Origin of the sequence: Cohnella massiliensis (genome assembly GCF_900169535.1) — a bacterium.
Classification (GTDB): Bacteria; Bacillota; Bacilli; order Paenibacillales; family Paenibacillaceae; genus Cohnella; species Cohnella algarum.
The window spans coordinates 737,248-794,918 of sequence record NZ_LT821259.1 but is presented as its reverse complement, the minus strand read 5'-3'; the positions used below and the strand labels follow the sequence as shown (position 1 = coordinate 794,918).

Annotated in this window: 52 protein-coding genes and 2 pseudogenes (1 of these 54 running past the window's edge); 16 read left to right on the top strand and 38 right to left on the bottom strand. The window is 57.0% G+C overall.

The genetic code is table 11. The features are described from left to right. On the bottom strand, nucleotides 1-853 hold the 5' portion of the coding sequence (locus tag B7E11_RS17435) for a GerMN domain-containing protein (protein WP_080836897.1). Its footprint begins 380 nt before the window's first position; only the first 853 of its 1,233 coding nucleotides appear in the window; the start codon lies at nucleotides 851-853; its stop codon lies beyond the left edge, outside the window. A gap of 136 nt (nucleotides 854-989) precedes the next feature. Here B7E11_RS17435 and B7E11_RS17430 point away from each other — a divergent pair, with 136 nt between their 5' ends. Beyond that, nucleotides 990-1,532, top strand: a complete 543-nt coding sequence (locus B7E11_RS17430; RefSeq protein ID WP_080836896.1) for a phosphatidylglycerophosphatase A family protein — start codon at nucleotides 990-992, stop codon at nucleotides 1,530-1,532. A 960-nt stretch (nucleotides 1,533-2,492) separates the two neighbouring features. Here the strand turns inward: B7E11_RS17430 and B7E11_RS17425 are convergent. Beyond that, nucleotides 2,493-3,569: an MBL fold metallo-hydrolase gene (locus tag B7E11_RS17425; RefSeq protein ID WP_240353434.1), complete on the bottom strand. Its 1,077-nt coding sequence runs from the start codon at nucleotides 3,567-3,569 to the stop codon at nucleotides 2,493-2,495. Between the two features lie 257 nt (nucleotides 3,570-3,826). Here B7E11_RS17425 and B7E11_RS17420 point away from each other — a divergent pair, with 257 nt between their 5' ends. The 7 genes from B7E11_RS17420 (at nucleotide 3,827) to B7E11_RS17390 (ending at nucleotide 11,943) form a co-directional block, all read left to right on the top strand. Beyond that, nucleotides 3,827-5,194, top strand: coding sequence for a YheC/YheD family endospore coat-associated protein (locus B7E11_RS17420; RefSeq protein ID WP_080836893.1), 1,368 nt, complete (start codon nucleotides 3,827-3,829; stop codon nucleotides 5,192-5,194). Further along, nucleotides 5,169-6,350, top strand: coding sequence for a YheC/YheD family endospore coat-associated protein (locus tag B7E11_RS17415; RefSeq protein WP_080836892.1), 1,182 nt, complete (start codon nucleotides 5,169-5,171; stop codon nucleotides 6,348-6,350). Before B7E11_RS17420 ends, B7E11_RS17415 begins: the two co-directional genes overlap by 26 nt. Next, nucleotides 6,331-7,710: a YheC/YheD family endospore coat-associated protein gene (locus tag B7E11_RS17410; protein WP_080836890.1), complete on the top strand. Its 1,380-nt coding sequence runs from the start codon at nucleotides 6,331-6,333 to the stop codon at nucleotides 7,708-7,710. The genes B7E11_RS17415 and B7E11_RS17410 overlap by 20 nt, the downstream gene beginning before the upstream one ends. Next, nucleotides 7,707-8,882 (top strand): YheC/YheD family endospore coat-associated protein, encoded by a 1,176-nt coding sequence (locus B7E11_RS17405; protein WP_139787235.1) that lies wholly within the window; start codon nucleotides 7,707-7,709, stop codon nucleotides 8,880-8,882. Before B7E11_RS17410 ends, B7E11_RS17405 begins: the two co-directional genes overlap by 4 nt. Nucleotides 8,883-8,922: 40 nt before the next feature. Beyond that, nucleotides 8,923-10,194, top strand: a complete 1,272-nt coding sequence (locus B7E11_RS17400) for a YheC/YheD family endospore coat-associated protein (protein ID WP_139787234.1) — start codon at nucleotides 8,923-8,925, stop codon at nucleotides 10,192-10,194. A gap of 247 nt (nucleotides 10,195-10,441) precedes the next feature. Then, nucleotides 10,442-10,870, top strand: coding sequence for a hypothetical protein (locus B7E11_RS17395; RefSeq protein WP_080836888.1), 429 nt, complete (start codon nucleotides 10,442-10,444; stop codon nucleotides 10,868-10,870). After that, nucleotides 10,867-11,943 carry a phosphodiester glycosidase family protein gene (locus B7E11_RS17390; RefSeq protein ID WP_080836887.1) on the top strand — a complete coding sequence of 359 codons (1,077 nt, stop codon included), beginning with the start codon at nucleotides 10,867-10,869 and terminating at the stop codon, nucleotides 11,941-11,943. Before B7E11_RS17395 ends, B7E11_RS17390 begins: the two co-directional genes overlap by 4 nt. Nucleotides 11,944-11,968: 25 nt before the next feature. Here the strand turns inward: B7E11_RS17390 and B7E11_RS17385 are convergent, their stop codons facing one another. The 23 genes and pseudogenes from B7E11_RS17385 to moaA all read right to left on the bottom strand — a co-directional run bounded on the left by B7E11_RS17385 (nucleotide 11,969) and on the right by moaA (nucleotide 35,700). Then, on the bottom strand, nucleotides 11,969-12,220 hold the full coding sequence (locus B7E11_RS17385) for a hypothetical protein (protein ID WP_176220799.1): 252 nt from the start codon (nucleotides 12,218-12,220) through the stop codon (nucleotides 11,969-11,971). Nucleotides 12,221-12,408: 188 nt separating this feature from the next. Next, nucleotides 12,409-13,186, bottom strand: a pseudogene (locus tag B7E11_RS17380) (UbiA family prenyltransferase). Further along, nucleotides 13,125-13,343 (bottom strand): hypothetical protein, encoded by a 219-nt coding sequence (locus B7E11_RS29635; RefSeq protein WP_176220745.1) that lies wholly within the window; start codon nucleotides 13,341-13,343, stop codon nucleotides 13,125-13,127. The pseudogene B7E11_RS17380 and the gene B7E11_RS29635 overlap by 62 nt, the downstream one beginning before the upstream one ends. A 95-nt stretch (nucleotides 13,344-13,438) precedes the next feature. Further along, nucleotides 13,439-14,635, bottom strand: a complete 1,197-nt coding sequence (locus tag B7E11_RS17375; RefSeq protein ID WP_080836885.1) for an MFS transporter — start codon at nucleotides 14,633-14,635, stop codon at nucleotides 13,439-13,441. A 3-nt stretch (nucleotides 14,636-14,638) separates the two neighbouring features. Next, on the bottom strand, nucleotides 14,639-16,723 hold the full coding sequence (locus B7E11_RS17370; protein WP_080836884.1) for a glucosidase family protein: 2,085 nt from the start codon (nucleotides 16,721-16,723) through the stop codon (nucleotides 14,639-14,641). Between the two features lie 36 nt (nucleotides 16,724-16,759). Continuing rightward, nucleotides 16,760-17,590: a carbohydrate ABC transporter permease gene (locus B7E11_RS17365; protein WP_080836882.1), complete on the bottom strand. Its 831-nt coding sequence runs from the start codon at nucleotides 17,588-17,590 to the stop codon at nucleotides 16,760-16,762. 6 nt (nucleotides 17,591-17,596) lie between these two features. Further along, the gene (locus B7E11_RS17360) at nucleotides 17,597-18,529 is read right to left on the bottom strand and encodes a carbohydrate ABC transporter permease (protein WP_080836881.1); all 933 of its coding nucleotides are present in this window, start codon (nucleotides 18,527-18,529) and stop codon (nucleotides 17,597-17,599) included. A gap of 140 nt (nucleotides 18,530-18,669) precedes the next feature. Further along, complete coding sequence (locus B7E11_RS17355; RefSeq protein WP_176220798.1) at nucleotides 18,670-19,980, bottom strand: ABC transporter substrate-binding protein; 1,311 nt, start codon at nucleotides 19,978-19,980, stop codon at nucleotides 18,670-18,672. After that, on the bottom strand, nucleotides 19,977-20,999 hold the full coding sequence (locus B7E11_RS17350) for an ROK family protein (protein WP_080836878.1): 1,023 nt from the start codon (nucleotides 20,997-20,999) through the stop codon (nucleotides 19,977-19,979). Before B7E11_RS17350 ends, B7E11_RS17355 begins: the two co-directional genes overlap by 4 nt. Before the next feature lie 14 nt (nucleotides 21,000-21,013). After that, nucleotides 21,014-22,192, bottom strand: coding sequence for an ROK family transcriptional regulator (locus tag B7E11_RS17345; RefSeq protein ID WP_080836876.1), 1,179 nt, complete (start codon nucleotides 22,190-22,192; stop codon nucleotides 21,014-21,016). A gap of 333 nt (nucleotides 22,193-22,525) precedes the next feature. Next, nucleotides 22,526-23,944 (bottom strand): group II intron reverse transcriptase/maturase, encoded by a 1,419-nt coding sequence (gene ltrA / locus B7E11_RS17340; protein WP_080836874.1) that lies wholly within the window; start codon nucleotides 23,942-23,944, stop codon nucleotides 22,526-22,528. A gap of 795 nt (nucleotides 23,945-24,739) precedes the next feature. Beyond that, nucleotides 24,740-25,255: pseudogene (locus tag B7E11_RS17325) on the bottom strand (IS91 family transposase); the annotation flags it as partial. A gap of 107 nt (nucleotides 25,256-25,362) precedes the next feature. Continuing rightward, nucleotides 25,363-26,298: a heme o synthase gene (gene cyoE / locus B7E11_RS17320; protein ID WP_080836873.1), complete on the bottom strand. Its 936-nt coding sequence runs from the start codon at nucleotides 26,296-26,298 to the stop codon at nucleotides 25,363-25,365. Between the two features lie 210 nt (nucleotides 26,299-26,508). Beyond that, nucleotides 26,509-27,087, bottom strand: a complete 579-nt coding sequence (gene thpR / locus B7E11_RS17315; protein WP_176220797.1) for an RNA 2',3'-cyclic phosphodiesterase — start codon at nucleotides 27,085-27,087, stop codon at nucleotides 26,509-26,511. Nucleotides 27,088-27,242: 155 nt separating this feature from the next. Continuing rightward, nucleotides 27,243-27,605: a hypothetical protein gene (locus B7E11_RS17310; RefSeq protein WP_080836870.1), complete on the bottom strand. Its 363-nt coding sequence runs from the start codon at nucleotides 27,603-27,605 to the stop codon at nucleotides 27,243-27,245. 353 nt (nucleotides 27,606-27,958) lie between these two features. Further along, nucleotides 27,959-28,528 (bottom strand): manganese catalase family protein, encoded by a 570-nt coding sequence (locus B7E11_RS17305; RefSeq protein ID WP_080836868.1) that lies wholly within the window; start codon nucleotides 28,526-28,528, stop codon nucleotides 27,959-27,961. A gap of 12 nt (nucleotides 28,529-28,540) precedes the next feature. After that, nucleotides 28,541-28,828, bottom strand: a complete 288-nt coding sequence (locus tag B7E11_RS17300) for a spore coat protein CotJB (protein ID WP_080836867.1) — start codon at nucleotides 28,826-28,828, stop codon at nucleotides 28,541-28,543. A gap of 17 nt (nucleotides 28,829-28,845) precedes the next feature. Continuing rightward, complete coding sequence (locus B7E11_RS17295) at nucleotides 28,846-29,064, bottom strand: spore coat associated protein CotJA (protein WP_245809754.1); 219 nt, start codon at nucleotides 29,062-29,064, stop codon at nucleotides 28,846-28,848. Between the two features lie 145 nt (nucleotides 29,065-29,209). Further along, nucleotides 29,210-30,592, bottom strand: coding sequence for a hemolysin family protein (locus B7E11_RS17290; RefSeq protein WP_080836864.1), 1,383 nt, complete (start codon nucleotides 30,590-30,592; stop codon nucleotides 29,210-29,212). 38 nt (nucleotides 30,593-30,630) lie between these two features. Then, complete coding sequence (yfkAB, locus tag B7E11_RS17285; protein WP_080836863.1) at nucleotides 30,631-31,785, bottom strand: radical SAM/CxCxxxxC motif protein YfkAB; 1,155 nt, start codon at nucleotides 31,783-31,785, stop codon at nucleotides 30,631-30,633. A 124-nt stretch (nucleotides 31,786-31,909) separates the two neighbouring features. Next, nucleotides 31,910-33,013 (bottom strand): HD-GYP domain-containing protein, encoded by a 1,104-nt coding sequence (locus tag B7E11_RS17280; RefSeq protein ID WP_080836861.1) that lies wholly within the window; start codon nucleotides 33,011-33,013, stop codon nucleotides 31,910-31,912. 214 nt (nucleotides 33,014-33,227) lie between these two features. Then, nucleotides 33,228-34,709 carry a bifunctional metallophosphatase/5'-nucleotidase gene (locus B7E11_RS17275; RefSeq protein ID WP_245809753.1) on the bottom strand — a complete coding sequence of 494 codons (1,482 nt, stop codon included), beginning with the start codon at nucleotides 34,707-34,709 and terminating at the stop codon, nucleotides 33,228-33,230. Further along, nucleotides 34,699-35,700 (bottom strand): GTP 3',8-cyclase MoaA, encoded by a 1,002-nt coding sequence (moaA, locus tag B7E11_RS17270; RefSeq protein WP_080836860.1) that lies wholly within the window; start codon nucleotides 35,698-35,700, stop codon nucleotides 34,699-34,701. The genes B7E11_RS17275 and moaA overlap by 11 nt, the downstream gene beginning before the upstream one ends. A gap of 126 nt (nucleotides 35,701-35,826) precedes the next feature. On the opposite strand from moaA, the gene B7E11_RS17265 reads away from it, so the two are divergent. The 3 genes from B7E11_RS17265 to B7E11_RS17255 all read left to right on the top strand — a co-directional run bounded on the left by B7E11_RS17265 (nucleotide 35,827) and on the right by B7E11_RS17255 (nucleotide 38,169). After that, on the top strand, nucleotides 35,827-36,600 hold the full coding sequence (locus tag B7E11_RS17265; protein ID WP_080836858.1) for a molybdenum cofactor biosynthesis protein: 774 nt from the start codon (nucleotides 35,827-35,829) through the stop codon (nucleotides 36,598-36,600). A 301-nt stretch (nucleotides 36,601-36,901) separates the two neighbouring features. Then, a complete protein-coding gene (locus B7E11_RS17260; protein ID WP_080836856.1) occupies nucleotides 36,902-37,213 on the top strand; it encodes a hypothetical protein in 312 nt (103 codons plus the stop codon). Between the two features lie 104 nt (nucleotides 37,214-37,317). After that, nucleotides 37,318-38,169, top strand: a complete 852-nt coding sequence (locus tag B7E11_RS17255) for an ATP-dependent DNA ligase (RefSeq protein WP_080836855.1) — start codon at nucleotides 37,318-37,320, stop codon at nucleotides 38,167-38,169. 101 nt (nucleotides 38,170-38,270) lie between these two features. On the opposite strand, the gene sufB is transcribed toward B7E11_RS17255, so the two are convergent. The 8 genes from sufB to B7E11_RS17215 form a co-directional block, all read right to left on the bottom strand. Further along, the gene (gene sufB, locus B7E11_RS17250) at nucleotides 38,271-39,668 is read right to left on the bottom strand and encodes a Fe-S cluster assembly protein SufB (RefSeq protein ID WP_080836853.1); all 1,398 of its coding nucleotides are present in this window, start codon (nucleotides 39,666-39,668) and stop codon (nucleotides 38,271-38,273) included. Nucleotides 39,669-39,715: 47 nt separating this feature from the next. Beyond that, a complete protein-coding gene (sufU, locus tag B7E11_RS17245) occupies nucleotides 39,716-40,162 on the bottom strand; it encodes a Fe-S cluster assembly sulfur transfer protein SufU (protein WP_080836852.1) in 447 nt (148 codons plus the stop codon). Next, complete coding sequence (locus tag B7E11_RS17240) at nucleotides 40,152-41,375, bottom strand: cysteine desulfurase (protein ID WP_080836850.1); 1,224 nt, start codon at nucleotides 41,373-41,375, stop codon at nucleotides 40,152-40,154. Before B7E11_RS17240 ends, sufU begins: the two co-directional genes overlap by 11 nt. Continuing rightward, nucleotides 41,376-42,680 (bottom strand): Fe-S cluster assembly protein SufD, encoded by a 1,305-nt coding sequence (sufD, locus tag B7E11_RS17235; RefSeq protein ID WP_080836848.1) that lies wholly within the window; start codon nucleotides 42,678-42,680, stop codon nucleotides 41,376-41,378. A gap of 23 nt (nucleotides 42,681-42,703) precedes the next feature. Further along, nucleotides 42,704-43,483, bottom strand: coding sequence for a Fe-S cluster assembly ATPase SufC (gene sufC, locus B7E11_RS17230; protein WP_080836847.1), 780 nt, complete (start codon nucleotides 43,481-43,483; stop codon nucleotides 42,704-42,706). A gap of 211 nt (nucleotides 43,484-43,694) precedes the next feature. After that, nucleotides 43,695-44,264, bottom strand: a complete 570-nt coding sequence (locus B7E11_RS17225) for a DUF1802 family protein (protein WP_080836846.1) — start codon at nucleotides 44,262-44,264, stop codon at nucleotides 43,695-43,697. Between the two features lie 89 nt (nucleotides 44,265-44,353). After that, nucleotides 44,354-45,730, bottom strand: coding sequence for a DUF4179 domain-containing protein (locus B7E11_RS17220; RefSeq protein WP_080836844.1), 1,377 nt, complete (start codon nucleotides 45,728-45,730; stop codon nucleotides 44,354-44,356). Nucleotides 45,731-45,749: 19 nt separating this feature from the next. Next, on the bottom strand, nucleotides 45,750-46,316 hold the full coding sequence (locus tag B7E11_RS17215) for a sigma-70 family RNA polymerase sigma factor (protein ID WP_080836843.1): 567 nt from the start codon (nucleotides 46,314-46,316) through the stop codon (nucleotides 45,750-45,752). A gap of 241 nt (nucleotides 46,317-46,557) precedes the next feature. Here B7E11_RS17215 and mtnK point away from each other — a divergent pair, with 241 nt between their 5' ends. Together mtnK and mtnA are read left to right on the top strand one after the other, a co-directional pair. After that, complete coding sequence (gene mtnK, locus B7E11_RS17210; protein ID WP_080836841.1) at nucleotides 46,558-47,766, top strand: S-methyl-5-thioribose kinase; 1,209 nt, start codon at nucleotides 46,558-46,560, stop codon at nucleotides 47,764-47,766. 111 nt (nucleotides 47,767-47,877) lie between these two features. Further along, the gene (gene mtnA / locus B7E11_RS17205; protein ID WP_080836840.1) at nucleotides 47,878-48,951 is read left to right on the top strand and encodes an S-methyl-5-thioribose-1-phosphate isomerase; all 1,074 of its coding nucleotides are present in this window, start codon (nucleotides 47,878-47,880) and stop codon (nucleotides 48,949-48,951) included. Between the two features lie 113 nt (nucleotides 48,952-49,064). On the opposite strand, the gene B7E11_RS17200 is transcribed toward mtnA, so the two are convergent. Next, the gene (locus B7E11_RS17200) at nucleotides 49,065-49,394 is read right to left on the bottom strand and encodes a YunC family protein (protein WP_080836839.1); all 330 of its coding nucleotides are present in this window, start codon (nucleotides 49,392-49,394) and stop codon (nucleotides 49,065-49,067) included. Between the two features lie 196 nt (nucleotides 49,395-49,590). Between B7E11_RS17200 and B7E11_RS17195 the strand changes: the two genes are divergently transcribed. Beyond that, on the top strand, nucleotides 49,591-50,076 hold the full coding sequence (locus tag B7E11_RS17195) for a hypothetical protein (protein ID WP_080836838.1): 486 nt from the start codon (nucleotides 49,591-49,593) through the stop codon (nucleotides 50,074-50,076). A gap of 63 nt (nucleotides 50,077-50,139) precedes the next feature. On the opposite strand, the gene B7E11_RS17190 is transcribed toward B7E11_RS17195, so the two are convergent. From B7E11_RS17190 to B7E11_RS17180, 3 genes are all read right to left on the bottom strand, one after another. Then, the gene (locus B7E11_RS17190; protein WP_080836836.1) at nucleotides 50,140-51,843 is read right to left on the bottom strand and encodes a sensor domain-containing protein; all 1,704 of its coding nucleotides are present in this window, start codon (nucleotides 51,841-51,843) and stop codon (nucleotides 50,140-50,142) included. 126 nt (nucleotides 51,844-51,969) lie between these two features. Then, a complete protein-coding gene (locus B7E11_RS17185) occupies nucleotides 51,970-52,341 on the bottom strand; it encodes a DUF423 domain-containing protein (RefSeq protein ID WP_080836834.1) in 372 nt (123 codons plus the stop codon). Between the two features lie 119 nt (nucleotides 52,342-52,460). Beyond that, nucleotides 52,461-53,252 (bottom strand): lipase family protein, encoded by a 792-nt coding sequence (locus tag B7E11_RS17180; RefSeq protein WP_080836832.1) that lies wholly within the window; start codon nucleotides 53,250-53,252, stop codon nucleotides 52,461-52,463. Between the two features lie 187 nt (nucleotides 53,253-53,439). Between B7E11_RS17180 and yhbH the strand changes: the two genes are divergently transcribed. Together yhbH and B7E11_RS17165 are read left to right on the top strand one after the other, a co-directional pair. Next, a complete protein-coding gene (gene yhbH, locus B7E11_RS17175) occupies nucleotides 53,440-54,585 on the top strand; it encodes a sporulation protein YhbH (RefSeq protein ID WP_080836830.1) in 1,146 nt (381 codons plus the stop codon). A 288-nt stretch (nucleotides 54,586-54,873) separates the two neighbouring features. Next, nucleotides 54,874-55,773, top strand: coding sequence for an AraC family transcriptional regulator (locus tag B7E11_RS17165; RefSeq protein ID WP_080836826.1), 900 nt, complete (start codon nucleotides 54,874-54,876; stop codon nucleotides 55,771-55,773). A gap of 134 nt (nucleotides 55,774-55,907) precedes the next feature. Here the strand turns inward: B7E11_RS17165 and B7E11_RS17160 are convergent, their stop codons facing one another. After that, entirely contained in the window at nucleotides 55,908-56,954 is a 1,047-nt protein-coding gene (locus B7E11_RS17160) for a glycoside hydrolase family 88/105 protein (protein ID WP_245809752.1), read from the bottom strand. Nucleotides 56,955-57,671 lie beyond the last annotated feature (717 nt).

Below are 57,671 nucleotides of genomic sequence, written 5' to 3'. Positions count from 1 at the left end.
CTTCCGATCGGGCGGAGAAGTAAAGCGTGACGGCCATCGATCGGCTGGCCTGAATGCCGGGAGTCCGCTCGAGATTGATCCCGTAGCTCCGGGTGAGGGTCTCGGCCAGCGGAAGGCCGGAAGCCGGAAGCTGGCGGAGCGGCTGACCGCCGCTTTCGATTTTGACCTGACGGATGCCGGGAATTTCCGTCATCGTCCAGACGATAGCTTCGACCGTTTTTCGCTCGCGGTCCGCGGCAAGCTTCGGAAACGGCTGGGCGAAATTCACGGTTGCGGTCCCCGTTTCTTCGTCGGTTTTAATGGATTCGAAAACCGTGCCCTCGGGCAAAATCGGGGCGAATCCTTGCGGCAGCTGCTCGGCTTGACCGGATTTTTCGACGAGCCAGGCGGCCGCTTTTTCTTCCTGGGAGCGCTTGTCCGCGCCGTTTTGCGGAAGGCTTAACGTCATCGGCGCCAAATAACCGTTGCGATCCATCAGATAGACGGTAAGCTCGTCCGCTTGTTGGCCGGCCGCTTCCGCCGCTGCGGGATGCGAGGTTCCGGACCCGGATGGCGCTCCGTTGCCGGAAGCCGCCTGCGCTCCGATTTGGGAATCGGCAGGCGTTTCCGTTTGCGCGCCGGGTTCCCCTTCCGGTTGGGCGACGGCAGGCGTTTCCGGCTCGCCCGTTCCCGTCGGGGCCTGCAGCCCGGCCTCTGCGGCCTGAATCATCTGCCGTTCCAGCTCTGCCGGCGGCGGGTCGATGGGGTTCGAGCTTTGCGAACCCAGATCGCCCAGTCCGCAGGCCGCGAGAGGAATCAGCACGGCTACGGCAAGCAGCTTGGCGTAACGGCTTCTTCGTTTTTTCCGTTTCATCCAAATTCCTCCTAGTCGGGGGATTCGTTAACACCCTTTTCCCCGTTTGTAGTACTATGTATACGAGCCCTGGGAATAAGATATGAAAGGTTTGTCCTGCCGCTTTGCGAAAACGGATCGAGAAGAGGTGCCATCAATGTCCGAATTGAACAACTACCGCCTGAACAGCAAAGAAGTGGCGCAAGCTACCGAGGAATGGTTGATCAAACGCGGTGTGAACAAGGGACAAATCGGCCAGCTGGTCATGCTCCTTCAAAAGGAATACTTCCCCGAATTGACGCTGGACGAATGCATAGCGAACGTGGAAGCGGTTCTGTCCAAACGCGAGGTGCAGAACGCGATTTTGACCGGCATTCAATTGGATATTCTGGCCGAGGAAGGAAAGCTCCTGCCGCCTTTGCAAAACATGATCTGGAACGACGAAGGCCTGTACGGGTGCGACGAAGTGCTCGCCCTCAGCATCGTCAACGTCTACGGGAGCATCGGCTTTACGAATTTCGGCTACGTGGATAAGCTCAAGCCGGGCATTTTGAAAAAGCTGAACGATCGCTCCGACAAGGAAATTCATACGTTTTTGGACGATATCGTAGGAGCGATCGCCGCCGCCGCTTCCAGCCGGATCGCGCACCGCAAGCAGGCGGAACGCGAAGCCGCCGCGGATTTCGGTTCGTCGGACTGAGTTTACGACAAGCAGGCATCGCGGATCCGCGGGGTCTGGCTCCGTCTGCGGCGCATAAAGCAAAAAGCCGTTTCCCGGCATCCGCCTGGGGGACGGTTTTTTTTGCGCGCTATTTCTTTCGCATGCGTGTCGGCGGCTCCGGAAGCTGACGACCGGGCGAACGACTTTTGTATAAACGATTGATAGGTTGAGATGGGTCAAAGCAACTCGTCCAAGTACGGTTGGATGCGTCCGGCGGGGCCAGATGAGTAACTACGACTCAACTGATTCGACGGTGGGCGCGCGGAGGGGCCAGATGAGTCGCTACGACTCAAATGATCCCACAGCGAGCGCGCGGAGGGGCCAAATGAGTCGTCACGACTCAAATGGTTCCACAGCGAGCGCGCGGAGGGGGCCAGATGAGTCCGCCACGACTCAAATGATCCCACAGTGGGCGTACGGAGAGGCCAAATGAGTCGCTACGACTCAACTGGTTCCACAGTAGGCGCCGCGGAGAGGCCAGATGAGTCGCTACGACTCAACTGGTTCCACAGTAGGCGCCGCGGAGAGGCCAGATGAGTCGCTACGACTCAGATGGTTCCACAGTAGGCGCCGCGGAGAGGCCAGATGAGTCGCTACGACTCAGATGGTTCCACAGTAGGCGCCGCGGAGAGGCCAGATGAGTCGCTACGACTCAGATGGTTCCACAGTAGGCGCCGCGGAGAGGCCAGATGAGTCGCTACGACTCAGATGGTTCCACAGTAGGCGCCGCGGAGAGGCCAGATGAGTCGCTACGACTCAGATGGTTCCACAGTGCGAGCGCGGAGGGGCCAAATGAGTCGCTACGACTCAACTGGTTCCGCAGCGGGCGCGCGGAGGGGGAGAAGGCATTGGCCGGCTCCCCTTCGTTCGAGACCATCGGCGCTCGAAGCAGCCGTAGACGGCCGCCGTCATGGGGGAGCCGCTGCCCCCGCCTTGGGTTCACGGACGGATCGCGAAGCGAACCGTTTGCCGGCCGTTCGCGCCCTCCGGCCCCTCGGCCGCCTGTCGGCAAAGCGCTCCCGCCCGCTCCAGCCGAACGAGATGGGCGATTGTTTCCGCGAGGCCGAAGCGCAAATTATGGGCGTTGCCGCGCAGCCGGGCGCCGAAGATCCGTTCGCATACTTCGAACGGGGTGAGCGGCCCGGCTTCGGCAATCAGCCCGCGCATCTCCAAAAGCCTCCGGTCGTGATGGCGCAGCGTGCTCTCGATCCGGCCGGCAAAATCGGAGAACGGATCCCGATGGCCCGGAAACGCCGTCGCGACGTCGTAGCCGCTCAACTTCCGCAAGCTGTCGTAAAACGATAGCAGCGGGTCGGGATCGCCTCCGGGAAGCCAGCCGATGTTCGGCGTGATGTCGGGCAGCACCTGGTCCCCGCACAGCATCCTGCGGCCGCGGGCGTCGTAAAAGGAAACGTGCCCGGGCCCATGCCCTTCCCCGCCGATCGCCAGCCATTCGGTTCCCGCCATCGCGACGGGAAGCCTCTCGCCGGGAACGATCTTCCGCACATCCGCCGGATGCGGTACCACCTGGCGCCGAACGCCGCCCAAATGCTCCCGCATGCCCGGCACAAGCTCGTCCGGCAGGCCGAACGCGAGGAACGCCTCCACCAGCTCGTCCGAGAACGTCTCGGACTTCCCCCACATTCGTTGCGCGGCCCGGAAAGCCGCCTCGGAAATATAAACGGGAGCCCCCGTCCGCTCCTGAAACCACCCGGCCAGCCCGTAATGGTCGGGATGGTGGTGGGTCAGGACGACGGCCGCAATATCGCCGAAGCCGATGCGAAGCTCCGGGAGCAGCCGCTCCCAGCATGCTTCCGCATCCGGCCAGCGCAAACCGGGATCGATCAGCGTCCAGCCTCCGTCCCCCGGAAGCAAATAGGCGTTCACCCATTTCAAGGAGAACGGCAGCGGGACTTTGACCCGAAGCCAGCCGCCGTCATATACAGTCGTCATATCCGCATTCATAACGTAGATCCGAGCATCCCTTCCGACGCAGCCGGACGACGACGCCGTCATTCGTCCGCATCCGCTTTTTTACCCGTTATTCGCACATGCTCATTCGCTCGCGACGGAGACTTCGGGCGCGCCCCGACCATCAAAAAAACGTTTAAAATCGTACAAACCCGCACGATAAGTATAGTCCTTTTCCGCCGATGTGGCCAATCACCGATAGATAGATGTCCTCATATGATGGAGTATTCTCGCGTGCCCCCGGGAAGGAAGCCTACGAGTCCTACGCCCAGACATTCGACACGGTGGAAGGAGAACCAAGTATGCCCACCCCGAAAATCGACGTTCAGGTCATCAGCTCCGGCATTTTGGCCGAAGACGTTTTGATGCTGGGGGAATCCGTGATGAAGCAAGCCAAAATCCCGGCCCAGCAGCAGCTTTCGCTACAGTTCGGCTCTTTCAGGCAGTCCGTATCCGTCGTGCCCGTACCGCGATATGACGGCTTGCGCATCAGTCATTCGCTCGCGCGGCGAATGGGGCTCCATTCCGGCACGCCCCTCCGGCTGCAATACCGCTCCGGCTCCCGCACGCTTGCGCTCGGTCCGCTGATCGGGGTTTTGGTCAGCAGAGATTATCCGCAGCAGCCCGACAAGCCGTTCGGAAGCATTACGATGTTCTGCCGGGAACTTGTCGACGCATGCCGGAATCAGGGCGCTTATGTGTATTTTTTCACCCCGTCGGCCATCGCTTCGGGCTCCGGCGGCGTGGAGGGCTGGATTTACAGCTCGGGCTGGCACCGGAGAACGCTCCCCGCTCCCGACGTCGTCAACAACCGGCTGACGACCCGAAAGCTGGAAAACCAGCCCGCCGTGCAGCGATTTTTGCAGGAAATCAAACAGCGGTACGGCGCGCAAGTGTTTAACGAGAAGTTTCTGGACAAATCCGAAGTGTTCGAAGCGTTGAAGAACGACGGCTCGCTCAGGCGCTATCTTCCCGAATCTTACGTGCTGCGCAATCTGGCGATGCTGAAAAGCATGGGCTCCCGTTACCCGGTCCTGTTTCTGAAGCCGGTAAGAGGAAGCCTGGGCAAAGGAATTATCCGGTTGTCGCGTTACGGAACGGAAGGATGGCAGGCATCGTTCACAATCGCCGGCGGGACGAAAAAAGCGACGTACCCGAGTATGGCCAAGTTTTTTTCGTCGATATCCGCCAAGTTGAAAACGAAGCGTTACTTGATCCAGCAAGGCCTTCAGTTGATCGAAAGCGGAGGCCGCCCGATCGATTTCCGGGCGTTGACGCAAAAAAACTCCAGCGGCAAATGGACGGTTACGTCGATCGTGGGCCGCATTGCGGGCAACCAGCATTACGTATCGAACCTGGCGCGCGGAGGCACGCTTGCCACCGTTCGGGACGCCGTCGCCAAATCCAATTTGCCCGCCGCATACAGAGCAGACGTATCCGCCAGACTGTCCCGGGCGGCGCTGGAAATCGCAAAGGGCATCGACGCTTACATCCCGGAGCACTTCGGGGAGCTGGGCATCGATCTCGCGCTCGACGCGGGGGGGCGAATCTGGCTGCTGGAAGTGAACTCGAAGCCGTCCAAAAACGATAACACACCATTAAACGAGGGGAAAATCCGCCCTTCGGTGCGGATGATGATTCAATATGCCCGTTTTGTGTCCGGATTTTGACAAAGTCTCTTGCGCCAGGGAAAAGATCGGGGAACTCGGCGTTCTCGTCTGCGAGCTGGACCGCCACCCGCCCTTCGCCGAAGCCGATTTCATCCGGAAGCTGGCTCGCGCGGCACCGCGTTACGGGCTGGACGTATACGCCTTTGCCCCCTGGACCTGGAATGCGAAACGGCAATCGATCCAGGCCTGGAAATGGAAGGTCCCCGAGGGCGGCTGGTACAGGGAAGAGCGCCGGGCGCCCTCGCTCGTGTACGACCGGTCGTGGCCGAGCGGGCCCGAGGAGCGCAGGCGGTTTCGCGACGGCATGAACCGGCTGCAGCATGCCGTTCCGCTGCGGCGGCTGAACGGACGTCTGCCCGGAAAAGTCGAAGTTTACGCCGCGCTGTCCCGGGTAGGCAAGCTTGCCGATTGTCTCCCGCCGACGGCTTTGTACGATGGCAAAAAAAAACTGGCGGATTGGCTCGATCGTTGCGGAGGGGCTGTTTTTCTCAAGCCTTCGAACGGTTCGCAAGGCCGCAGGGTCGCCGCGATCGTTCGTTCCGATCCTTATGACGGCACCGTGACGATCTGCGGACGCACCTCGGGCAACGTCCCGTTTCGGTTGGGCGGAATCGGCGAATCCGTCGCTTTGGAGCGCATTCACCGCTGGATCGGGGACCGGGCTTACATCGTTCAACCGTTCCTTTCGCTGACCGGAGCCGGCGGCGAACCGTTCGACGTGAGGCTTCTGGCGCAAAGAAACGGCAAAGGCGGCTGGGCGCTCGCGGGCGCGGCGATCCGGACCGGACGCTCCGGAACCGTAACCTCCAATTTGCACGGAGGCGGGTCCCCGCACCATGTGGAGACATACCTGTCCGCCCGGTTCGGCAAACCGCAATCCGATGCGCTGCTGCTCGAATTGCGCCGGATTGCCGGCGTCGTCATCCGAAGTCTCGAACAATCGTTCGGAAAGTTTGCGGAGCTCGGGCTGGATTTCGGCATCGACCGGTCCGGCCGGGTCTGGTTTTTGGAGGCCAACTCCAAGCCGGGCAGAGCCGCGATGGCTTGCGCGGGCGGCAAGGCGGCCAAGGCCGCCGCAGAGCGTCCGCTCGCTTACGCCCGATATATCCTGCTTCGACCATCTGGGAGGGTATCTCATGAGTTTGACCTTGTGTAACGTCCACTTCACGCAGCAGCCGGAGCGCATCGTCTGGCTTTCCAGCCCTCTCGCGAAGCAGCTCAAGCTGAACGGACGAAAATCGATTAACGTCAAGCTCGGCCGGGACGTCGTCCCCGCAAAGGTCCGCACCGTCAAGCGGAAAGGAAATCACGTGTTTCTGTCGGCGGGATTAAGGCGGTCCGTGCGAATCCCGAAAGCGGGCAGCGTGTATCTGACAAACGGCAGCGAGGAAATTCAGCTTGGCCCGTTAATCGGAATTTTGACCGACAGCTCGGTCCGTTCCGCCGCCTCGCCGTTCGGCGTTCGGACGGGGTTTATCAAGCAGCTGCTCGCGCTCGGGCAAAAGAAAGCGTACTTCTTTGCTTTTACGCCAAAGGATATCAACTGGCAGCAGGAAACGGTATACGGATGGTTTCTCGACGGCGGCGGCGGCTGGATTCGCAAAATCGTCCCGCTTCCGGACGTCGTGTACAATCGGCTGCCGAGCAGAAGAGCCGAAAACGGCTCCGCGATCGGCCAGCTGCGCGAGCGGTTCGTTCGAAAGCGAATCCCTTTTTTCAACTGGAGCTTTTTCAACAAATCCGACGTCTATTCGCTGCTCGACAAAGACCCCGAAGCGCTGCGCCACCTGCCGGAATCCGTCAACAATCCGACGCCCGAACAGATCAGGGAACTGCTGGAAAAGCATCATTTTCTTTATTACAAGCCGACGGGCGGCAGTCTGGGCGCCGGGATTTATCGTCTGACCTACCATCCCAAACGGGGCTATTTCGTGCGCTACCGGAGGGGATCGGGCAACGTGCTGCTGCGCTTTACGACCTTTTCCGGCTTGATCAAGATGCTCCGCGCCCGCCATGGCAGCGGTTTGTCCGGCTACGTGGTGCAGCAGGGCATCCGGTTGATCGAGATCGACAAATGCCCGATCGATTTCCGGTTCCACATGCACAAGGACGGCAACAACGACTGGGTCGTCGCGGGCATCGGCGCGAAAAAAGCCGGGCGCGGAAGCGTCACGACGCACATTAAAAACGGCGGCTCGCTGATGACGCCCGAACAGGCGCTCAGCCGCACCTTCAAAGACCGGGCGAGCGAAGTGCTGCAGGAGGCGAAGGCCGTCGCGATCAAATTGTCGGAAGCGATCGAACGCAACTACAACCATACGCTCGGCGAACTGGGCCTGGACATCGGCATCGACCAGGACGGCGCCGTCTGGATGTTCGAGGCGAACGCCAAGCCGGGCCGCTCGATTTTCAAGCATCCCGCCCTGCGGGAGCAAGGACGCGCCTCGCTCGAATATATATTGGACCACTGCCTTTACCTTAGCAAATTCCGCCGGAAGGAGGAGCCCTCTGCATGAGCGAAGCCTCCGAGCAATTGACGATGAGCGCCAAGCTCGTGCCGGCCCCGGAAGGCAAGCCGGTGCTGGCGATTCTCACGATCGACGACGACGTGCAGCTTTTTCGGGGCAACCGGCACAATTTCGCCGATCTGATCGCGGCAGGCGAATCGCTTGGCTATTTGGCCTACGTCGTCACCGTGTCGAACTTAAAGCTGAGCCGCCCGCGCGTGCTCGGGTACACGTACCGCCGGGATCGGGAAGTCTGGGTGAAAGCTCTCTTTCCGCGGCCCCATGTCGTGTATAACCGAATTCCGCAGCGGGAGGACGAACGGCTGCCGCGGGTGCGCCGGAAGCTGGTCTCCATCGCCCGGCATCCCGAAATCCAGCTGTTCAACCGCCGTTTTTTCAATAAATGGTCGATGTTTCAATGGTTGAACAGATCGAAGACGGCCAGACCCTATATTCCGGAGACGAAGCGGCTGACGGAGCCCCAGGCGCTGACCTCTCTGATGAAGCGGTATTCGCTCGTCTATTTGAAGCCCGTTCGCGGCAAGGCGGGCGTCGGCATCATGACCGTGCGGACGCAGCCGGAAAAGCATCTGCCCTTCCGGCTTCAGATTCAAAGCGAAAAAGGAAGCCGGACCTACCGATGCTCGTCGGTCCAGAAGCTGTGGGAACGAATCCGGACGCAATCCAGCGCGATCGGCGAGCCGTATATCGCGCAGCGCGGCATCGCCCTCGCTTCCTACAACGACCGCCCCTTCGACCTGCGGGCGCTGGTTCAGAAAAACGACAGCGGGCAGTGGGAGGTGACCGGGATCGGCGCCCGGCTGGCGGGGGATACGAGCATCACGACGCACGTGCCCCGCGGCGGAGAAATCGAGGATCCGGAAAAGCTGCTCGTATCGGTCTTCGGTCAAGAAAAAGCGCAGCAAGTGCTGGGAAAGGCGAGAGTCGCGGCGCTGCTGCTCGCCCGCCAGATCGAGCGCGCCTCCAAGCATCGGATGGGCGAAATGTCGATGGATCTGGGGGTGGATAAAACCGGCCATATCTGGTTTTTCGAAGCCAACTCCAAACCGATGAAGTTCGACGAGCCTCATATTCGCAAAAAATCGCTGGAGCGAATTTTTCAGTACAGCCAATTTCTGTATGAGCGCGTTCGGCAAACAAAAGAGGGGATCGCCCGATGATCGTTGACGGCAAGCGCGCGATTCGGCCGGAGGTGAGCCCGTGGCCAAGCAGCCTGTCCTGGGAATCCTGACGCTGTATTTGAACGATAAAAAAACGCTGGAAGAACGCGCCGTCTACGAAAAAATGATCTCCGCCGGCCAGCAGCTCGGCCTGAATGTGTTCGTCTTTACGCCGGAAGACGTGGAAGAGCGGACGAACCGCATTCATGCGATGATTTACGATCCCGAGTCGCGCTCGTGGCAGCGCAAGTGGGTCCGGTTCCCCCACATGATCTACGACCGGTGCCGGATCCAGCGCTCCAAGCGCTTCGAGAAGCTGCTCAGCTTTCGCCGGAAATACGGCCACCTCACGTTTTTGAACCGGCCGCTGCGCAACAAATGGACCGTCTACCGGACGCTGGCCAAAGTGTCCGCCTTTCAAAAGCATTTGCCCGCGACCCGGCTGTACGAAGCGTCCGACGACGTCCTGCAGCTGCTTCGCAAGTTTTCGCTCGTCTATTTGAAGCCGATCAACGGCACCGGCGGCCGCGGAATTTTGCGAATCGAGCGGGCCGGGGGCAAATTGCTCGTCCAGGGACGCGATCATCGGCGCCGGATTATCGAGCCGAAGCGGATCACGCGCGAGCAATTGGCGACGACGCTGCGGACGTGGAGCGCGACCGGCGACAAATATATCGCCCAGCAGGGGCTTCATATCAAGCTGCCGAACGGGCGGGTTCACGACTACCGCATGCTCGTGCAGAAAAACGGCTCGGGCGAATGGGAGGTGACCGGCTGCGCCGGGCGCATCGGGCCCGCCCGCAGCATTACGTCCAATTTGCATGGGGGCGGCGAAGCTGCGCCGATGAACCGTCTGCTGCGGCAATGGGTCGCCAGCGAAACGGAGGCGGCGCAAATTCGCCGGACGGCGGAAACGCTCGGCATCGAGGTCGCCCGCCATCTGGAAACGTCCTACGGCGCTCTTTGCGAGCTGGCGCTCGACCTCGCCATCGACCGAAACGGGCGCGTCTGGCTGCTCGAGGTCAACCCGAAGCCCGCCCGCGAAGTGTTCATCCGCGCGGGCGAGCGGACCGTCTACCGTCAAGCGATCGTGCGTCCGCTGGAGTACGCTCTCTGGCTTTACGCCCGCAAACGCGCCGGACGCAGCGGCATGAGCGCGGGACAGACGGGATCGGGCGACGCGAGCCGCACCGGGAAGTCCATGATGCGGTCGATCGGGGCGGAAGCCGCCGCGGAAGAAACGGTCGAGGCGGCGCCGCAAGCCTCGGCCGCCGGCGCGGCCTCGAAGCCGGCCCTTGCCGGCAAGCGGTAGGCTCCGCGAAACGAAAGGAAATTCCCCTGCGTCAGGGGATGATTTTCAAAGCCTTTCCAGCGAAGAAGACCTCGGCCTCCGCCCGATGGCGAAAGCCGAGGTCCTCTCGTTCGCTTTTTTGCCGGTTCAAGACGATTTCGCGTCCAAAAAAGGATAAAAGTAGTAGGCGGATGGTGCCTTCACACCTCTCCCCCCCTATGCTAGAATGAAATTTCAACCTAGATTTTGAGGTGAACTAACAAGCCTTATGAAGTCCGAACAATTGGCGAGCGCGCCCGAAGAAGGCGTCGTTCCCGCGCAACGCAGAGCATCCAAGCCCTCTTTCATTCCTTTTCTCATTTTGTGGGTCGTTCTGATCGGAGGCGGAATCGCCGGATCCGTCTGGTATACCGGTTATCTTAAGCAGCAGGTCGCGCAAGATCTGGAACGGCAAACCGCCGCCCAAATCGCCGCGCTTCAATCCGAATACTTAAACAGGCTTGAACAACTCGAGACGAGCTACGCCGCCGAAATGGACAAGCTTTCCGCCAAAGTCGATACGCTGAACGAGCTGCTGACGTTTACGCAGGACAACGCGAACGACAGAACCGATAACAGCAACCAGCTGTACACGCAAATCAGCGAGCTGAAAAAACAGCTGGATCAACTCAAGAAAAACCTGGACGTGCTGAAATGATGTCCCCCGTAAAAAAGATGAACCGGACGCTCTTGCTCGCGTGCGCTCCGTTCATCGGCATGATGGGGTGGATCGCCGCCTCCGACTTCTCCGTCACGCTGGGGATTTCCGATTTGGGCCGCATCAGCGCCGAAACGCCGCCGGCCATCGCCGAGAAAGCGCGGCATGTCGCGGACAAGCTCGACGAAGCCGCCGGCACCGCGGAGACGATCTCGGCCGCCGTCAAAAAAGTGTCCGAACTGTACGCGAAAACGAACGAAAGCATGCAGGCGATGCTGACGACGGCCAAGGCGCAGGTGAATCGCCCCGCCGCCATTTACGACAAGCGGATTACGAGCCGGCTCGGCACGCCGAAGGATTCGGTGACGTCGGACAAGCTGCGGGCGCAGCTGTTTGCGATCTCGGCGCAAAAGTTCAGCGGATACGCGCTGAAGGTGCAGCTCAAGTCCGCGGACGCGATGAAGCTCGCGCTCGGCAAGGACGAGCTCGGAGGCGCGGAAACGACGCTGGCCGCCGTCAAGCGGCGCGGCGCCGTCGCGGGCATCAACGCGGGCGGCTTTGCCGACGCGGGGGGCAAGCGTTATCCGATCGGCACGACGATCGTGGACGGGGAATACGCGAGCGGCTTTACCGCCAGCTATTCCGATCTGTTCTTCGTCGGCATTAACAAAAATTTGAAGCTCGTCGGCGGCAAGTTTTCCAGCCAGGAGCAGCTCGACAAGTTGCAGCCGATGTACGGGGCGTCGTTCGTGCCGATCCTGCGCAAAAACGGCGTCAACCAGGCAATACCGTCCAAGTGGCAATCCAGTCCGGCGCGCGCTCCGCGAACGGTCATCGCCAATTACAAGGACAACCAGCTCCTCTTCCTCGTCATCGACGGGCGGGACGAGAACGGAAGCTCGGGCGCCACGCTGGAGGAGATTCAAATATTGCTGGAGCGGTACGGCGCGATCGACGGCTACAATTTGGACGGCGGCGGCTCCTCGACGCTTGTCTTCAAAGGCAGGGTCGTCAATCATCCGTCGGACGGGAAACAGCGTCCGCTGGCAACAAACTTTCTGTTGTTTTCCTAAAAAAAGAACCGGTCCTGGCGACCGTTCAGCTTCGCCATCGCCTCCTTCGAAAACCCGATGCCGTCGTCGCGGATTTCGATCTCGACCGAGCGGCCCGCTCGATCGCCGTGTTGACCTGGCCGAGGATGACGTTCAAATCCTGCCGGGTCTGGTTCTCCAGCATTTCGGCGGACTTGCGATAAGCCGTCGTTCCGATGAACAACGAGGGGATGGTGCTGAGAAGAATAAAAAACAGAAACAGCTTCGTCCTGAAGCGCGTGTTTTTCCATCTTGTCATCGCTTCACCTCATGCATAACAGCGCTTTCAGGTTCATTAAAGGTAACATCGCGCCGGAAAAATTGTCAATACGCAAAACAAGGATGCTTTCGTTCCGGCGGTCTGCCGAGCGCAACGCCGCGCCGTGCCGGAACATAAAAAGATCCCCCGGCTTCCCCGCCGGAGGATCGAAATCCAAAGCTGCGATATCAGAACAACGACATGATCAAGGAATAGCCGATGACAAGAACGAACAACAGCGTAAGATGATTCAGCGAATAAACGAACATCAGCTTCGCCCATTTGGCCGAGTCCCATTTCCGGTTGCCGACGATGCTGAGCGCGAGCCATCCGGCGCTGAGCAGGAATGCCGCGATCGCGAGAAACGAGCTGACCGGGACGAACAACAGGCTGGAGAGGACAAGCAAAGCCAGATAGACGTTCGTTTGCAGATAGGTGCGGCGCATCCCTTTGACGACCGGCAGCATCGGCACGTTCGCGGCGCGGAGGCATCGCTCCCGACAGGCTGCCGACCTCCGTATTGTAGATCGTGCGGCGCTTTGTCCACATTGTATACGGAAAGACGTACAGGAACAGTCCCAAAAACCCGAACAGCGCGGCAAGCGGCGAAGCGACGTACAGGGCGAGCATTCCGACGACGGCCATGCCGATCCCGAGCAGCAGCGCGGATCGCGTTTTGATCTGGCCGGTCACGGTCGGGCGTCCCCGGGTCCGCTCCATCATGAAGTCGATGTCCCGGTCGTACACGTTGTTAAAGGCGCCGGCGGCGCCGATGACGAGCGCGGATCCGACGATCGCGAGCACGATTTCCCCGATTTTGTCGAGAAAGCGGACGTCGTTCACATACAGGGCCATGCTTAGGCCCGCCAGCATCGCGATCAGATTGGATTTGATAATTCCCGTTTTAATCGTTTGGAAAAAAATATTTTGCAGCTCCCGAAACGGAAGCACTTGAGACGGCTTCATCGATTCTTTTCCCGCATCGGCGATTTGTAAAAAAAGGCACAATAATGTCATGAAGGTGTGACAGCCCCGTTACGAAAAGAGCCACTTCTTCCCAATATTCCCGCGAATACGGATCTTTATTTGCGATAGGCTCGGCGGCGAGCGCGTCGTCCGGCACCCCGTCCGTGCCTCCGGCAAAATTCCGGGCAAGCGTAATATGGCAGTCGTCCGGATGCGTCCATTTTCGAAACGGTTCTTCGGCTATCTTTAAGGTTATACTGAAGTGTTCCTTCTCATGTTCGACACGATAAGCAACAGTCCGGCTCCCAAAAACGCGCTGACTGTACAAGCAAAATACATAAGTGAAGGACCGCCGATATCCAGCAAATATCCGTTCAGCAAGTTACCTGCAATTCCCGCTAACCCTACGAAGACCATATTGAAAATGCTTTGTCCGGTTGCCTGCAGCCTTTTACCTGCAGTGTTTGCTACATACTCCACGGCTGCGATGTAAAAAAATCCGAACGACAACCCATGCAACACCTGGATGGCGATCATGACATCGGACGACGGAAACACCCATTGGATCCCCCACCGCAGCACATAAGCCGTCGCCGCAATCAACAAAAGCCGCTCTCTTCCCAGTTTCGCGGACAAGCGCGAAGCAATCAGCATGGATGGCACATTCGTCGCGGAAGCGAGCAGGAGTGCGACGCCAGTCATGGCATAAGTGCCGCCGGCCAGTTGAAACGAAAGCGTAAAATAGGAATTAAATGCCGTCAATGTCTGATTGATCATAAAGCATCCGGCCAAAAAGAGAAGAAATCTTCGGTTTATCAGAAGCTCCCGAACGCCGTTTGTAAATGAAGCAGCCGCTACCTTTGACTTCGTTGAGGACGGCAGGAATAGAATCGCGATCAACCCGAGCAAATTGATGAAGGCGAACGGGAGCCATAATGATGTAAGCGAGAACCATGACAGATACAATCCTCCCAAGTACCCGCCCAAAGCGTTTCCAAGACTGCCAAGGCTTCGAATGGACCCGTATGTCGCATTTGATTTTTTCGCCGCTTCCACCGCATATGCATCCGCTATTGGTGCATAAGTCGCGGAAAAGACAATTGACATGATATAGGCGACGCTGATGACCGCAACCCACTGCAAATTGTAAAAGTAGGCTGCGCAGGCCGGGATCAGCATACTGAGTGCCAGCACGAACTTCGTTCGTTCGTAACGGTCAACGATAAAGCCCCACACCGGCTGTGCGAGAATGGATGCGAAGGTTCCCGCAGCCATGATCCAGCCGACCGTGCTGCTGTTCAAGCCATGATGGGCAAGAATCAATGTCAAGTACGGATTGAACACGCCGCCGGCCAGTCCGTTCGTGAAATAGAGTCCCCGAAGCTTGAATAGTGCGCTGAAAGAAAACGCATGAGCGGTTATACGTTCGGCAAACGCCAATCTTTTCATGAATCAAACGTCCGAGATGTTTCTTTTAACAAAACGGACAACACCATCCTTGGCGCTATAGTCGTAGGTTTCGCCGCGGTATCGGATACCCGCCACGCAAGTTTCTCCCCATGGCGGAGCAATCGGAACGATATTACCGTTTAGCGGTGGCATAAGACCTAGTCCGCCATACAAAACGGCAGCGGCTGGCATACCGCTCCAACCCTGCAGATCGGAACCTTTACCATAGACTGGATCGTAATATTCCACTGGCGTCAACCATTGACGTTCCAATCCGTACGTAAACCATCGTGTCAGAGGATATTCCCAATCTTTTCGCGACAGCCGCAACTTGGCCCAAGCGAGGATTCCGCTCCAATACGGCCAGTCGCTTCCGTTATGATAGCGTAAAGGGTAAGCGGACTTTTCGACCAGGTGTTCGACGTTTGAATACTGCGGGAAGACCGTCATGACCCCCCAATCGCCGTAGGGCTGTTCGTCGTTGTTTCGAGTTTCGAGGTTGGCGGTGAGCAAATCCAGGATACGCTGTTGATCTTGTTCCGCACCGATCCCGTAAACCGGAGCAAGCGCCTGCTCAACCGAAATATTATTTTCCTGTTTCCCTTCTCCCCCGATGTTTTCGTAGTTCCGGTAGCCAACAGCATCGTCCCATAACCGTTCGTGCAGCTTTACCGTCAGGCTGGTCGTATTAGCGTCCCAAATTTCCCTTTCAGTCGAAACGTTATCTCCCGAGGCAGTCCATTTTTCCGCATAAACCATGATTTCCGCAAAGCATTGGCGCGCCCTTAAATAAAGCAGTGAATCGTAAGCGACCGCACCTTGACGAACGACATTGTCGCACCAATCCCGACGATTGTCCGGTTTTACCAGCAATTGAAGTTCGCGTTCGATAATCCCGTTTAATTTTTCCATGCACAATCCGGCCCATTCAAGAAGGGTCCGACCGTTCACCGTTTCCGCAAGCAACCCTTTGTCATGCGTCCAGGCCAAGTAGTCGTGCAGCATCATGACGAAGAAAGATGGCGAATCATAGTGGTCCGGCCAAAACTGTTCAAAACGATCCCGAAGCACGTTATAAATAACCGCGCTCGGACACGAACCGTCATTCGAAATTGCATGCGCAAGCGTAACGATCTCGTTCCGAACCCATTCCGGCTTGAACGGCAAGAGCGGCAGCAACGTCCAGTAACCGTCCCGGAAGTAGGTGCGGGAAGGGCTCTGATAATTGACCCCGGCATAAAACGCGGCGAACTTTTTCCCGCTGACCTTGTAGGACGAATGCGATACGTTCAGGCAAGCCGCGACAAGCGAATTCAGAGTCTCTTGACCATTTGCCGAGAAGGATTCTTTCAGCCACGACCGGTAGCTTTCCGCCGCTTCCCAATCCGCGGCCGCCCCCTCTGCGAGCTCGTCGGAGGCCAGAGGTTCCATACCTCCGGTAATCCCCAATGTAAAGACAACCTTTTGTCCGGGCCGGGCAAGGTCGACGAAGTCGAGAACCATCCGTGGACCTTCTTGTTCGATTCTCTCAGCTCTATGACTGGAAGCAAGACGAACCGAATAATCCGCTCCGAATTCCGCCTCCCAGACGGTGCGCAATTCGTTCCAGGCTTCCTTCATCTTGGTTGCATGATAACTTCCATGTTTCTCAACCATTGCGGACATATAGCCTTTCAGGTCCCACTGCATGCCGTGCCGAAGCAAAATCCGGGCCGGTTCCGATCCCTGATTTTCAAATTCAAAGCAAATATAAAGCGCATTCCGTTCATTTCCGCTATACTGCTTCACCCTTACCGACACCCCGTCCAGTTCTTCAGCGGAGAGGTAGTCTATTTCCATCCCGCGGCCAAGCACCTCGATTCGCTTGCGGTGTCTGTAGGGCAGGCGTTTGCCGTTAACCGACCAGGCGGCAAACCAGCTTTTCTCCGTTAAGAGAGACCATTGCCCGGCAACCGAGTATTTCGAAACGCCACCGTTGCCATCGAACTGCGCAAGCAGAGAAATGTTGGAAATATCGTATTCTACAGGATTGTACCATGCGGCTTCTGTGACGATGCTGTGATTAAGGGGATAGGATACGGTGTTCATGCCAACCAGCTCCAGTCGGGTAAATGTGTGAATACATTACTTGGACGAGCCTTGAGAAAGGCCGCTAACGAAATGTCTTTGAAAGAACAGGAAGAGGATAATGATCGGAATAACCGCAATGACTGTGTAAGCTGCCATCGGCCCCAGTTCTCCCATCCGTTGGCCTAGCGCGTTGCGCAATCCTACCGGAATCGTACGAACTTCGTCGGAAGAGGTAAGGGTGAGCGCGATCATGAACTCGTTCCAGGTCCGGACGAAAACGAGGATTGCCGCGGCCGCAAGACCTGGCCGGACTAGAGGAAGCAAAATCGTAAAGAAGATGCGCATGCGGGAGCACCCGTCGATCATCGCGGCCTCTTCAATTTCCATGGACAGACTTTCGAGGAAATCCTTCATGACAAAAATGACCATCGGAATTCCTGTAGCCGTGTACGCCAGAATAACGGCCCACAGCGAATTCAGCAGCCCCAGTGCATGCATAAGGACGTAGAGCGGAATGACGGTCAGAAGCGCCGGAATCATCCGAACAGAAAATATTGCCATAAAAATCGTGTTCCGAAACGGGAATTTTAATCTTCCAAGGGCATAGCCGGCAAGTGAACCCAGCAAAAGCGACAATACGAGCGAAACCCCGGTTACGATCACGCTGTTCATGAAATAGGTGACGATCGGAGAATTTTGGATCGCGCTGATGTAATTTCCCCAAGTCGGACTTTGAGGGAAAAAGGTAGGCGGAAAGCTGCCCCATTCAGCCGCCGGCTTGAGTGACAGCATAGCGATCCAAAGCAGTGGCCCGAGCGAAATTGCCGCCCAGAACAACACGGGCAAATAGGCGACAAATGTCCAGATCCGGTCCTTTTTTTTCATCCCAGGTTATGCCTCCTTCCTTCTCAATACTCGGTAATAGACCAGGCTCAAAATCAGGTTGACGAGGAACATCAATACGGCTATGGCGGAGCCCTTTTCGAATTGACCGAGAGAGAACGCCGTGTTATACATTTGGATGCCAAGCAGATTGGTGGCTTCAAGCGGCCCGCCCGCGGTCAGCGCATAGACAAGGTCGAATTCATTGAACGTGCTCGTGGTGATCCAGATCAGCGTGATCAGCACGGTCGGCTTCAGCAGCGGCAATGTGATGTAACATAGCTGCTGAAACCCGTTCGCCCCGTCGATCATCGCCGCTTCGTATACATCCTCGGGGACGGACTGCAAACCGGCAAGGAGCATGACCATGGAGAACGGCATCCCGAACCAGAGATTGGCCACAATGACCATTTCCATCGCACTGTCGACTCCCAACCAAGCAATTGGCTCGGACAAAATCCCGAGTGACATCAGCATGTAATTTAGCAGACCGGTTTTATCGGAAATGAAAAACAACTGAAAAATGACCGCGATAACGACGGGCGACAATACCCACGGGATGATAATGATGCTTCGCAAGAACGCATTGACCCTGAGCTTCTTTTTCAAAATGAGGGCCAGGATCAGCCCGACGCTAAATTGAAGGATGACGGACCAGAACGTAAAGACAACTGTTTTCCACATCGATAACCAGAATGCGGAACTGCGCAGAACTTCGACGTAATTTTGCAGTCCGACGAATCTGCGGTTGAAGACAAGAAACTTGCTTTCGAAAAAACTCATATATAAGGCGTAAAAGGTGGGATAGAAAGCAAATACGCCGATAAACAGAAGTACCGGAAGCAAAAATGCGAGGCCGATCGTCCATTCCTTCTGCCATTTCCGTCTTTTTTGGGGCACCTCGGCCTGCACCGGTCCCCGGTGCGAAATTGAATTATCCATTTCCTTCCTCCCAGAACATGATGCAAACACCTTCGGTCCTGCCGCCTTACTTAAAATAATATTTCACGCTCCATACAGCAGCCTTTGAATAAACGGCGCCGGACCGGCAGTCCGGAACGACGCCTCTACTTATGCTAATATTATTGGGATTCGACTTTACTTTGCGCATAATCAAGCGCTTCTTGAACCGGTTTTTGCTTGCCAAGTACCAATTGAATCGCATCCCGGTAAGCTTGAGACAGTGCTTCGTAAGTTTCCGTTTTCGGACGCGGACGAGCATAAGGCATAATGTCGACAAAGCTCTTGAAAATCGGGTCGGACGTGAAGGCTTCGTCTTTGTAAGCCGACAATCGCATTGGCATGTTGCCCGTTCCGTTTTTGAATATGTTGATTTCATGCTCCGGAGAAGTTACTTTCTCGATCCATTTCCAGGCTTCGTCTTTATTTTGCGAATTGTCGAAGATGACCCATGTTCCATAACCGACCGCTGTTGCCGGCTCATCCGTAACCGCATCGTCCGGAAGCGGAATCGGAGCGGATGCAAGCTTTCCTTTCAGGCTGTCCTGGGCCAGGAAGCTAGCGTCGCTGCGCCATTCCCAAGAGCCTACAATAGCCATGGCTGATTGGCCGCTAACGATGCTGGCGGCAACCTCTTTTTTTGTTTTCATATAGCTGTCGGGAGGGGATACTTTATCTTTCAATACCAGGTCCGACATAAATTGAACGGTCTTGACAATCGGTTCGCTGGTTAGTGTCGGCTTGCCGCTTCCATCCACGAAATCTCCGCCCAAATCCCAAATCCAGGGCAGCGAACGCATCGATGTATGCTCAGAATTGCCCCCGTTCATGGCAAAGCCGTACTCGATTCCTTCCGATTTGCCGACCTCCATCAGCTTTTTCGAGGCTGTCACCAATTCGCTCCACGTCTTCGGAGCTTCAAGCCCCACTTTGTCCAGCAAATCCTTCCGGTAGAGCAGCGTTCTTACGTCGCCGTCGCCGGGAATACCGTAGACTTGACCGTCAAATACGACGGATTCCCATACTTTCTCGGGGAAATCGTCCGATTGTCCCCATTCGTCCGTATAATTGTTCAATGCCGCGAGAATGCCGGTCGATTGAAATTCCGCCAACCATTGTCCGTCGAGAAACGCAGCATCTGGCAGGTTGTTAGCCGAAATGGCGGCAAGCAGTTTGGTCCGAATGCTATCGTTTGTAATTTTCTCGATTTTTAGCTCTACATCCGGGTTTTCTTTATTGTATTCGGCAATGACCGTATCCATCGGTCCGCTGATTTCCGTTTTATACGGATCGGTCCAGTCCCAAATGACGACTTCTTTCTTCTGCCCGCCACTTTCACTTCCTCCAACGTTCGAACCGGACGAACATCCGGCTGTCAACAGACTTACCGCCAATACGGAGCTTGCAATCGAAAACCATGCTTTTGCTTTCATGAATGTACCTCCTGCATCGATTTTTTCATGACATGCTTTCGGCATTTCTCGAGGACGCCCGCCAACGCTCCGAGCGCGCCGGCACGATTTCCAAGCTTAGCCGAAACTACGGCAGCCGGAATGGGCGTAAAATGTTTCATTTTCTCGCAAATCGCTTCCAAGTACACCTCCCCTGCTTCCGCAACACCACCTCCCATCACAACGAGAGCCGGATTCAGCAGCGATACGGCGTTCGCCAAGCCTATAGCCATATACGTGAGCGGCTTGTCCAGTATTTTAAGCGCCTCCGAATCCCCTTGACCGGCGGCATCGAGAACATGGCGCGCATTGATCGCCTCAAGATCAAAACCGGCCATCTCCCGGATCAAGGAAGGCTTGTCGTTACCGGTCAGATGCTCTTGAGCTCGGCGGCCAATTGCCGTTCCCGAAGCGACATTCTCAAATTGGCCGAATTCAAACGGTCGTTCTTGCGCCCGTTCGGCCGAATCGGCCCCGGAATCCGGAGCTTTGATAATAAAATATCCGAGTTCTCCTGCAGCGTGTGTCGCTCCCCGGTAAATATCGCCGTTAAGAAAAACCGCCCCTCCGATACCTGTCCCGACCGTGACCATAAGAAAATCGTCCACCCCTGCCGCCGCTCCAAGCCAATGTTCGCCCAGAGCGGCGACATTTACATCGTTGTCGAGATACAACTCTCCTTGGAAATACTTGCGGATACTCTCCTTAATGTTGGGGGCGTTCCACGGAAAAGCCGGTGCATTTCTTAAAATGCCTTCATCATCGTTAATGACGCCCGGAAACCCGAGCCCGATGCCTTCGATTGCCATTTTAGGCAAACCATTCTCGGCTGCCGCTGCTTCCAACTCTCCTATGATGCGGGCAAAGAAACGATCGGGATCCATACTCGCATCCGTCGGAAACTTCTTTTCTGCAATGATTTTGCCGTCTTCAGCAGCCAAAACCATCATTACTTTTGTTCCGCCGATGTCAACTCCCGCGAACACTGAATTCTGCGTCAATTCCAATCCCTCGTTTAACTTGATATGATGTTTTCCTTGATGTACTCGATCGTGTGGGCAACAGCCGTCTGAACTGCCCCCACAAGCACCGACTCTCTTCCGAGCGAGGCCGACTCAAGCTGAGGCTTGACCGCAAAGTACTCCGCGATATGCTGCTGAAGCAGCCTCAACACATAAGGTTGTTCGCCGATTCTTCCCCCGAGAATGATGAGCTGCGGGGCAAGTACGGTAAACAGGCTGTGAAGCCCGTATGCGACATCTCTTATATAAATGACAAAGATCTTTCGAGCGACAGAATCCCCTTCATTCACGGCAGAAAATAAAACGTCCAGGTTCAACGTAACGCCTCTGAGCGTACTTTCGGTTTTATCCTCCTCCAGTATCCTTTGAGCTAGTTCCAGAAGTCCCTTCTCCGAAATGCAGTCTTCCAGACGCCTCCCTTGTCCTGTCGTCATATCGCCGAATTCACCAGCCACTCCCCCGAGTCCTCTGAGCAGTTGGCCTCGCACCATAACGCCGGCTCCCACTCCCGCGTCGACCGACAGATAGGCAAATACATCCTTGTCGCGGGCGGCGCCTCTTTCATATTCAGCCAAAGCCGCCAAATTTACGTCATTCTCCAGCAGGATATCGCATGGGAACCATTCAGACAGCTTATTTCGGGAAAAAAAAGGGTCGAGCCCTTGCAAATTCGAAACGATCATGGATGCTTCCCCGAGCTCGTTGACCACTGCAGGTATCCCGAATGCGATACATTTGACTTTTTCCCAAGTTATCCCTTTGTGCCCGAGCAAGGCTTCCGTCTCATCCCGCAAGAAGCGAAGCAAGGACTCCGGTTTCAGTACTTGCTGCGGCATGGGGATTTCTTTTCTTGCAACGATTTCTCCACTTAGATCGGCCACCACCAGACGAACGAGCACCGCTCCGATCTCGATACCGCACACATAATAGTAGGAGCTAATAAAATCGACCAAAGTTGGTTTACGGCCGTAACCGGTGCCTCCCGGCCCGATTTCCCGAACAAGCCCCAGATCCAACAAATTCTTCACAGACGATGACACCGTTGGCTTACTTAGCCCAGTCAGACGGCTGATTTCGGCGCGGGATAATCCGCGATTCCGAATGGTCAATTCCAAAACCAATTTTTCGTTGATGCTTCGAATAAGCTGAGGGTTACCAATAGAATCATTCATGAAATGATCCGCCTTTATTAAATTTGTAAACTTTATTAACTAATTAAAAAAACGCTACCCTGGAAACAATTTAAAATACACTTGGTTAGTAAACTTTATTAACAAACAGGATGCATGTATTTTCTCATTGCTTATATAAAACCAAGTTATGTTGTGATTATAATCGAAACACCATGATGCGTCAACAAATTTAACATAAACTTGTTTAACGGAAGATTATATTCCACAACCAAAATCCTGGCTCCCCTAATCGGGTAGGAGGCTACTCATTAGTTGAGTAGCCGACCTCCCACACCACCGTACGTACCGTTCGGTATACGGCGGTTCCTAAGTTTATATTCGAACAGACTTGAAATACGCTGAGAAGGTTGTGTAACCGGCTTTCTCCAGAAGTATGTCGGTTACAGTCGTGTGCAGGATTGGGCTTTTGGCTGTTCGCCAATAGCCTTTTCTTGTACTCGCGAACTTGAAGGCGGTGTTGTGGTCGTTTCCGAGTTTACGCAGCATGGCATATCGGGTTCGTACGCGTTTCCAACGTTTCCAAATGTACATGCGTATTCTTCTTCTGAGCCATTGATCGGTTACCTTAAGCAGGCTCTTCATATCCGCGAGTTTGAAGTAATTCAACCATCCCGTTATGAATTGTTTCAGCTTTAATTTCAGCTCGTCATATCCAAACCCATTGCTTCTTGCCGTGAGCTCTTTTATTCTCGCTTTCATTTTGCTGATGCTCTTGGCGTGGGTACGTAATTTAATTCCGTCCTTGGACGGATAGAATCCGTAGCCCAGAAATTTGATCTTTCCGATGTAGGCCACCACTGTCTTCTCTCGGTTCACCCGAAGTCGCAGTTTTCCTTCGATGAATGGCAGAATGTGTTCCAGCATCCGCGCCGCTGACCTTTTCGTCCTTGCGAAAAGGAGCATATCGTCCGCATATCTGACGAACTTGATTCCTCTGCGCTCCAGTTCGCGGTCTAACTCGTTCAGCATGATGTTACTGCACAGGGGACTAATATTGCCGCCCTGTACAAGTCCCAGCTCTGTCTCCTCGAATTTCCCCTTGTTGATCGCGCCTGCCGCCAGATATTTGTGGATCAGCGATACGACTCTGCCGTCTTTAATCGTTCTGGACAGCAGTTCGATCATCTTCGCTTGATTGACTGTGTCGAAGAATTTCTCCAAATCCATGTCTACGACATAGGTGTATCCTTCGTTTGCGTAGGCCTTACATTTCCTTAAGGCATCGTGCGCGCTTCTCTTGGGTCTGAATCCATAGCTGGTTTCAGCAAATTGGGGTTCGAAGATGGGTTGTAGCACCTGTGCCACGGCTTGCTGCAGCATTCTGTCCACTGCGGTCGGTATGCCCAGCGTTCGCATCTTCCCGTTGTCCTTGGGGATCTCCACCCTGCGGACCGGATTTGGACGATATTTTCCGTCCAGAACAAGCTTTACGAGTTCATCTCCGTTGTCTTTGAGATATTGTAGCAATTCCTCTACTTCCATCCCATCGACGCCGTGTGCGCCTTTGTTCCTCTTCACTTGCTTGTAGGCATTGTTCAGATTCTCCCGGCTCAAGATTTGCTCTAGTAGCTTGTCCCCTCGGCTGTTGGTGTTGGTGTTGTTGTTTTCAGTTATCCGCTTGTCGGTAAGCGCTCCCGCATACCCTTCGTGTTCCGCACTATCTCTTTGCGGGCAGCCCTTGCTACAGCAAGGTATTCTGCTTTCTTTTGTCCCGACTTTGGTAACTTTCATTGACTAACACCTCCTTAGGTTCAACCCTTCATAACGCTTGTCGCGTTACTAATATGGTCTCTGCTGACTTCTCACGATAAATCTTGTTTCAACCGCATCTCGCTCATCCGCTTCATGCGTCCGTGAGACCTCCCACGGTAAGACGCGTCGCTTTCATCCCATGTACCCGCCGTATTTACATCCTCGTGTCCGTGCAGTTTATTGGATTTTGTCTTGTTTAGCAGACTCGTCCCACTTTGGATGCCTGATGCGATTCGTGTTCCTCGGGTCGGGACTTTGCCTCCAGCTTCCTTCAGATTCCACCTCGCGATGGACACCCTTGCTCTTGGCTAATGGTTGGCAACTGCCAGCCCCCATAGCGGACTTTCACCGCCTAGCTGCGCGTCATGCGTGGCGCACTAAGAAAAACCGTCAGGGAAGATCTCCCTGACGGTCCTTTTGGGTTTGGAGGATATCCGAAATGTGGTATTCGTACCCGTGAACGCCTTTGTAATGCTCCGGGTACATCGTTCCCCCACAGGATTCACATCTGAATTGGGGCGGTACCGACGGATCTCCCCCATCCATTCGGTCAAAGTCACGTACCACCTTTAACGGAATGAGTTCCGCTTCCAGACAGCTTAGACAGATGTACTTAACTTGCCCGTTCGTAAGCGGATTGGGCTTTTTCTTTTTGTCTGGCTTTCGTTTCTTCGATACTGGTGAGATGGTCAATCATCCTCTCCAAACAGGCATGCGTCGTCCGGCAACGGGCATACTTCACCTGCAATTTCCCTTCTTGCAGACACACTTCTCCCTTGTATTCATCCCTCCCATGGTCACCAGCATGTGCACATGGGGATTGAAGTTCAGTCTCGAGCCAAACGTATGTAATCCGGCGATGATCCCCGGCGTCACTTTCCGCTTCTTCTGAAAATACGCCTGTACCACTCGCACCGCTTCGTCCACGTAGCTCTTCAGCAAATCACGGTGCACCAAAAAAACATCCCACAGCCCCTCGTCAATCGTAAATACGACGTGACGATGATGAACCTGCAGCACGTCATCCAGCAAGAGCCGGCTCCACTCCTCCGTCTCTCCGCAGGAGCAGGTGGTGCAGAATCGCCCCTTACAACGATACGGCACCACTTTCAGGTCATGGCAGCCTTCGCAAACCATTAGCTTAAAGCCGTTCCGAGGGTCTCCGCATTTCCGGAACTTCTCCACTTCTTTTAACACGCAGGCACGGACTCGGGAACCGTTCTTTTCCACGAATCGTTCCCAGTGCCGGTTCTCGTCAAAAAAGATTCGCTTCAGGATGTTCGCTTCCATACCGCTATTTTACCAATTCAACCTTAAAACCGAAACCGATATACTTTCTTTAATGTCAAAAAATCCCCCGGCTTTCCCCGCCGGAGGATCGAAATTCAAGCTCGATATTAGAACAACGACATGATCAACGAATAGCCGATGACAAGAACGAACAGCAGCGTAAGATGATTCAGCGAATAAACGAACATCAGCTTCGCCCATTTGGCCGAGTCCCATTTCCGGTTGCCGACGATGCTGAGCACGAGCCATCCGGCGCTGAGCAGGAATGCCGCGATCGCGAGAAACGAGCTGACCGGGACGAACAACAGGCTGGAGAGGACAAGCAAAGCCAGATAGACGTTCGTTTGCAGATAGGTGCGGCGCATCCCTTTGACGACCGGCAGCATCGGCACGTTCGCCGCTTTGTACTCGTCGTGGCGGCGAATGGCGATCGCGTAAAAGTGGGGCATTTGCCAAAGCAGCATCACGACGAACATCGCCAGCGCCCCGGGCTGGAGCAGATCGGACGAAATGGCGGTCCAGCCGATCAGGGGAGGCATCGCTCCCGACAGGCTGCCGACCTCCGTATTGTAGATCGTGCGGCGCTTTGTCCACATTGTATACGGAAAGACGTACAGGAACAGTCCCAAAAACCCGAACAGCGCGGCAAGCGGCGAAGCGACGTACAGGGCGAGCATTCCGACGACGGCCATGCCGATCCCGAGCAGCAGCGCGGATCGCGTTTTGATCTGGCCGGTCACGGTCGGGCGTCCCCGGGTCCGCTCCATCATGAAGTCGATGTCCCGGTCGTACACGTTGTTAAAGGCGCCGGCGGCGCCGATGACGAGCGCGGATCCGACGATCGCGAGCACGATTTCCCCGATTTTGTCGAGAAAGCGGACGTCGTTCACATACAGGGCCATGCTTAGGCCCGCCAGCATCGCGATCAGATTGGATTTGATAATTCCCGTTTTAATCGTTTGGAAAAAAATATTTTGCAGCTCCCGAAACGGAAGCACTTGAGACGGCTTCATCGATTCTTTTCCCGCATCGGCGATTCTCATCGACGTTGCTACCCCCTTGCATGTAATGGTCACCTTACAAGAGTACCATATTTTCAAGCGCAACATCGACGATTTGTAAAAAAAGGCACAATAATGTCATGAAGGTGTGACAGCCCCGTTACGAAAAGAGCCGCTTCTTCCCAATATTCCCGCGAATACGGATCTTTATTTGCGATAGGCTCGGCGGCGAGCGCGTCCGCCCGCTCTCTTTCATTCGCGCAACGGAAACTCCTTGACCGTCTCGTACATCGGCGAAGAACCGAGTCGGGTGCGCATGAGCGCGAAGCGGTCGGCCTTCCAGGTCAAGCCGGCGGGCGCGGAGACGAGCGCGTCTTCCGGCATCCCGTCGTCGGCTCCGCGAAAATTCCGCGCAAGCGTAATATGCGAAGCGAAGGGCCGGTCTTCGGGAACGAAGCCGAGCGGGCTTGTCGATCGGATCACTTGCTCGTGAAGCGAAGCCAACGCATGCGTATTTCCCGACAACGCGGCCCACAGGACGCGCGGGGCCCGGCGCGGGCCGAACGTCCCGGCTCCGTCCAGCGTCAACGGGATGGGGTCGGCTTTGATTCCTCGTAAGGCCTCGCGGAGTCGGTCGGCCTTGGCCGCGGACGTTTCTCCGAGAAACTGCAGCGTAATATGGTAGTCGTTCGGATGCGTCCATTTTCGAAACGGAAGCCGCTCCCGCTGCGCTTGCGTCCAGCGGCTCAGTTCTTCGGCAATGCGCGGCGCCAGCGGCAGGGCCACGAACAAACGCATGTTTCGGTCCTCGGAACCGGTTTTTCCGCTCATCGTTTCACGTTCCTTCGTCGGTGGAATAAACCAAACCATTTTCTCTGCTTAGAGTGCCCGGCCGGCCGGCACCTAAACCATTTGCCGGCAGGAAAGGGAAAGAAATCGTCGTTACAGCAACAAGAGGGGCAGCAACGGCCGCCCCTCCTGCCATCCTAATTTTCCGTTTTTCCGTAAACCAGAATGCCGGTTACGGTCTTGTTGTCCTCCAGATCGAGCTGAAGCGTCACGACGAATTGCTCGTTGTCCTTGCGGCCCGAATAATTGAAGAAATCGGCTTCCTCCATCTTGTAAGCTTCCGAATAGCCGGCTTCCTGCGCATAACCGTAATATAAAGCTACGGCTTCCTCGAAGGGCATCTCCGTTTCGATCGATACCGTGGCGGTATCGTCGCCGCTGATGGACGATGTGACGGCTACGTTCGCCGGAATCGGCACATCCGCGGGGAACCCTTCGGGAATCTCCGCTTCGCCGGAGAGCCTGATTTGCTCGCCGTCTTCCTTCGTAATCGTCGTCACGCCTCGCCCCTCCGTATTTGGATTCTCCTCGACTCCCGAACAGGCGCTCAGGAGCGCACATGCAGTCAGGACAACGGCTGACAGGCTCCAAACGCGTTTCTCGATCATGTTCGCCTTTCCTCTCTCCTCTTCCTGATTTCCCCCTGCGGGTGAACAGATTTATTCTAAGGAAAAGAGAGGACGCCCAATAGTTACAAGTTGTCATCGTTCTTGTCATGTTCGTCACTTTTTTTCGCTTTTCGTCCAGCGAACCAAATTGGTAGCGGTTGCGCGAATGCTCGAAAAAAAGGGAAACGCCGGCAGGCCGGAAGCCCCGAAACGGCTCCCGGCCCGTGCCTTGCCCCGAGTTTCCTTCAAAACACCTTTTTCTGCCCCCGGTCCGCCTTGATGATTTCCACCGCTTCCCTGAACCGCAACGAGTGCACGATTTCCCGCTCCCGCAGAAACCTGAGCCCGTCCTGCAAATCGACGTCGTCGGTCATGTCGATCAGCCATTGATAGGTCGCCCGCGCCTTCTCCTCGGCCGCGATATCCTCGTAGAGGTCCGCGATCGGGTCGCCCTTTGCCTGAATGTACGCCGCCGTCCACGGCACCCCGCTCGCGTTCTCGTAAAACAGCGCGTTGTCGTGATTGACGAAGTGCGGGCCCAGCCCGGCCGCCTCCAGCATCTCCGGCGTCGCGTCCTTCGTCAGCTTGTAAACCATCGTGGCGATCATTTCGAGATGGGCGAATTCCTCCGTGCCGATGTCGGTCAGCAGCCCGATGACCCGGTCCGGGATCGAATAGCGCTGGTTCAAGTACCGGAGGGCCGCCGAAAGCTCGCCGTCCGCCCCGCCGTACTGCTCGATCAGATAACGGGCCATCCGCGGATCGCATTTGCTCACTTTGACGGGATACTGCAGTTTTTTTTCATAAATCCACATCGGCTTCCCTCCTTATACCTGCCAAGGCCAGGGTGTGTCGTTCCACTGCCACGGGTAGCGCGTAAAGCTGTGGCCGAACTGCATGAGCGGCCCGTACTTCAATTCGAAGGCGTGGGCGATTTGGCTGCGCCGCTGCGCCAACTGATTGAATTGCTGGATCGCCTGCATGTCGGCCGGGTGTGTGTCCAAATAAAGCGACAGCTCCACGAGGGCGAAGTCGACCTTCTGCAGCTCTTCCAGTTCCTTCCGGTACTGTTCGTCTCCGCGCGCGGGTCTTGTTTCCGCTTTTTCTTCCGGCATGATGTACGCTCCTCCTTTTACGCCTTTTTCGTGCGCCTCGAAGGGTAGGGACTGTACAACGCCGGCCACAGCGTCCCTTTGCGAAGCGCTTCGTCGAGCGGGAATTGAGGCAAATTCATCGGCTGAAACGGGATGAACTGATTGGGCGGAACGACATACCATTTCGTTTTAATGGGCGGGCACGGATCGCACTGGCCTACGTAAGGGTGCCAATCTCGCCACTGTCCGTCGTACACGTCGCATCCTCCTTTAGGACCATTAACCTTCTCCCTGAATATATGATCATAGCCCATTCGACTTGCCCGTCCGGCGAAAATAAAGTCCCGTTAGCGAAAAAACAAAAACTGCCGCAACATGCGGCAGTTATCGCTAAAATCCCCTCTATTTCGGCTCCTGCGCCGGATCCGGCGCGATTTTTTCGAGTGCGCCCGTTCTCCGCTTGTAAATGTGAACGCGTTGGACGCGATGGCCTTTCGTCTGCGACACTTCGAACATGTATCCGGAAAACTCGATTTTCCGGCCTTTCGCGATGTTGCCCTCGAGCGTTTTGAACAGCCAGCCGCCGATCGAATCCACCTCGTCGTCCTCGATTTCGATCCCGAACATATCGTTGACGTCTTCGATCAGCATCCGTCCCTCGACGGAAGTGATCTCCCCGCGCACGAGAACGCTCGGCGGCTCGTCGTCGAATTCGTCGTGGATTTCGCCGACGATTTCCTCGAGAATCGTTTCGGCGGTCAGCATCCCCGCCGTACCGCCGTATTCGTCGATGACGACCGCGAGCTGCGACTTGCGCTTCTGCATCAACTTGAGCACTTTGCTGATTTCCATCGACTCCGGCACGCTCAAAATCGGGCGCAAAAACTCCCGCAAATCGTGTTCTTCGTCGGGATCCGCCGTGAACAAATCGGCGATATGCACGAACCCGATGATCTGATCCTTGTCTTCGATGGCGACGGGATACCGGGTATGGCGGGCGGCATAAGCCAGCTTCAAATTTTCGCGGAAGGGCTGGTTGATAAACATGCAATCCATATCGGTCCGCGGAAGCATGATTTCGCGAGCGACGCGGTCGGCGAATTCGAAGACGTTGTCGAACAGCGTCATTTCCTCTTTGTCGATAATGCCGCTTTTTGCGCTTTCGTTCATCAAAATCCGGATTTCTTCTTCGGTATGGGCCGCTTCGTGCTCGCTGGCCGGCCGGACGCCGAACAAGCTCAGCAGGCTGTTGGCCGCGCCGTTCAGCACCCAGATCACGGGCATGAACAGCCTGTAAAACATCAAAAGCGGCCAGGAGAGCCAAAGCGATACGCCCTCCGACTTTTGAATCGCGAGCGACTTCGGCGCCAGCTCCCCGAGCACGATATGCGCGAACGTGATGACGATAAACGCGATAATGCCGGATACGGTATGGATGACCGCTTCGTTCGTCACATGCAGTTGGTAGAGCAGCGGCTCAACGATGAGCTCGGCGATCGCGGGTTCGCCGGTCCAGCCGAGCCCGAGGGAAGCCAGGGTGATGCCAAGCTGGGTCGCGGACAGGTAGGCATCCAGCTTGCGGTTGACTTTCAGAGCGTATCGGGCTTTCAGGTTGCCTTCATTGACCAATTGGGTCAACCGGGATTGCCGCACCTTGACAAGGGAGAATTCCGCGGCGACGAAAAAACCGTTAAGGAACACCAAAAACGCCACGATAACCAGATTCCAGACGATAGACCCCCATAAAAAATCGGTATTCTCCAATGAAATCCCGCTCTCTTCCATGAATTGAAACTTTATGATCGCACCGAATCGGGCCCGATTTACACCCGGGCAGCGCGTTTCGTAAAATCGACTCCCCGGTAATACATATCGCGCACGAGCAAGTTAGGGCCGCAGCAGCCGGCCGCCGGGCAGTGACAGTTGACTTCCCTTTGCAGTCGGTGGGCTTGCCAGCGGTCGAAGACGGCATCGAGTTTCTCGGTCCGCACGTTGCCGAAGGAAGGAATCGAAGCGAAATCGGTGACGTATACGTCGCCGGTAAATAAATTGACGTTGACGCGGTTTCGGCCGTCCGGATCGTTGCGGACGGTTACGTTGGGCTCTTCGCGAAGCCGGCGCAGCAGCGCCCGTTCCTTAGCGTCGTCGCTGCAGGCGTAAAAGGGCAGCGTGCCGAACAGCATCCAGATGCCGGGGTCGCGGACATCAAGCAGTCCCGAGATCGTCTCCATCATTTGTTCCTTCGAGATGACCGGAAGATTGCTTGCGAAAGAGCTCGGGTACATCGGATGCACTTCGTGGCGAAGACAACCCATTTCGACGATCAGCCGATGGATTTCGTTCATCTTGTCGTGCGTTCGGAAGTTGATCATCGATTCCGCGGATACGAACAAGCCGCCCTCCGCAAGCTTGCGCGCGTTCTCCATCATTCGCTCGTACATTCTGGAGGAAGCGTCGGCTCCGACCTTGCGGCCGGAACGCGCAAAGCCGACCCGGTGAAAATCTTCCGCGGCGGTGTAGTTGAACGATATGTGCATCACGTCGAGATAGGGAGCGATTCGCTCGTACCGCTCGTAATCCAGCGTCACGTTGGAATTCAATTGCGATCGGATGCCGCGCGAGCGGGCATATTTGAGCAGCGGCAGCAGGATGTTGTCGACCGTCTCCTTGCGGAAGGTCGGCTCTCCTCCGGTGAGACTGATCGTCTCCAAGTGCTCCGCTTCGTCAAGCCTGCGAAAGATCAGATCGAGCGGCAAATGCGGCAGTTCGGTCATGGTCAGGCTGTCGCCGACCGCGCAATGCTCGCAGCGCATGTTGCATAAGTGGGTGGCCGTAAACTCTACGCTCGTCAGCACATGGCGGCCGTGCCGCTGCAGCGAGCGAATCGGATCCCACGGATCGTACTGGGGCGAAATCGGCAAAAAATGAGAAGGCGGCGCGAACGGAGCCGGCGCTGCCTGGGCTGGAAAGCCATGCATATTCATAAAACTCCTGTCGTAACGATTCATTTCATGTATATTTTAGCGGTCAGTGTTTCGGAAAGCAAACAAAGCCCCCGGAACGGATCGCTTCCAAGGGCCGAAAAACGCCGTCCCTTCCGAATCAATTCACTTCGATAGGGCCCGGATTTACTTTTGTAATCATCACGGACAACTGCTTGGACAGGTCGAGATCGTAAGGCGCCTTGAGCTCTTCTCCCGCCTCGTTCGCCACGACCCGGACGACCGGACGCTGCATGCTGGCCGAGTTAATGTCCACCACGACCGCCGTTTCGCCGGTGCTCAGCTGTACGGTCATGCCGACCGGATAGGTCGCCACCTTGTCGCGGAAAACGCACAGCTTCTCCGTATCGTACAACGTGCCGCTTCCCGAAAACAGCGACTCCACCGCCTGATGCGGCAGCATCGCCTGTTTGTAAACCCGGTTCGTCGTCATGGCGTCGAACGAGTCGACAATGCCGATCCATTTCGCGTAATCGTGGATTTCTTCGCCCTTCAATCCGCGAGGATAACCCGTTCCGTTCATCCGTTCGTGATGCTGAAACGCGCAATGGGCCGCAATAAGCGAAATGTTCGGCTCGTCCTTGAGCAAATAAAATCCCCGTTCGGTATGACGCTTCATTTCCTCGTATTCTGCGTCAGACAGCTTTCCCGGTTTCAGCAGCACCTGCATCGAAATTTGCGTCTTGCCGACGTCGTGCAGGAGAGCGCCTACCCCGAGCGTGAACAGCTCGTCCGTGTTATACCCGTGCGCGATGCCGAGCAGCGTCGAATACACGCACACGTTCAAGGAGTGCATGTACAAGTAATGGTCCACCGTATGCAAATTCATCAGCATGATCATCGCGTCTTTGTTGCGCATCAAATCGTCCAGCACCGATTGCATCACATTGCGGACGTTGCGCCCGATATACGGATACATGCCGACGTTTCGCCGGCCGGGTTGATCGATATAATCGCGAAAAACGTTCCGAATCGTCGACAGCGCCTGTTTTTGCGTCTCCTCGTTCAACAGGTCGGGAATTTCGATGCCTTCCGTTTCCGGATCTTGTATGTACAGGTAATTTATTCCATTCTGAGCCAATTTCCGAATCAGAGTTTCCGTCAATTCGACTTCTTCCGCCAACAGCACGATGCCTTCGTCTGAGTAGATTTTCTTGCCCAGCTTCATGCCGGGTCTGCAAAGCGTGATCGGCATCATGCGCATTCTTCAATTCTCCTCCTTCCATTCGTTGCGTTTCCAGTCCAAATCTTTTAACTCATTTTAATGTAAGAGATTTCAGAAAAGACGGCAAGAGCTATGTCGAAAATTGTATAGTTTTGATTAAAAAACCGGGCCTTGCCCATCGGCAAAGTCCGGTTTTCTCCCTGCGGAGGCACGAAAACGACGATTCCCGCCGGCTTGCGTCCGAGGTTTTCGGTTATGAAGCGCCCTGTTCCGTTTTCAGGTGCCAGCGCGGCGCGTTGCAGTCGGCGAGCGCATCCGCGTCGTTAAGCGCGTCGCTCAAAAGGTCCCGAATGAATTCCGGAAGAAAATAACGCACCACGCGGCCTTCCTTCAGCCCTTTGTAGCCGACTCCGAACGTAAACATATCCAGCGTACCCACGGCGTACTCGCGCCCGTCCTCCAACGGAATTCCGCCTACGAGCACCTCGCCCACCCGCTCGTAAGGCGGCCGCGTTTCGTCCGCGTACACCTCCATCCCGTCGAAGCAAAGCGTGCCGAGCTGCTTGCCGCGGAAGCCGAAGCCCTGAAACCGAAGATCGATAAATTCCGGCAGCAGGCTTTCCTCGAGCGCCCGGCGCAAAGCGTCGCCTCTCAGCATGATGAGGCACGGATTGATCGGCGAGGGACAGATGCGGTGAATGTCGCCTTTCGTTACCGCACCCGCCGACAGGCCCTCGAGCAATTGCCCGGCGTTGGTCAAGCCGATTTCCGCCCCGGTCGACTTGCGGAGCGCGGCGGCAAGCAGCGTGCCGAGCGGATTCTCGCGGGCAGGATCGGACGGAAGCGGGCGGGCGAGATGGGCGACAACGCCGTTCATGGCCGCATCCGCCTGCTCGCGAAACGACCGAACGATCGCTTCCGCATCGGAATCGGGCGGAAGGTCGGCGGTCGGGATGCAGCGCCCCCGAATGCCGATCTGTCCCGTCGCTGCGTTTTTCTCGATTTGAACGATCCCGATGTGGAACCCGAACTTGCCTGCCGCGCATACCGTCGTTCGGCCGATCGTGAGCGGCGTTTCCAGCAAATGGTGCGTGTGGGAGCCCAGGATGAGATCGATTCCGTCGACGGCCGCGGCGAGTCGTTCGTCCATCCATAAACCGAGATGGGAGATGACGACGACGACATCCGCCCGCTTTCGCAGTTCGGGCACGAGGCGGGCGGCCGTTTCGATCGGATCGTCCGCCTCCCAGCCCAATAGCCGGTAATAATCGTTAAAAGCGGCCGTAAGGCCGAGCAGGCCGATTTTCAGGCCGTCCTTCTCCGCGAGCATGAACGGGATCATCCAGGAGGGCTCGCTCCCGGTTTCGGCCCATTTCAAATTCGCGCACACGACCGGAAACGGAGCCGAGTCGAACATGCCGTCCAACTGCTCCCGGGTCCACGTAATGCCCTCGTTGTTGCCGAGCGTCACCGCGTCGTAGCCCAGCCGCTCGAGCAGCGCCCGATTGACGGCCCCGTTCGTGCCTTCCGTCTCCGGGCGAACGCGGTCCAAATAGTCGCCGCAATCGATCAGCAGGAGCCGATCCGGCTCGATTCGGCCGCGAATTTCTTTTATATAGGAAGCGATCCTCGCAGCCTCTTCCAGGTGGCTGTGAAGATCGTTCGTGTGAATCAGCGTAACCTTCGCATCCCGTTCGATCGTTCTCCCTCCCAGCCCAAGCCCGTCAGCCGCCAATTTGCGACATCCGTCTTTCCGTAGGCACGTGCGACTGCGCCTCACCCGCAAGCAGCGCAGCCATTTCGTGATTTTCCGGCTTGATCTGCATCGCCCGCCTGAACAAAGCCTCCATCGCCTCGCTCGAGCCGAGCGCTTCCCGCACGTTCAGTTCGTCCATCCAGTATAGGCAAGGCTTAATATGCCCGTCCGCCGTCAGTCTCAGCCGATTGCAGCTTTTGCAAAAATGATCGCTGATCGGATGAATCAGACCGAAAGAGCCCGCTCCTCCTTCGATCCGCCAATTTTCCGACGGGCCGCTTCCGACGGGAGCCGGCTCGGCCTGAAGCTTGAACCCGAGTCGTTCCGCTTCCTCCAGAACGCGGGTGAGCGGCAAGTAGGAATTTCGCCAGTTCGCATCGTCATGGCCGATCGGCATATATTCGATAAACCGCACGTGAAGCGGCTGTTCGTAGCTTAACCGCAAAAAAGACCCGATCTCGTCCTCGTTGATGCCTTTAAGCAGGACGCAGTTCAGCTTGATCGGGGCGAGTCCCGCTTTTCCCGCGGCCTCGATGCCTTCGACGACTCGTTTCAATTCTCCCCGGCGGGCGATGAATCGAAACCGCGAAGCGTCCATCGTATCCAGGCTGATATTGACGCGGCTGAGGCCGGCTTCCTTCAGCTTTTGCGCTTGCGGCGCGAGCAGCATGCCGTTGGTCGTCAACGCAATCTCCTCGATGCCGGGAATCGCCGACAGCTCGCCGATCAACTCGTGAAGGTTGGGCCGAACGAGCGGCTCGCCTCCCGTGATCCGAAGCTTGGATATCCCCATTCGGGCCGCCGTCGATACGATTTCGGCAATCTGAGGGTAAGTCAGCAGCCGGTCCTGGTTCATAAACTGCATGCCTTCCTCCGGCATGCAGTACAGGCATCGCAAATTGCACCGGTCCGTGACGGATATCCGCAAATACGTATGTTTTCTTCCAAACCGGTCGATCAAATCAGACATCCGTCCATCCCTCCAGACTTCCATCCTGCAATAGTTCTCGCCATTATTCCTAGCATAACATTTTCCGGGGCGTTATGGTATGCTTGAGCAAAGGATGATCTATCGCCGAACGGAAGGATGACTGACATGGAACAATCAATTCGCTGGCGCGTTTCCTTGTTCGCCGGCCTTGCCGAACGATTCGATGCAAGAATGCTGATTCTGGAATCCGAAACTTCCGAAATGACGGTCAGGGATCTGAAACGAACGATCAGCGAGAAATATCCCGATCACGCCGATCTCGTCGCGATTTCGTTTATGGCACGCAACCAGGAGTTTGCCGCGGACGACGCGAGGATAACGTCGGAAGACGAATTGGCTCTGCTTCCTCCCGTGTCGGGAGGAGAGGATGCCGGTTCTCGGGATGAGTCGGACGTCGCCCGAACGTCGGAGCGATATGCGATCCTGCAGGACAAGCTGGAACCCGACGCGGTTTTGTCCCTCGTCGCCCATCCCGATCACGGCGCTTCTGTCGTGTTTGTCGGCACGACCCGGGAATGGACCGCCGGCCAGCGAACGGTGCTGCTCGAATACGAGGCTTACGTGCCGATGGCCGTCCGGGAAATGCGGCGGATCGGCGACGAAATCGGCGAGCGCTGGCCGGGAACGCTTTGCGCGATTCACCATCGCATCGGTCCGGTCGGCATCGGCGAAGCAAGCGTCGTCATCGCCGTCTCTTCCCCGCACCGCGCGCATGGCTATGAAGCGAGCCGATTTGCGATCGAGAGGCTTAAGCAGACGGTCCCCATCTGGAAAAAAGAAGTGTACGAGGACGGCACGGAGTGGAAAGGGCACCAAACGGGACCGTGGAATCCGCTGGCCCGGCCGGAGCCGGCCGAGCCGCCCGCGAACGGATTTTAGGATTGACGGTTGCGGACCTTCGTGTTAAGTTGGCGTAATACCCGCTTTTGCGGGTCCTATCATGAGGAGTGAAAGGCTTTGACGCTTCCGATTTTTGACCGTTTTATCGAGGGCGCCGTATCGACATTAAAGGAAGACGGACCGGATCGAAAATCCCCTCGTCCTTTGGGAGCGGGACGAGGCAGCCTCGCAGGCGCTCCGTCTAACCGAGCCCTCCCCGCCGCAGCTCGATCCTCAGTGGATCGAGGACCGGTTCTGGGTTTGGGTCCATTACGGCGCCGCCAAGCTGGGACGCGGGGAGTTGTACGAGCTGATCGATCATCTCGCCTACATGCGCGGAGCCGTCCTCGGGCCTTTGATGGCGCGGGCCGCGGGGCAGATGCCGAGAGGCGTGCGCAAACTCGAAACGCTGGCGGCCGCGTACGCCCGCGAGCTCGCCGAAACCGTTCCGCGCCATCATACCGCCAGCTGCTATAAAGCGCTTCAGGCGACCATCGGGCTGTATCGGACGCTGCGAAGCCAAATTCAAGGCCTTGAACTACGAACCGAAGCGGAGGAAGTATCCGTTCGGTATTTGGACGAGGTTTTTGCCGAAGTCACGGAACGAACCTGAAGTCGAAATCCGAAGCTGCCGCTTTCAAAGATTTACCTGACCCGCGCCGTTGTTCGGAGTGCTACAATCGATATATTATCGCGATATACGGATGGTGTACAGGTATGTTTATTCCCCCGATGCCGCTTGAACCGTGCGAACGGCCTTTCGACGACGACCGTTACTTGTTCGAGCCGAAAATCGACGGCCGGCGGCTTATCTTATCGATGGAAAACCGGATGGTCAAGCTCTATACGCGCAACCGGTTCGATGTGACTCGCCAATACCCCGAGCTCCATTTCGTCCCGATCGACGACGGCACGGATACGGTATTGGACGGAGAAGTCGCCTCGATCAATCCGGACACGGGCATGGTCGAGCTGGAAGAAATCGTGAAACGACTCCGAATGAAAAAACCGATGAGCATTCGCGAAGCTTCCGTAGGAAGGCCGGTCCGTTACTTCGTGTTCGATATTTTGCGCTACAAGGGCGAAGACGTGCGCGCATGGCCGCTTACGGAGCGCAAAGCGCTGCTATCGGAGGTGCTCGGGGAGAACCGGTTCTTTGGCCGCATCCCGACCGTCGACGGAGCCGGGACGGCTTTGTTCGAGGCGATTCGAAGCATCGATCTGGAAGGCATCGTGGCGAAGCGAAAAGAAAGCCTCTATGACAGCGAGAACGGCCGGAATTGGCTTAAAATTATCAATTACAAATATGCCACGGTATCCATCGTCGGCTACCGCAAAAACCAGTTCGGCTGGCTGGCGCAGGAGAACGGCCGGGACGCGGGCGTCATCGAGCTCGGCATCCAGCCTCCGTTTCGCCAAGCGTTTTACGGGGTGTCCAAAGCGATTCGCACGGGAGAGGACCGGGACTACGTTTACGTTCGGCCCGTCCTGCAAGCCGTCGTCCGGTTTCGGCACCGAAACGCGGCCGGAAAGCCGGTCTCGCCGGAGTTCGTGCGGTTTGCCGGATAACCGGCGCGGCGCCGGCGCTCTGACGGAGATCACGGCCCTTTACGCAAAAAAAACGATCCGCGGCACAAATCCGCGGATCGTTTTTTTGCGTTTGTTCAGGCTTACCCGATGCTGCCTTCCATTTCGAACTTGATCAGGCGGTTCATTTCGACCGCGTACTCCATCGGCAGCTCCTTTGTGAACGGCTCAATGAAGCCCATGACGATCATCTGCGTCGCTTCCGCTTCCGAAAGGCCGCGGCTCATCAGGTAGAAGAGCTGGTCCTCGGATACCTTGGAAACGGTCGCTTCGTGCTCCAGCGTCACGTTGTCGTTCAGGATTTCGTTGTACGGAATCGTGTCGCTCGTCGACTGGTTGTCGAGGATGAGCGTGTCGCATTTGATGTTCGACTTCGCGCCTTCCGCGTTGCGTCCGAACGACGCCAAACCGCGGTAGGTGACTTTGCCGCCGTGCTTGGAAATCGACTTGGAGACGATCGTCGACGTCGTTTCCGGCGCCAGGTGGATCATCTTCGCGCCCGCATCCTGGTGCTGGCCTTTGCCTGCTACGGCGATGGAGAGCACCATGCCTTTGGCGCCGCGGCCTTTCAGAATGACGGCCGGGTATTTCATCGTCAGCTTGGAGCCGATGTTGCCGTCGACCCATTCCATCGTCGCGTTCTCTTCGGCGACGGCGCGCTTCGTGACGAGGTTGTAAATGTTCGGCGCCCAGTTTTGGATCGTCGTGTAACGGACGCGCGCGTCCTTCTTCGCGATGATCTCGACGACGGCGCTGTGCAGCGAGTTCGTGCTGTAGATCGGCGCCGTGCAGCCTTCGACGTAGTGAACGAAGCTGCCTTCGTCGGCGATGATCAGCGTGCGTTCGAACTGGCCCATGTTTTCGGAGTTGATCCGGAAGTACGCCTGCAGCGGAATTTCGCATTTGACGCCTTTCGGGACGTAAATGAAGCTGCCGCCCGACCATACCGCGCTGTTCAGCGCGGCGAACTTATTGTCGGCGGCCGGAACGACGGTGCCGAAATATTCCTTGAAAATTTCCGGATGCTCGCGCAGCGCGGTATCCGTATCCGTGAAAATAACGCCCTGCTTTTCGAGATCTTCCTGCATCGAGTGGTAGACGACCTCGGACTCGTACTGAGCGGACACGCCGGCGAGGAATTTCTGTTCGGCTTCCGGGATGCCCAGCTTGTCGAACGTCGCCTTGATTTCTTCCGGCACTTCCTCCCAGGTTTTCCCTTGCTTTTCGGAAGGTCTTACGTAGTATTGAATATCGTTGAAATCGAGATCGTCCAAATCGCCGCCCCAGCGCGGAAGCGCCATCTTGTTGAACTGCTCCAGCGACTTGAGGCGGAAGTTCAGCATCCATTCCGGTTCGCCCTTGATTTCCGAAATCGTGCGGACGACTTCGGGGGTCAGCCCTTTGCCGGATTCGAACACCGCTTTATGCTCGTCGCGGAACCCGTACTTGTAATCTTCCAACTCGGGCATTTGTTTCGCCATGACGATCAACCTCCTTGTTAAAAATGGTTATTGAAAACGAGCATGCCTTATTCTTCTATACCCTCGTGCCGGCCCTGTCCGTGCTCGACGCCTTTGCGCAAAGCGTTCCAGGCCAGCGTCGCGCATTTGATGCGGGCCGGGAATTTGTTCACTCCGGACAGCGCCTCGATCTCCTCGTCGTCCCCGAAATCGACTTCTTCGCCTTTCATCAGGGACGAGAACTTCTCGGCCAGCTCCAGCGCCTCGGCCGTCGTCCGCCCTTTGACCGCTTCAGTCATCATCGAAGCCGACGACATGCTGATCGAGCAGCCTTCTCCGGTAAAACGGGCGTTGCGCACGATCCCGTCCTCGATTTGCATTTGCAAGCTGATGCGGTCCCCGCAAGTCGGATTGTTAAGGTTCACCGTGACGGACTCGTCGTCCATCGTTCCGCGGTTGCGGGGATTTTTATAATGATCCATGATGACGCGGCGATACAGGTCGTCAAGGTTCATAGCCGAAAAACTCCTTTGTTTTGACCAGAGCGTCGGCCAGACGGTCGACATCCTGTTCGGTATTGTACAGGTAAAAGCTCGCCCTTGCCGTCGCGCTGACTTCGAGCCAGCGCATCAGCGGCTGGCAGCAATGGTGTCCGGCCCGGATGGCGATGCCTTCCGTATCCAATACGGTCGCAACGTCATGGGGATGAATGTCGCCAAGATTAAACGTAACGAGTCCCGCGCGTTCCTCGCGAGGCCCGTAGATCGAAATGCCGTCGATGGCGGAAAGCCGCTCGATCGCATAGCGGGTCAACTGCTTTTCGTGCTTGTCGATGGCGTCCAGCCCGACCGACTCGAGAAAATCGATCGCCGCCCCGAGTCCGACCGCCCCGGCGATGATCGGAGTCCCGCCTTCGAATTTCCACGGAAGCTCCTTCCACGTCGATTCGTAAAGGTCGACGAAATCGATCATTTCCCCGCCGTATTCCACCGGCTCCATCCGCTCCAGCAGCTGCGCCTTTCCGTAAAGCGCGCCGATTCCGGTCGGGGCGCACATTTTATGGCCGGAAAACGCATAAAAATCAACATCGAGCGCCCGAACGTCAACCTTCAGATGAGGCGCGCTTTGGGCGCCGTCGACGACGATCACGGCTCCGTTCCGGTGGGCGATCTCGGCGATTTTGGCGATCGGATTGACCGTACCCAGCACGTTCGAAACGTACGTGACGGAAACGATCTTCGTGCGCGCGGTTATCGTGCTTTCCACGTCCGCGAGCGAAATCGTGCCGTCCGGCTGGAGCGGAATATATTTGAGCGTCGCGCCCGTCGCCTTGGCCGCCTGCTGCCACGGAATGAGGTTGCTGTGATGCTCCATCGGGGTGATGACGATTTCGTCGCCTTCCTTGAGCGTCTGCCGGGCGTAGCCGGAGGCGACAAGGTTGAGGCCCGCCGTCGTTCCGCGATTGAAAATGATTTCGCGCGCGGAAGCGGCGTTCAGAAATCGGGCGACCTTTTCCCGCGCTCCTTCGTAAGCGTCCGTCGCCCGGGAACCGAGCGTATGGACGCCCCGGTGAACGTTGGCGTTATCCCATTCGTAATAACGTTTCACCGCTTCGATGACGCTGCGGGGCTTTTGCGAGGTGGCCGCATTGTCGAGATACACGAGCGGATGATCGTTCACGTTTTGGTGCAAGATCGGGAATTCGGCTTTAAGCGCGTTAACGTCCATTTAGCCCAGCTTCCTTTCCAGAATCCGGTGGAGGTCTTCACGCAGCCCTTCGAGCGGGATTTCCGAAACGACCGGATCGAGGAACCCATGGATGATCAGCCGTTCCGCCTCCTGCTTGGAGATGCCGCGGGACATCAGGTAGTACACCTGCTCCGGATTGACCTGGCCTACGCTTGCCGCGTGGCCGGCTTTGACGTCGTCTTCGTCGATCAGCAAAATCGGATTCGCGTCTCCGCGCGCCTTCGGGCTGAGCATGAGCACTTTTTCCGTTTGCTGCCCGTTCGCTTTCGTGGCGGCTTTCTCGATTTTCGTAATGCCGTTGATAATCGCCGTCGCTTCGTCTTTCATGACCGCGCGGGTAATCATGTCGCTTTCGGAGGAGCGGCCGAAGTGAACCGCCTGCGTCGTGACGCTCATCCGCTGATTTCCCGTGCCCACGGTAATGATCTTGGCGTCCGAAGAAGAGCCGTTCCCTTGCAGGATCGACTTCGTATCCGTCAGCGTGTTGCCGCTGTGCAAATCGCCTACGATCCATTCGATGCGGGCGTCGTTATCCACGACCGCGCGCCGGTAAGACACGTCGATCGCCGCCTGTTCCATATGATGCACAGCCGCGTAACGGACATTCGCGCCCCCCTTGGCGAACACTTCGACCGCTCCGTTATGAAGCAGCGTGCCCGAAGCCTCGCCGAGCGAACTGAACAGCTGTTCCACGAACGAGACCCGGCTGTTCGCGTCGGCCACGATCAAAATATGCGGAGCGAGCGTCGCTTCCGCGTCGTCCGCGTAAACAAGCGCCTGGATCGGACTGTCGATCTCCACGTTCCGGGGAACGTACAGAAACACCCCGCCGTTCCACAGCGCGCCGTGCTGCGCCGCCAATTTGTGTTCGTCGCGCTTGTACGCGGTCATCAGATGCTTGCCGACGATCTCTTCGTGCGTCTTCGCGGCTTCTTCCAGGCTGGAAAGCACGACGCCCTTCGCCTTGAGCTCTTCGGACAGACGCGTATACACGACGGAAGAATTATGCTGAACGATCAACGCTTCCGGCATTTGCTCCGGAAGCAGATCCGCGATTGCTTTCGGCAGTTGCGAGAAGTCGGCCACGGGATTGCCCGGCCGATAGGCGCCGTGCGAATCCAGGCTCCACCGCTGGATCGGCGTTTTCTCCGGTTTCGGAAGCTCAAGCTCCGTCGCCCATTGCCCCGCTTCTTCCCTCCAGGCGACGAGCCATGCCGGCTCGTTCTTGCTGCGGGCGAGAGCGGCTGCCGCCTCGCGGCCGAAAGAGGTGGTCGGTGTACTCATGATTGCTAGCCTCCCTTATCCTCTTACGCTTGGCCAACCGTCTCGTCGACGATTCCCAGCTCTTCTTTGACCCAGTCGTAGCCTTCGGCTTCCAGACGCTCGGCCAATTCCGGCCCGCCCGACTTCACGATGCGGCCTTGCATCATGACGTGCACGAAATCCGGCTTGATGTAGTTAAGCAAACGCTGATAGTGCGTGATGATCAGGAAGCTGCGCTCCGCCGTACGCATCGCGTTGACGCCCGCGGCAACGATTTTCAGCGCGTCGATGTCAAGACCCGAGTCGATTTCGTCCAGAATAACGAGCTTGGGCTCAAGCATCATCATTTGCAAAATTTCATTCCGCTTCTTCTCGCCGCCGGAAAAACCTTCGTTCAAATAACGGTGCATGAACTCGGGATTCATTTCCAGCTCTTTCATTTTGCCTTCCATCAGACGGATGAACTTGATCAGCGAAATCTCGCTGCCTTCCTCGCGGCGGGCGTTGATCGCGCTGCGCAGGAAGTCGGAATTCGTCACGCCGGTAATTTCGCTCGGATATTGCATCGCGAGGAACAGGCCGGCGCGGGCGCGCTCGTCCACCGCCATTTCCAGAACGTCTTCGCCTTCGAGAAACACTTCGCCTTCGGTCACTTCGTATTTGGGGTGTCCCATAATAGAGGAAGCGAGCGTGCTTTTGCCGGTGCCGTTCGGTCCCATGATGGCGTGAACTTCCCCGCCTTGAATGCTCAGGTCGAGACCTTTCAAAATTTCTTTGCCTTCAATGGTCGATTTCAGACCACGGATTTCGAACAAGCTGGACATTGTGCGATTCCCTCCAGAATTCAGATGCGACAAGCTGCGGTTGACCGCTTCGCTTCCAGCCATGCCACCTGCTGCCGATCCTTATTTATAATTATTTTAATTTGATTCTCAATGATTCTCAACCACCATTTTATGAAAAGGCGATGAAAAAAGCAAACCGGGCCTGCCCGCTTTTTGCGGAATAAACCCGGAATGCGGCAAGATCCGTCGCTCAGCCCCGAACAGCGCGCGACAGAAGCTCCGCTTGGTTCGCGAATTGCCGATCGTCCAAAACCGGCTTGCGCGTCCGTTGCGCGATCTCTTCCTCCAGGCGCAGCCACGACTTGCAGCCGCCGTAGCTGTCGCTTTCGGGGATTTCGATCGGTTCGTCGAACTTGAAAACTCGCAGCAGCAGCACGTGCAGCGGCTTCGTTTTTTTCCACTTCAGCCGTTCCTCCGCATAGTCTGCCGTCCATATGTGCAGCTCATTCAGCCGTTCCAGCGTCTTTGCGTCCGTCACTTCGTAATCCTCCGCCGCCTCGGCGTAGGAGGTCAACCGAACCCTTCCGGGGTTCGCGGCCGCTTCCGCGCGCGTCGCTTCGACCGCATCCCGGAATTCCGGCTTTACCAGTTCGGGGCGCTGATGTTCATAGGAAGGAAAAAGATAAAATTCCGGGCTTTCCAGCCGGAACTCCTTCGTCTCCTCGGCAATTCCTCCCTTGCGCAGCACGATCGCCTGCCGGCCTTCCTCCAGCGCGCGCACGGCGACGGCCCATTCCCTGAGCGCAATCGGTCGTTCCATGGAGTCGTTCCTTTCTGTGCCGTTTTTCGTGCAGCTTCCATTATAACACATTTGACGGTACGAAGCCGCTGATCTTGGCACCGATGTTGTCAGACGGAACCAGGAATAGCGAATTCAAGCTCTAATTCGTTCAGGAATTCGCGAGTTTTCGCAGGCTGCGTAATGAAGACAAGCTCGGCATCTTTCGGGACCGGAGCGAATTCCTTTTCATACCGGCGCTTGAAAGGATCGAGGGTTTTCTCCGCTTTCATCGGATTTCGGGGTACGTCCGCTCCATCGGCCGTTTCAAGCGACAACATGTTCGCTTGCTCTTGCGGACTCGAGCCGATAACATCGTAGCGTACGACCGTTTTGTCCGCTTCTAAAATAACCTCGGTGATCCGCAATTCTCCTGACTCTCCTTGGGGCAAGACGAGCGGAGCGTCCTCGGAGGGCATTTCGTTCATCCGTATGCGGTATTCCGCTTTGGGCGCATTTTGATAAAAATAGGGACGAAAAAAAAGCTTGGTCGTATTTTCAGGTGCGGGACCGAACTGAATTTTCCAGCTTCCCCGCGATACGGCGCTCCCGGCTTCGGTCGTCATCCCGGATTGGGAAGAGATCAGCTCCAGCGCGATTCCATCCCCGTCCATCAGTTCGAAGCCGATCGGCAAATTAACTCCGGAAGGCTGGCTGTAATCGAACTCGATTTCCGTCGTCATTGGAGTCAGCTTCACTTCTCGGACTGAAATTGAGATTTGGCGGTTGGAAGAAGCCGCTATTGGCTCGATTATTTTCGAGTTTTCCTTAAGCGAGGAGATCGGGAACGAGAACGACCAATCGCCCGTTCTATCTCCTATTTTCGAAACTTTAAGGCCGACGACGAACGAATCCGGCAACCGCTCCGGCGGTGTTACATCAATAAATCCTACAAGCTTTCCCGATTCGTCTTCCACCGCGCTCCCTTTTCCAGCGTAACGCTCGCTTTCTCCTTTTATGTTCCAAGCGTAATCCATTGTGATGCCGTATTCTCCCGGTGCCGGTTCTACCTTGCGTCCATCTGCCGTTTTCATGGCAAATGCCGCCGAAAATCGGATGCCATCATACACGGCCTTTTCTAGCGTGAGACGGATTCCGTTCGACGTATCCGTCAGTCCAACGGCTGTTGTCAGTCCGGCAGTATCCGTTTGTCGAAGCCCCCAATCATGGGCTTGGGCAAAAATCGATCCGACCAAAGGCAATTGGCGTAACGCGGCCTCTGCCTGAGGAGATAATGCAGCGGCGGCCAACGCCGATCCGACCGCAATCGCCACCGCGGACGACATTGCCACAATGCGTGAGGCCAATCCGCGTCGTTCTTTCATTCTCCGTTCGGGAAGCGATCGGAGCGTCTCGTCGATTTTCCGTTCGATTGTCTCCGGCACTCCGGATACGGCTGCTTTATTTCGGACAGCCCGCAGCGCTCTTTCCACATCGCTAAAGTTCATCGTTTATTTCCTCCCATCCCTATTTCTCAAGAGCCGAACCTCCCGGCACTTCTCCTGCCGGCGCGTTTTCTTCCGGTCCCCGGAGCCATTTTGCCAGTAGCCTCCGCGCCCGGTGCAGCCGCGATTTTAACGTTCCTTCCGGCACGTCCATTACTTTCGCGATTTCTCCCAATGGCAAATCCATAAAGTAGTGCAACCTGACGACCGTCTGCAGGGACTCGTCCAGTTGGCGAACGGCCACGTATAAATCGATCTCCGGCTCCCGAACGTTCCCGTACTCCTTTCCCGCTAACGCTTCCGTCCACGGAACCGTAATTTTTATCCTTCTCCGCATCCGATGGCATTCCCGCAGCAAAATCCGAAACATCCATGTCCGGAAATAAGCCGGTTCTTTCAGTTTCGGCAGCCCTCGATAAGCGCTCAGAATCGCCTCCTGGATCGCATCCGCACAGTCGGCGTCGTTTTCCATGAATGAGCGGGCCATTCGGTACAAATCAGTCTGCATCTCTTTTACCAATTTTGAAAAGGCCTCGTTGTCGCCTCTTCGCGCGCGTTTGACGTCTTCCAAATGTTCATATTCCGGCAAGCATGCCTCCTCCTTTCGCGCAACGGCAAATATTCTTTAACGTTCCTATTTATTAGAGGCATGGCGTGCCGAATCGGTTCGATTGCCGACCTTAAACGCACCAAAACGATATATGCCCCCGTGCTTAAGCATCGTTTGCGCTTTCCGGCTTTTATCCGCCCCCGAATTGCATTATACTGACTAGTGACGCGAATGGACCCTACGACGGGACAAGCAGCCAACTTCTCGATGAGGTGAAAATATGAGCAATTATCATCCGTTAACCGAAGCCGAGGCGATCGAGATCGCGAAGACGATCAAGGAGGCGTTTCCGACCGGCGAGGAGCTGGTCTGCCGGGAGATCGGCGACGGCAATTTGAATCTGGTCTTTCATATTACCCAGCCCGCGACCGGGCGCAGCCTGATCGTCAAGCAGGCGCTGCCGTACGCCAAGGTCGTCGGCGAATCGTGGCCCCTCTCGCTGGACCGCGCCCGCATCGAAGGCGAAGCGCTGATTTTGCAAGGCAAGCTGGCCCCCGGACTCGTTCCCAAAGTATACAAAAACGACAACGAGCTGGCGCTCACCGTCATGGAGGACTTGAGCGACCATGTCATCATGCGCCGCGGCCTGATCGAGGGCGGACGCTACCCGCGCTTTGCGGAGCATATTTCCGAATTTATGGCCCGCACGCTGTTTTTCACTTCCGACCTGGGCTTCAACCAACAGGAGAAAAAGCGCGCGGTCGGCTCGTTCATTAACCCGGACTTGTGCAAAATTACCGAGGATCTGATTTTCGACGATCCTTATTACGATTCGCCCAACAACAGCATCGAGCCCCATCTGCGCGACGCCGCGGAAGCGATCTGGCAGGACAAGGCGCTTCATCTGGAAGTGGCCGTCCTCCGCGAGAAGTTTCTGACCCAGGCGCAGGCGCTGCTTCACGGCGACCTGCACACCGGCAGCATCTTCGTCACGCCGGAGTCGACGAAGGTGATCGATCCCGAGTTCGCTTATTACGGCCCGATCGGCTTCGACGTCGGCGCCGTCATCGCGAACTTGCTGCTGAACTTCGCCGGCCAGGAACATTGGAGCCAAGACGAGGCCGCCCGCAAAGACAGCCGCGAATATTTGCTCGGCACGATCCGCGACGTGTGGACGCTGTTCGAAGCCAAGTTCCGCGCGCTGTGGAACGAGCACGGCATCGACCGCATTTCCCGCACGCAAGGCTACCAGGACGAATATATGCTGCGCCTGCTCCGGGACAGCATCGGCTTCGCCGGCGCCAAAGCGGTGCGCCGCATTTACGGCTTGTCCCACGTCATCGACATCGACAATATTCCGGATGCGGGCGTTCGCAACCGCGCCCAGCGGATCGCGCTGGCGATCGGCACGGAACTGATCAAGACGAACCGCAAAGCGGAGTCGATCGAACACGTCGTCGCGATCGGTCGGCGCGCCGTAAACGCCTGAGCGGCTTGAGCGGCCCGAACTCCCCCGGGCCGGCTGTAAGATCCCGCCTTGCGAAGGGCCGCGTCCGGTCCGCAGCGGCGTCTTGCCGCAAACCCGAAAGGAGAAACCGACATGAGCACCGACAACCTGTCCGCAGCCTCCAAAGTGCTGCAATCCGTCCGTTGGGCGGAAGGAGCGCTGGAACTGCTCGATCAACGGCTGCTGCCGGAAGAAACCGTCTATTTGAAATTGAAAACGCCCGAGGACGTTTGGGAAGCGATCCGCGAGCTGAAAGTCCGCGGCGCCCCGGCGATCGGCATTTCCGCCGCCTACGGCATCGTGCTCGGCGCGGCCCCCGTCTCCGGAAGCGCCAAGGATGTGGCGGCCGAGGTTCGGCGTCACGCCGACTATCTCGCCACGTCGCGGCCGACGGCCGTCAACCTGTTCTGGGCGCTCGACCGGATGAAGGCGAGAGCCGAGGAATTGGCCGAGGCCGGACTGACGGCCGAAGAGGCCGTCGCCGCGCTGCTCGACGAAGCGAAGCAAATCCAGGCCGAGGACGAGGAAACGAACCGGCGGATCGGGGAGCACGCCCTTACGCTGTTCAAGGACGGCATGGGCGTGCTGACGCACTGCAATGCCGGCGGGCTTGCGACCGCCAAATACGGCACGGCGCTGGCGCCCTTCTATTTGGCGCTTGAGCAAGGCATCGCGCTGAAAGTATTCGCCGACGAGACGCGGCCCGTGCTGCAGGGCGCGCGCCTGACGGCGTTCGAGCTGCAGCAGGCCGGCGTCGACGTGACGCTCATCTGCGACAACATGGCCGGACACGTCATGTCCAAAGGCTGGGTGCAGGCCGTCATCGTCGGCACCGACCGCGTCGCGGCCAACGGCGACGTCGCGAACAAGATCGGCACCTACAGCGTGGCCGTGCTCGCCAAGGCGCACAACATTCCGTTTTATGTGGCGTGCCCGATGTCGACGATCGACCTGTCGACGCCGACCGGCGCCGATATTCCGATCGAGGAGCGCCGCGCCGACGAAATCACGCACGGCTTCGGCAAACGCACCGCCCCGGAAGGCGTCAAAGTGTACAATCCCGCCTTCGACGTGACGCCTAACGAGCTCGTCACCGCCATCATTACCGAGAAGGGCATCGTCAGGGCCCCGTACGACACCGGCTTGCGCCGGCTGTTCGAGTCCTGAAACAACGGCCGACATCAAAAAGGCTGACCCGCGGCAGAGCGTTTCCGCCGATCGGGTCAGCCGATTTTGCTTTTGTCCGGAATTCCCACGAACCGGTCATCGCTCCCTTGAACTTACGCGCCGTGCGGCTCGACGCTGCCCTTCGCGAGACGGGAGACCGCGTCGCGGCCGATCATCCCCGGCACGATCCCTCTGTTGCGGGCTTCGTGCGTAACCGACTCCAACGGAGCGTCAAGCAGCTGCTCGAGCGTTCGAACGCCTACCGCCCTTCCGGCCACGATGCCGCGATCGGCAAGCCGTTCGTTGAGCAGGCCGACATCGAGCGCGCCGCACATAATATATCCTTCTCCCGCCGTCACCGCGATAAGCGTCGTTTTCGGCAGCAGCACCTCGACCCCCAAAGCCGTGTGCCCCTCGATTTCGATCGGGACGAGACGAATCATTCGATTTCACCTCCGGGTTTGTCAAACTTGGATAAAAATGGGCCGTTGGGACGAATTCCCACACGATATCGTATGATCCTTTTGCCCTATGAAGCTCCCGTTAAATACCTACTTGGGTCTATTTTAGGCAGCATGAACGTGGTATAGTTAAGAGCGGACATTATCATCGGGGTGTAAGATGGAGGCTAGCAAAAAGATGGCAAAAGGGAAATCGGACGCGGACGGATCTTTCCTTTTCAAGGTGGACATCCTCGTGCACGCTTCGTCCGGAAGCGCGGCGCTGGAGCAGCTGCTTCGCGGCTTGAACGGAGGGCAATTTTCGGATTTCCGGATTGAATCCGGGGTTCAACTCGGCATGAAGATCGAGGAGGAATTGGCCAAAACGGTCGATAAAACGCCAATCGCGATCGAACCGGCCGAAAAAGGCGCAAAGACCGCAAAAACCGACAAAACCGAAAAGACGCCGCTCTCGACCGAATCGCTCGACTCGCGGATACGCTTGTACATTCAGACGAACAAGCTGATCCGGGTCCGGGTCAATAAGGGCAAAGGGGTCAAGCTGGACATGCCTTGCCGCATCGTCAACTTCGATCCCGAGCAGCAATTGATTACGTTATACCACGTCGATGAAAAACGAGTGTATTCGATCTTCCTTAACGAGATCGACGATTTTATCGAATAAAGCGCGAACGCCGCAGCCTGTCGAAGAGGCTGCGGCGTTTTTTCGCGGGATGGCATGCCGGCATCAATGCTTGATGGGCAGCACGCTTTGGTTCCAAAGCAATTCCTCGACGCTTTCTTTCGGAAGCGGAGGGCTTCCGAAGTAGCCTTGCATTTCGTCGCAGCGGTGGGTTCGGAGGAATTTGACCTGCTCCTCGGTTTCCACGCCTTCCGCGATGACTTGCAGCTGCAGGTTGTGCGCCATCGCGATGATTGCCGAAACGATGGCCGCGTCGCTCGGATCCTGCTGGATGTCCCGCACGAACGAGCGGTCGATCTTCAGGCTGCCGATCGGGAAATTGCGCAAATAATGAAAGGAGCTGTAGCCCGTTCCGAAATCGTCGATGCTGATGCCGACGCCGAGATCGGCAAGCTCCCGCAAAAACGAGGAGGCGCGTTCGACGTCCATCGTAATGCTTTCGGTGATTTCCAGTTCGAGGTAGCTCGGATCCAGTTCGGTTTTTTTCAAAATGCCGGCAATATTCCGGATGAGATTGCGCTGCATAAATTGGCGAAACGACAAATTGACGGACACCGGAATGGGCGTCATGCCGGCATCCTGCCAGCTTTTATTCTGGCGGCACGCCTCCTGCAGCACCCATTCGCCCAGCGGCACGATGAGCCCGCTCTCTTCCGCCGCCGGAATGAACTCGCCCGGAGGGACGAGACCGCGCTCGGGATGCTTCCAGCGCACCAGCGCCTCAAGCCCGACGATCCGGCCCGTTGCCAAGTCGTACTGCGGCTGATAATAAAGGAGAAACTCCCCGTTTTGCAGTGCTTTCTTGATTTCGTGCTGCAGCGTCAGCTTATGCAACGCGGTATGGGCGATCTCCGACGAGAAAACCAGATAATCGTTCCGGCCGTTCTCCTTCACGCGATGAAGCGCGGTATCCGCCTTTTTGAGGAGGGCGACCGCGTCGTCGATCGTTTCGTTCATCATGGAAATGCCGATGCTTATCGAAATATGGAGCGGCACGCCCGCAAGCTCGAACGGGCTCTCGAACAATCGCATCAGCTCGTCCATCCGGCCGGACAGATCGTCCGCGTCCCTGAGCGACGTGAGCAAGCCGGCGAACTCGTCGCCTTCCATCCGCGCCAAATTGCCGGCCTCCCCGAAGAAGCCCGACAGCCGTTCCGCGATCATCATGAGAAGCATGTCCCCGAAGTCTCTTCCGTACGAAGCGTTCACCAGCTTGAATTGATCGACATCCAGGTAGCAGACCGCCAGGCGGTCGTTCTTCTTATACGCTTCGGTCAGCTTTTCCTCGAGTCTCGCGGTGAAAAAACGCCGGTTCGGAAGGCCCGTCATATCGTCGTTGTACGCCATAAACCGGACCTTTTCCAGGGATCGCTTCCGCTCGCTGATATCCTGGAAAAAAACGAGAATGCCGACCGTCTTGCTCCGTCTCGTGAGCGGAGCGGTATCGATGCTTAAATCGACCGGGTGTCCGTCTTTGGTCATGACCCGGATTTCTTGCGTGCATTTCTCCCCCGCGAGCGTCCTCTCGAACACTTTCATCGTGATTTCGTACGACTGGCTGTCCAGCAGCTCGGAAAAGGATCGGCCGGATAACTCCGCCGTCGTGTAGCCGAACATCTTCTCCGGATCCCGATTGATATCCATGAAACGGCCGAGACGATCGATGACGGCAATGGCTAACGGACTGTTGTGATAAAGCGAGTGAAGCAACTCGTTTTGGAAAGCCGGATTGTCTGACCATCCGTCCACGTGGCGCCATCCTTCCTCCCGTGAGGGAAACATGACAACTTATGTATGCTTCCATTATAAAACAAAATGGCGCTTTACAGAACAAGCTTTTCCAACTAAATTCTCGACCCGCCCGGGCGTTCGACGCTATTTCTTCCGGGCGGCCATAAGAAGGCAAATCCAGCCGGCCAGCAGCGCGACTCCGCCGATCGGGGTGACGGCTCCCAGCACGCGAATACCGCTGAACACGAGAACGTACAAGCTCCCGGAAAAAATAACGACCCCCGCAAGCATCAGGCGCGCGGACCAGCGAACGAGCCCAGGCGACGACAGCCGCTCGGACAACAGCGCCGCGATCAAGATTCCAAGCCCATGGTACATTTGATAACGCACGCCGGTTTCAAAAATATCCAAATCTTCGGCCGACAGCCGCTCTTCGAGCACATGCGCGCCGAAAGCGCCGAGGGCGACCGCCAGCAGCGCGATTGCCGCTCCGATCATCGTATAGTTCCGCAGCAATGAATAAACCTCCCCGTCGAAAACTGCCGGTTCCGCTCGAAACCGGGTACCCTCATCATACCTCGGAGAGGCCGCCTCTGCCAAATGGAACCAAGCCTCGCTTGCGCCGCAAGGCGGGTTCAAGACTTCGGCTCCGGGCACAAGCCGGGGTTGGCGAGCGACAGCTCCAGCGCATAATCGGGACTTAGCCCGGCCAGATGCTCGTAGTAACGGTCGAGAGCGTGATTGGCCGCTAAGGAGCCGGCCTGGAAAGACAGGATAAAGGCGCTGCGCACATGATTGTAATAGTAGGTTTTATCGCTTGCCGGCATGCGAAGCACGAACGGCGGCAGCTGGGCGACCGGGTCGAACGGATTGGCGATGCGGAAGCTGGTTTTCACCTTGCCGTTGAACGCCTTCACGAAAGCGGGGTCGCCGACCCGGGGCGCTCCGTACGTGTAGACGGTTGGCGGCCGGCCTTCGCTCCGCGAAGCCAGATCGAGCGCGCATAACGTGGCCAGCGCTCCTCCGAGACTGTGGCCGGTCGCATAGATCGGTTTGTCCGGGGGCAGCCGCTTCAAGGCGGCGACGATTTGCGCTCTCGCCGAGCGGTAAATTTGCGTGAAGCCTTGATGGGTTTGTCCGGCGTTTTTCGCATAAGGGCAGGGAACCTGGTAGGCCAGCGCGTCCGATACCCAATCGGAAGTCGAAATCGTGCCGCGAAACGCGATCAGGATTTCGCGGTCCGATTCCAGAATAAACCCGAACCTTTCCCTGCTTCGGTCGAAGGACTTCGCCTCGATGATTTCGACCTGCCGGAACCCTTGCGGAACGGCGAAGCTCCCGTCCTTGTTTTTGTAAAGCTCATAGGTTTGACTGCAAACGGCCGCCAAAAACACGGCCCGATCCGGATCGAATCCGCCTTTGCGCATCCCGCACTCCCCCTTATTGCAGTTTATGGATGGGGAGGGCGACAGGTGCCTAACCGCGCCGGCGGCTACGCCGAATTGTCGCACAATTGGACCAAGCTTCGGTCAATTCGCACACATTCTTTCCGCGCATTCGAATATATTGAATAACACACAAAAAAAGCCCAAGGCGGAAAAGGTGGTGTTACGCATGGCTGAACCGGCTTTTATCCTGTCCCGCGAAGACTGGTCATTGCACCGAAAAGGATACCAGGATCAGTCGCGGCACCAGCAGAAAGTTCGGGATGCGATCAAGCAAAATTTGCCCGACTTGCTGTCCGAGGAGAACATCGTACTGTCCGACGGCAAACAAATTATTAAAATTCCGATACGCAGTCTGGACGAATACCGGTTCGTTTATAATCACAACAAGCGCAAGCACGTAGGCCAAGGAAACGGGGACAGCCAGGTGGGGGACGTACTCGGCACCGATCCGGCCAGCGCTCCCGGCAAAAACGAAGGCGCCGGCGACCAGCCCGGAGAAGACGTCGTCGAGGCGGAAATCTCGATCGCGGAGCTCGAAAATCTGCTGTTCGAGGAGCTGGAGCTTCCTTATTTGAAGCAGAAAGAAAAAGAGCAGATCGAGGTGCAGGAGGTTCGTTTTACCGACGTCAGGCGGAAGGGCATCATGTCCAACATCGACAAAAAGCGAACGATTCTGGAAAATCTGCGCCGCAATTCGCGCGAAGGCCGCAAGGAAATTCACGGCATCTCGCCGGACGACCTGCGCTTCAAAACGTGGGAGGAGATCGTCAAGCCGCAAAACAACGCCGTCATCCTCGCCATGATGGACACGTCCGGATCGATGGGATCCTTCGAAAAATATTGCGCGCGCTCGTTCTTTTTCTGGATGACGAGGTTTCTGAGGCGCCAATACGAAAAAGTAGAGCTCGTTTTCATCGCGCACCATACGGAAGCGAAGGAAGTGACCGAGGAGGAATTTTTCACCCGCGGCGAAAGCGGCGGCACGATCTGCTCCTCCGCCTATATCAAGGCGCTCGAGATCATCGACAGCCGTTATCCCCCGTCGCGCTACAACATTTATCCGTTTCATTTTTCCGACGGCGACAATCTGACGAGCGACAACGAGCGCTGCGTGCGGCTGATCAAGGAAATGCTGAACCGCGCCAACATTTTCGGCTACGGCGAAGTGAACCAGTACAACCGCTCCAGCACGCTGATGTCGGCCTACAAGCACATGGACCATCAGCAGTTTCTGTATTACGTCATCAAGGAAAAAGGCGAAATCTACAACGCGTTGAAGACGTTTTTCAAAAAGCGCGAAGCGGCCGTGTAAAGCGGCAGGGCCGCCCTTCCGGCAGCGCTGGCCGGCGGGGCGGCTTTTTTGTCCTCGCCGGTCAGCGGCGGCCCCCCTTCCGCCAGACCGAATCCTTGAAACCGGATTCTCGGGCGATGGCCTTCGCTTGGCCGCCCTTTGGCCTGCATGTCCGGACAAGCCTGCCCAGCCGTCTCGGGGGAGGGCCCATCGAAAAGCGGCTCTCTCGCGCATCGCCCGGGCGGATGTAATTTAAGTTGATTTTTCGTATTGAGAGCGCTTAAATTTAGATTTGAGGGGGGTGCGACCATGACGCGAGATCCGGCGCTTTTCTTTCAGCGGGACGAATTCACCGACCGCTTTCTGGCCGAATATCCCGTTCGTTGCGAGCTGAGAAACGGCCCGATCGGGCGGAGCCGGCTCCATTTTCACGACGGGTTCGAGTTTTATTTGCTGCTGGAGGGCTCGGGTTCGTACACGGCGGGCGACCGCCTGTACCCTTTGCATGCCGGGACGCTCACCGTCATTCGACCGCAGGTCATTCATCATCCGCACTCCGCGCCGGGGCAGCCCGTGAAACGGTACGTGCTGTCCGTCGGCGAATCTTATATGAAGCTTCTGAACCAGGCATGTCCGGCGGCCGAAGGCGGCATCGACGCTCTGCTCACGGCCCCGGGGATGGAGGCGGGCCATTATTTTCTTTCGCTGCCCCGTTTGGACCGGGCTTGTTCGCTGCTGGAGGAGCTTGCGTCCTGTCTTCGGGACAGGCAGCCGAAGCGCGAACTGGCCGCGCTCCGATGCCTGTCCGAATTTTTGCTGCTCGCGATCGATTTAAAGGACGACGCCGGCGCACTCGAAACCGGCAAGACGGAAGACGAACGGTTGATCGGGGACGTTCTGTCGTACCTCGTCGCGCATTACGACGAACCGTTGCGCATCGACGACTTGCTGGAACGTTTCCCCGTGTCGCGCTCCCGTCTTTTCGCCCTTTTCAAGCAAAAGACGGGACACACCGTCAAGCAATTTTTGGCCGAGTACCGGCTGAACAAAGCCAAAGCCTACCTCGCCGGCACCTCCCTGCCCGTCATGGAAGTCGCCAGCCGCACGGGCTTCGGGGATTTGTCGCATTTTTTCCACCTTTTCAAAAAAGAAATCGGGCTTACGCCCTTGCAATACCGCTCGAAGGCGTCGGGCCGGCGCGGCACATAGGAGGCTCCGGCCCGCCGGCAACCGGGTATTCCCCCTCCTCCGAGCGGCAAAGACCCGGATCGACGGATGAGACGGATCCCCCGCAAGCGAAATCGGCCAGGCATTATGCCATCTGCCGACGGCCTGACGTTCGTTCAGACGGAAATCCCTCTGCGCATGGCCTCCGACAGGAGCATCAGCGCAAGACCTTGTCCGTACAGCGTCGGATAGGTCGGAATCTCGTTGTAGGCTTCGATGCTGGGCATAACCGGAGTGCCTCCCGATACGCCGCGCACGATGCCGCTTTCGTCGATTTGGGCCATTACGGCTTTTAACGTTCGCTCTGCCGACGTCCGATAACGGTCATTCGCTTCGATTAAACCCGCATCCATCGCTTTCCACAAGCCGTAGCCGATCCCCGCGCTGCCGGATGTTTCCCGGTAAAAATCGGGACGATCCATCACCGTGCTCCACAAGCCGTCTTCCCGTTGAAAGCGGACCAGCCCTTCCATCAGCCTGCCGTACCGTGTCTTGAGCTCCGCCGAGACGGCAACGAGCGGTTCGATTTCCTTCAGAATAAGCGGCACGCCCGCCGCTACCCAGGCGTTGGCCCTCGTCCATCGCGCGGCCGACATATGGTCGGCGGTGCCGCAATTCCACCCGTGGAACAGAACGCCGCTGTCCTCGTCCTCAAGCAGTCTGAGGTGCAACAAGACTTGCCGTTGCGCCTCCTCGGCGAAGTCCGGACGCCTCGCAAGCGAAGCCGTTCGAGCCAGAAACAATACGGCCATAAAGACGGTATCCGCCCACACCTGTTCGGGAAACGCCGCATTTTCCGTTACGGTATGCTCGAACGCGCCTTCCCTCGTGCGCGGCGCCGCCGCTACGAGCCATTCCGCCACTCTGACCGCTTCGTCGCGATACCACTCCGCACCGTATTCCCGATACAACGCCGGAAAAACGGCATAGGGAGCCACCGCGTTCACAACCGGGGCCCGGCTGGCCTTTTCCTTGTTTTTTTCCACCCAGTCTCGCAAATAAGCCATTGCTTCCGGCTGGCGATCCGATTCGGAATGCTCCAGCATGGCGATGACCCCGACGCCCGGAACCCAATCCCATTGATGAATATCCATTCCCCACTCGCCGGCATGATCCCGGATCATTTGCTGGCGTACCCTAAGAGCTTGCTCCCGCAGCGACACCCTTGCTCACTCCCTTGAACGATTTACGAACATCGTAACATCTTACCCGAACGAAACGCTTGGGCTTCCGTCCCGAAAAAGTGGGGAAAAGTCCAAATTGCCGCGTTCGGCCACATGTAGCGCACCGGGGGCGCTTCTTGCGCGCAATCCGCCTGCGCCAGGCTGCATGTAGCGCACCGGGTGCGCTTCTTGCGCGCAATCCGCCCGCGCCAGGCTTCATGTAGCGCACCGGGGGCGCTTCTTGCGCGCAATCCGCCCGCGCCAGGCTACATGTAGCGCATCGGGGGCGCTTCTTGCGCGCAATCCGCCCGCGCCTGGCTACATGTAGCGCACCGGGTGCGCTTCTTGCGCGCAATCCGCCCGCGTCAGGCTGCATGTAGCGCACCGGGTGCGCTTCTTGCGCGCAATCCGCCCGCGTCAGGCTGCATGTAGCGCACCGGGTGCGCTTCTTGCGCGCAATCCGCCCGCGCCAGGCTTCATGTAGCGCACTGGGTGCGCTTCTTGCGCGCAATCCGCCCGCGCCAGGCTTCATGTAGCGCACCGGGGGCGCTTCTTGCGCGCAATCCGCCCGCGCCAGGCTTCATGTAGCGCACCGGGGGCGCTTCTTGCGCGCAATCCGCCCGCGCCAGGCTTCATGTAGCGCACCGGGGGCGCTTCTTGCGCGCAATCCGCCCGCGCCAGGCTTCATGTAGCGCACCGGGTGCGCTTCTTGCGCGC

Coding starts and splice junctions, on each gene's coding strand:
- B7E11_RS17430 (WP_080836896.1), top strand. CDS start 990: ATGTCCGAATTGAACAACTACCGCCTGAACAGCAAAGAAGTGGCGCAA.
- B7E11_RS17425 (WP_240353434.1), bottom strand. CDS start 3,569: ATGACGGCGTCGTCGTCCGGCTGCGTCGGAAGGGATGCTCGGATCTAC.
- B7E11_RS17420 (WP_080836893.1), top strand. CDS start 3,827: ATGCCCACCCCGAAAATCGACGTTCAGGTCATCAGCTCCGGCATTTTG.
- B7E11_RS17415 (WP_080836892.1), top strand. CDS start 5,169: ATGCCCGTTTTGTGTCCGGATTTTGACAAAGTCTCTTGCGCCAGGGAA.
- B7E11_RS17410 (WP_080836890.1), top strand. CDS start 6,331: ATGAGTTTGACCTTGTGTAACGTCCACTTCACGCAGCAGCCGGAGCGC.
- B7E11_RS17405 (WP_139787235.1), top strand. CDS start 7,707: ATGAGCGAAGCCTCCGAGCAATTGACGATGAGCGCCAAGCTCGTGCCG.
- B7E11_RS17395 (WP_080836888.1), top strand. CDS start 10,442: ATGAAGTCCGAACAATTGGCGAGCGCGCCCGAAGAAGGCGTCGTTCCC.
- B7E11_RS17390 (WP_080836887.1), top strand. CDS start 10,867: ATGATGTCCCCCGTAAAAAAGATGAACCGGACGCTCTTGCTCGCGTGC.
- B7E11_RS17385 (WP_176220799.1), bottom strand. CDS start 12,220: ATGACAAGATGGAAAAACACGCGCTTCAGGACGAAGCTGTTTCTGTTT.
- B7E11_RS17375 (WP_080836885.1), bottom strand. CDS start 14,635: ATGAAAAGATTGGCGTTTGCCGAACGTATAACCGCTCATGCGTTTTCT.
- B7E11_RS17370 (WP_080836884.1), bottom strand. CDS start 16,723: ATGAACACCGTATCCTATCCCCTTAATCACAGCATCGTCACAGAAGCC.
- B7E11_RS17365 (WP_080836882.1), bottom strand. CDS start 17,590: ATGAAAAAAAAGGACCGGATCTGGACATTTGTCGCCTATTTGCCCGTG.
- B7E11_RS17360 (WP_080836881.1), bottom strand. CDS start 18,529: ATGGATAATTCAATTTCGCACCGGGGACCGGTGCAGGCCGAGGTGCCC.
- B7E11_RS17355 (WP_176220798.1), bottom strand. CDS start 19,980: ATGAAAGCAAAAGCATGGTTTTCGATTGCAAGCTCCGTATTGGCGGTA.
- B7E11_RS17345 (WP_080836876.1), bottom strand. CDS start 22,192: ATGAATGATTCTATTGGTAACCCTCAGCTTATTCGAAGCATCAACGAA.
- ltrA (WP_080836874.1), bottom strand. CDS start 23,944: ATGAAAGTTACCAAAGTCGGGACAAAAGAAAGCAGAATACCTTGCTGT.
- cyoE (WP_080836873.1), bottom strand. CDS start 26,298: ATGAGAATCGCCGATGCGGGAAAAGAATCGATGAAGCCGTCTCAAGTG.
- thpR (WP_176220797.1), bottom strand. CDS start 27,087: ATGAGCGGAAAAACCGGTTCCGAGGACCGAAACATGCGTTTGTTCGTG.
- B7E11_RS17305 (WP_080836868.1), bottom strand. CDS start 28,528: ATGTGGATTTATGAAAAAAAACTGCAGTATCCCGTCAAAGTGAGCAAA.
- B7E11_RS17300 (WP_080836867.1), bottom strand. CDS start 28,828: ATGCCGGAAGAAAAAGCGGAAACAAGACCCGCGCGCGGAGACGAACAG.
- B7E11_RS17290 (WP_080836864.1), bottom strand. CDS start 30,592: ATGGAAGAGAGCGGGATTTCATTGGAGAATACCGATTTTTTATGGGGG.
- yfkAB (WP_080836863.1), bottom strand. CDS start 31,785: ATGCATGGCTTTCCAGCCCAGGCAGCGCCGGCTCCGTTCGCGCCGCCT.
- B7E11_RS17280 (WP_080836861.1), bottom strand. CDS start 33,013: ATGCGCATGATGCCGATCACGCTTTGCAGACCCGGCATGAAGCTGGGC.
- moaA (WP_080836860.1), bottom strand. CDS start 35,700: ATGTCTGATTTGATCGACCGGTTTGGAAGAAAACATACGTATTTGCGG.
- B7E11_RS17265 (WP_080836858.1), top strand. CDS start 35,827: ATGGAACAATCAATTCGCTGGCGCGTTTCCTTGTTCGCCGGCCTTGCC.
- B7E11_RS17255 (WP_080836855.1), top strand. CDS start 37,318: ATGTTTATTCCCCCGATGCCGCTTGAACCGTGCGAACGGCCTTTCGAC.
- sufB (WP_080836853.1), bottom strand. CDS start 39,668: ATGGCGAAACAAATGCCCGAGTTGGAAGATTACAAGTACGGGTTCCGC.
- sufU (WP_080836852.1), bottom strand. CDS start 40,162: ATGAACCTTGACGACCTGTATCGCCGCGTCATCATGGATCATTATAAA.
- B7E11_RS17240 (WP_080836850.1), bottom strand. CDS start 41,375: ATGGACGTTAACGCGCTTAAAGCCGAATTCCCGATCTTGCACCAAAAC.
- sufD (WP_080836848.1), bottom strand. CDS start 42,680: ATGAGTACACCGACCACCTCTTTCGGCCGCGAGGCGGCAGCCGCTCTC.
- sufC (WP_080836847.1), bottom strand. CDS start 43,483: ATGTCCAGCTTGTTCGAAATCCGTGGTCTGAAATCGACCATTGAAGGC.
- B7E11_RS17225 (WP_080836846.1), bottom strand. CDS start 44,264: ATGGAACGACCGATTGCGCTCAGGGAATGGGCCGTCGCCGTGCGCGCG.
- B7E11_RS17220 (WP_080836844.1), bottom strand. CDS start 45,730: ATGAACTTTAGCGATGTGGAAAGAGCGCTGCGGGCTGTCCGAAATAAA.
- mtnK (WP_080836841.1), top strand. CDS start 46,558: ATGAGCAATTATCATCCGTTAACCGAAGCCGAGGCGATCGAGATCGCG.
- mtnA (WP_080836840.1), top strand. CDS start 47,878: ATGAGCACCGACAACCTGTCCGCAGCCTCCAAAGTGCTGCAATCCGTC.
- B7E11_RS17200 (WP_080836839.1), bottom strand. CDS start 49,394: ATGATTCGTCTCGTCCCGATCGAAATCGAGGGGCACACGGCTTTGGGG.
- B7E11_RS17195 (WP_080836838.1), top strand. CDS start 49,591: ATGGCAAAAGGGAAATCGGACGCGGACGGATCTTTCCTTTTCAAGGTG.
- B7E11_RS17180 (WP_080836832.1), bottom strand. CDS start 53,252: ATGCGCAAAGGCGGATTCGATCCGGATCGGGCCGTGTTTTTGGCGGCC.
- yhbH (WP_080836830.1), top strand. CDS start 53,440: ATGGCTGAACCGGCTTTTATCCTGTCCCGCGAAGACTGGTCATTGCAC.
- B7E11_RS17165 (WP_080836826.1), top strand. CDS start 54,874: ATGACGCGAGATCCGGCGCTTTTCTTTCAGCGGGACGAATTCACCGAC.